At 55.2% G+C, this 57,671-nt stretch carries 53 protein-coding genes and 1 tRNA gene (2 of these 54 cut by a window edge); 21 read left to right on the plus strand and 33 right to left on the minus strand.

What is annotated here, in order from left to right; all coding sequences use genetic code 11:
• The 6 genes from CMQ96_RS06130 to radC all read right to left on the minus strand — a co-directional run.
• A protein-coding gene (locus CMQ96_RS06130) for a DNA-binding protein (protein ID WP_098066234.1) crosses the window boundary here: on the minus strand, nt 1-247 show its beginning. The gene continues 1,127 nt to the left of window position 1, outside the view; the window shows 247 of its 1,374 coding nt (coding positions 1-247); the start codon lies at nt 245-247; its stop codon lies off the left edge, out of view.
• On the minus strand, nt 237-962 hold the full coding sequence (locus CMQ96_RS06135) for a PP2C family serine/threonine-protein phosphatase (protein ID WP_098066237.1): 726 nt from the start codon (nt 960-962) through the stop codon (nt 237-239). Before CMQ96_RS06135 ends, CMQ96_RS06130 begins: the two co-directional genes overlap by 11 nt.
• A gap of 4 nt (nt 963-966) precedes the next feature.
• Nucleotides 967-1,644 (minus strand): VWA domain-containing protein, encoded by a 678-nt coding sequence (locus CMQ96_RS06140; protein WP_004137713.1) that lies wholly within the window; start codon nt 1,642-1,644, stop codon nt 967-969.
• A gap of 198 nt (nt 1,645-1,842) precedes the next feature.
• Nucleotides 1,843-2,010, minus strand: a complete 168-nt coding sequence (gene rpmG, locus CMQ96_RS06145; RefSeq protein ID WP_003024094.1) for a 50S ribosomal protein L33 — start codon at nt 2,008-2,010, stop codon at nt 1,843-1,845.
• A 20-nt stretch (nt 2,011-2,030) separates the two neighbouring features.
• The gene (gene rpmB / locus CMQ96_RS06150; RefSeq protein WP_002436699.1) at nt 2,031-2,267 is read right to left on the minus strand and encodes a 50S ribosomal protein L28; all 237 of its coding nucleotides are present in this window, start codon (nt 2,265-2,267) and stop codon (nt 2,031-2,033) included.
• A 216-nt stretch (nt 2,268-2,483) separates the two neighbouring features.
• The gene (radC, locus tag CMQ96_RS06155) at nt 2,484-3,149 is read right to left on the minus strand and encodes a DNA repair protein RadC (RefSeq protein WP_004126657.1); all 666 of its coding nucleotides are present in this window, start codon (nt 3,147-3,149) and stop codon (nt 2,484-2,486) included.
• A 175-nt stretch (nt 3,150-3,324) separates the two neighbouring features.
• On the opposite strand from radC, the gene coaBC reads away from it, so the two are divergent.
• The 3 genes from coaBC (at nt 3,325) to slmA (ending at nt 5,743) form a co-directional block, all read left to right on the plus strand.
• Nucleotides 3,325-4,536 (plus strand): bifunctional phosphopantothenoylcysteine decarboxylase/phosphopantothenate--cysteine ligase CoaBC, encoded by a 1,212-nt coding sequence (coaBC, locus tag CMQ96_RS06160; RefSeq protein WP_024359710.1) that lies wholly within the window; start codon nt 3,325-3,327, stop codon nt 4,534-4,536.
• Complete coding sequence (dut, locus tag CMQ96_RS06165; protein WP_004126662.1) at nt 4,514-4,972, plus strand: dUTP diphosphatase; 459 nt, start codon at nt 4,514-4,516, stop codon at nt 4,970-4,972. Before coaBC ends, dut begins: the two co-directional genes overlap by 23 nt.
• A 174-nt stretch (nt 4,973-5,146) precedes the next feature.
• Complete coding sequence (gene slmA / locus CMQ96_RS06170; protein ID WP_004137709.1) at nt 5,147-5,743, plus strand: nucleoid occlusion factor SlmA; 597 nt, start codon at nt 5,147-5,149, stop codon at nt 5,741-5,743.
• Between the two features lie 124 nt (nt 5,744-5,867).
• Here slmA and pyrE read toward each other — a convergent pair whose 3' ends face one another.
• Together pyrE and rph are read right to left on the minus strand one after the other, a co-directional pair.
• A complete protein-coding gene (pyrE, locus tag CMQ96_RS06175) occupies nt 5,868-6,509 on the minus strand; it encodes an orotate phosphoribosyltransferase (protein ID WP_004126666.1) in 642 nt (213 codons plus the stop codon).
• Nucleotides 6,510-6,574: 65 nt separating this feature from the next.
• The gene (gene rph, locus CMQ96_RS06180) at nt 6,575-7,291 is read right to left on the minus strand and encodes a ribonuclease PH (RefSeq protein WP_004106921.1); all 717 of its coding nucleotides are present in this window, start codon (nt 7,289-7,291) and stop codon (nt 6,575-6,577) included.
• A 123-nt stretch (nt 7,292-7,414) separates the two neighbouring features.
• On the opposite strand from rph, the gene CMQ96_RS06185 reads away from it, so the two are divergent.
• Nucleotides 7,415-8,278 carry a YicC/YloC family endoribonuclease gene (locus CMQ96_RS06185; RefSeq protein WP_004137708.1) on the plus strand — a complete coding sequence of 288 codons (864 nt, stop codon included), beginning with the start codon at nt 7,415-7,417 and terminating at the stop codon, nt 8,276-8,278.
• A gap of 73 nt (nt 8,279-8,351) precedes the next feature.
• Here CMQ96_RS06185 and CMQ96_RS06190 read toward each other — a convergent pair whose 3' ends face one another.
• On the minus strand, nt 8,352-9,611 hold the full coding sequence (locus CMQ96_RS06190) for a chloride channel protein (RefSeq protein WP_098066240.1): 1,260 nt from the start codon (nt 9,609-9,611) through the stop codon (nt 8,352-8,354).
• Between the two features lie 275 nt (nt 9,612-9,886).
• On the opposite strand from CMQ96_RS06190, the gene CMQ96_RS06195 reads away from it, so the two are divergent.
• A complete protein-coding gene (locus tag CMQ96_RS06195; RefSeq protein WP_004126674.1) occupies nt 9,887-10,504 on the plus strand; it encodes a trimeric intracellular cation channel family protein in 618 nt (205 codons plus the stop codon).
• A 5-nt stretch (nt 10,505-10,509) separates the two neighbouring features.
• On the opposite strand, the gene ligB is transcribed toward CMQ96_RS06195, so the two are convergent.
• A complete protein-coding gene (gene ligB, locus CMQ96_RS06200) occupies nt 10,510-12,186 on the minus strand; it encodes an NAD-dependent DNA ligase LigB (protein WP_049086958.1) in 1,677 nt (558 codons plus the stop codon).
• A gap of 257 nt (nt 12,187-12,443) precedes the next feature.
• Here ligB and gmk point away from each other — a divergent pair, with 257 nt between their 5' ends.
• The 7 genes from gmk (at nt 12,444) to fpr (ending at nt 20,220) form a co-directional block, all read left to right on the plus strand.
• A complete protein-coding gene (gene gmk, locus CMQ96_RS06210; RefSeq protein WP_004137706.1) occupies nt 12,444-13,067 on the plus strand; it encodes a guanylate kinase in 624 nt (207 codons plus the stop codon).
• A gap of 54 nt (nt 13,068-13,121) precedes the next feature.
• Nucleotides 13,122-13,397, plus strand: a complete 276-nt coding sequence (gene rpoZ, locus CMQ96_RS06215) for a DNA-directed RNA polymerase subunit omega (RefSeq protein WP_004106927.1) — start codon at nt 13,122-13,124, stop codon at nt 13,395-13,397.
• 18 nt (nt 13,398-13,415) lie between these two features.
• Nucleotides 13,416-15,536 carry a bifunctional GTP diphosphokinase/guanosine-3',5'-bis pyrophosphate 3'-pyrophosphohydrolase gene (gene spoT / locus CMQ96_RS06220; RefSeq protein ID WP_024359707.1) on the plus strand — a complete coding sequence of 707 codons (2,121 nt, stop codon included), beginning with the start codon at nt 13,416-13,418 and terminating at the stop codon, nt 15,534-15,536.
• A 4-nt stretch (nt 15,537-15,540) separates the two neighbouring features.
• The gene (trmH, locus tag CMQ96_RS06225) at nt 15,541-16,230 is read left to right on the plus strand and encodes a tRNA (guanosine(18)-2'-O)-methyltransferase TrmH (RefSeq protein WP_024359706.1); all 690 of its coding nucleotides are present in this window, start codon (nt 15,541-15,543) and stop codon (nt 16,228-16,230) included.
• Nucleotides 16,231-16,232: 2 nt separating this feature from the next.
• The gene (recG, locus tag CMQ96_RS06230; protein ID WP_024359705.1) at nt 16,233-18,314 is read left to right on the plus strand and encodes an ATP-dependent DNA helicase RecG; all 2,082 of its coding nucleotides are present in this window, start codon (nt 16,233-16,235) and stop codon (nt 18,312-18,314) included.
• A gap of 53 nt (nt 18,315-18,367) precedes the next feature.
• Nucleotides 18,368-19,378 carry a class II fructose-bisphosphatase gene (gene glpX / locus CMQ96_RS06235; protein WP_098066245.1) on the plus strand — a complete coding sequence of 337 codons (1,011 nt, stop codon included), beginning with the start codon at nt 18,368-18,370 and terminating at the stop codon, nt 19,376-19,378.
• 95 nt (nt 19,379-19,473) lie between these two features.
• Complete coding sequence (gene fpr, locus CMQ96_RS06240; protein ID WP_004137698.1) at nt 19,474-20,220, plus strand: ferredoxin--NADP(+) reductase; 747 nt, start codon at nt 19,474-19,476, stop codon at nt 20,218-20,220.
• On the opposite strand, the gene CMQ96_RS06245 is transcribed toward fpr, so the two are convergent.
• A complete protein-coding gene (locus tag CMQ96_RS06245) occupies nt 20,221-20,649 on the minus strand; it encodes a DUF805 domain-containing protein (protein WP_004855519.1) in 429 nt (142 codons plus the stop codon).
• 112 nt (nt 20,650-20,761) lie between these two features.
• Here CMQ96_RS06245 and CMQ96_RS06250 point away from each other — a divergent pair, with 112 nt between their 5' ends.
• Complete coding sequence (locus CMQ96_RS06250) at nt 20,762-21,361, plus strand: DUF1454 family protein (RefSeq protein WP_004137694.1); 600 nt, start codon at nt 20,762-20,764, stop codon at nt 21,359-21,361.
• A gap of 108 nt (nt 21,362-21,469) precedes the next feature.
• A complete protein-coding gene (tpiA, locus tag CMQ96_RS06255; RefSeq protein ID WP_004126701.1) occupies nt 21,470-22,237 on the plus strand; it encodes a triose-phosphate isomerase in 768 nt (255 codons plus the stop codon).
• A 109-nt stretch (nt 22,238-22,346) separates the two neighbouring features.
• Here the strand turns inward: tpiA and CMQ96_RS06260 are convergent, their stop codons facing one another.
• The 8 genes from CMQ96_RS06260 to zapB form a co-directional block, all read right to left on the minus strand.
• Complete coding sequence (locus CMQ96_RS06260) at nt 22,347-23,651, minus strand: SLC13 family permease (RefSeq protein ID WP_098066248.1); 1,305 nt, start codon at nt 23,649-23,651, stop codon at nt 22,347-22,349.
• A gap of 98 nt (nt 23,652-23,749) precedes the next feature.
• The gene (locus tag CMQ96_RS06265; protein WP_004137691.1) at nt 23,750-24,472 is read right to left on the minus strand and encodes a GntR family transcriptional regulator; all 723 of its coding nucleotides are present in this window, start codon (nt 24,470-24,472) and stop codon (nt 23,750-23,752) included.
• A gap of 62 nt (nt 24,473-24,534) precedes the next feature.
• Nucleotides 24,535-25,575, minus strand: coding sequence for an ADP-ribosylglycohydrolase family protein (locus tag CMQ96_RS06270; RefSeq protein ID WP_024359703.1), 1,041 nt, complete (start codon nt 25,573-25,575; stop codon nt 24,535-24,537).
• Between the two features lie 9 nt (nt 25,576-25,584).
• A complete protein-coding gene (locus CMQ96_RS06275; protein ID WP_049086948.1) occupies nt 25,585-26,544 on the minus strand; it encodes an aminoimidazole riboside kinase in 960 nt (319 codons plus the stop codon).
• Nucleotides 26,545-26,554: 10 nt separating this feature from the next.
• Nucleotides 26,555-27,889, minus strand: coding sequence for an MFS transporter (locus CMQ96_RS06280; RefSeq protein WP_049086947.1), 1,335 nt, complete (start codon nt 27,887-27,889; stop codon nt 26,555-26,557).
• Nucleotides 27,890-28,155: 266 nt separating this feature from the next.
• Nucleotides 28,156-28,917, minus strand: a complete 762-nt coding sequence (locus CMQ96_RS06285; RefSeq protein ID WP_049086946.1) for a CDP-diacylglycerol diphosphatase — start codon at nt 28,915-28,917, stop codon at nt 28,156-28,158.
• 165 nt (nt 28,918-29,082) lie between these two features.
• Nucleotides 29,083-30,072, minus strand: coding sequence for a sulfate ABC transporter substrate-binding protein (locus tag CMQ96_RS06290; protein ID WP_004137680.1), 990 nt, complete (start codon nt 30,070-30,072; stop codon nt 29,083-29,085).
• Between the two features lie 150 nt (nt 30,073-30,222).
• Entirely contained in the window at nt 30,223-30,468 is a 246-nt protein-coding gene (zapB, locus tag CMQ96_RS06295) for a septal ring assembly protein ZapB (protein ID WP_009652751.1), read from the minus strand.
• A 442-nt stretch (nt 30,469-30,910) separates the two neighbouring features.
• On the opposite strand from zapB, the gene CMQ96_RS06300 reads away from it, so the two are divergent.
• The gene (locus CMQ96_RS06300; protein ID WP_004106970.1) at nt 30,911-31,762 is read left to right on the plus strand and encodes an MIP/aquaporin family protein; all 852 of its coding nucleotides are present in this window, start codon (nt 30,911-30,913) and stop codon (nt 31,760-31,762) included.
• Between the two features lie 21 nt (nt 31,763-31,783).
• Complete coding sequence (glpK, locus tag CMQ96_RS06305) at nt 31,784-33,295, plus strand: glycerol kinase GlpK (RefSeq protein WP_004126722.1); 1,512 nt, start codon at nt 31,784-31,786, stop codon at nt 33,293-33,295.
• A 99-nt stretch (nt 33,296-33,394) separates the two neighbouring features.
• Here the strand turns inward: glpK and gltS are convergent, their stop codons facing one another.
• On the minus strand, nt 33,395-34,597 hold the full coding sequence (gltS, locus tag CMQ96_RS06310) for a sodium/glutamate symporter (protein ID WP_024359700.1): 1,203 nt from the start codon (nt 34,595-34,597) through the stop codon (nt 33,395-33,397).
• A 287-nt stretch (nt 34,598-34,884) separates the two neighbouring features.
• Between gltS and CMQ96_RS06315 the strand changes: the two genes are divergently transcribed.
• From CMQ96_RS06315 to CMQ96_RS06330, 4 genes are all read left to right on the plus strand, one after another.
• Entirely contained in the window at nt 34,885-36,276 is a 1,392-nt protein-coding gene (locus tag CMQ96_RS06315) for an NCS2 family protein (protein ID WP_004137676.1), read from the plus strand.
• 145 nt (nt 36,277-36,421) lie between these two features.
• Nucleotides 36,422-38,137, plus strand: a complete 1,716-nt coding sequence (locus CMQ96_RS06320) for an AsmA family protein (RefSeq protein WP_098066251.1) — start codon at nt 36,422-36,424, stop codon at nt 38,135-38,137.
• Nucleotides 38,138-38,331: 194 nt separating this feature from the next.
• A complete protein-coding gene (locus CMQ96_RS06325; protein WP_004137673.1) occupies nt 38,332-39,891 on the plus strand; it encodes a PTS transporter subunit EIIC in 1,560 nt (519 codons plus the stop codon).
• A 13-nt stretch (nt 39,892-39,904) separates the two neighbouring features.
• Nucleotides 39,905-41,284, plus strand: a complete 1,380-nt coding sequence (locus CMQ96_RS06330) for a glycoside hydrolase (protein WP_098066254.1) — start codon at nt 39,905-39,907, stop codon at nt 41,282-41,284.
• A gap of 589 nt (nt 41,285-41,873) precedes the next feature.
• On the opposite strand, the gene CMQ96_RS06335 is transcribed toward CMQ96_RS06330, so the two are convergent.
• The 11 genes from CMQ96_RS06335 to CMQ96_RS06385 all read right to left on the minus strand — a co-directional run bounded on the left by CMQ96_RS06335 (nt 41,874) and on the right by CMQ96_RS06385 (nt 53,915).
• The gene (locus CMQ96_RS06335) at nt 41,874-42,605 is read right to left on the minus strand and encodes a MurR/RpiR family transcriptional regulator (protein WP_004126732.1); all 732 of its coding nucleotides are present in this window, start codon (nt 42,603-42,605) and stop codon (nt 41,874-41,876) included.
• 160 nt (nt 42,606-42,765) lie between these two features.
• Entirely contained in the window at nt 42,766-43,440 is a 675-nt protein-coding gene (locus CMQ96_RS06340; RefSeq protein ID WP_004137669.1) for a D-lyxose/D-mannose family sugar isomerase, read from the minus strand.
• Nucleotides 43,421-44,353 carry an ROK family protein gene (locus CMQ96_RS06345; protein ID WP_024359695.1) on the minus strand — a complete coding sequence of 311 codons (933 nt, stop codon included), beginning with the start codon at nt 44,351-44,353 and terminating at the stop codon, nt 43,421-43,423. The genes CMQ96_RS06340 and CMQ96_RS06345 overlap by 20 nt, the downstream gene beginning before the upstream one ends.
• Before the next feature lie 50 nt (nt 44,354-44,403).
• Complete coding sequence (locus tag CMQ96_RS06350; protein ID WP_064371537.1) at nt 44,404-45,264, minus strand: ketose-bisphosphate aldolase; 861 nt, start codon at nt 45,262-45,264, stop codon at nt 44,404-44,406.
• An 80-nt stretch (nt 45,265-45,344) separates the two neighbouring features.
• The gene (locus tag CMQ96_RS06355; protein WP_098066257.1) at nt 45,345-46,196 is read right to left on the minus strand and encodes a class II fructose-bisphosphate aldolase; all 852 of its coding nucleotides are present in this window, start codon (nt 46,194-46,196) and stop codon (nt 45,345-45,347) included.
• A gap of 11 nt (nt 46,197-46,207) precedes the next feature.
• Nucleotides 46,208-47,299: a PTS fructose transporter subunit IIC gene (locus tag CMQ96_RS06360; RefSeq protein WP_004137659.1), complete on the minus strand. Its 1,092-nt coding sequence runs from the start codon at nt 47,297-47,299 to the stop codon at nt 46,208-46,210.
• A 23-nt stretch (nt 47,300-47,322) separates the two neighbouring features.
• Nucleotides 47,323-47,637, minus strand: a complete 315-nt coding sequence (locus tag CMQ96_RS06365; RefSeq protein ID WP_004126741.1) for a PTS fructose transporter subunit IIB — start codon at nt 47,635-47,637, stop codon at nt 47,323-47,325.
• Between the two features lie 21 nt (nt 47,638-47,658).
• A complete protein-coding gene (locus tag CMQ96_RS06370) occupies nt 47,659-48,129 on the minus strand; it encodes a PTS sugar transporter subunit IIA (RefSeq protein ID WP_004126743.1) in 471 nt (156 codons plus the stop codon).
• A 10-nt stretch (nt 48,130-48,139) separates the two neighbouring features.
• Nucleotides 48,140-49,711, minus strand: a complete 1,572-nt coding sequence (locus tag CMQ96_RS06375; protein WP_082237936.1) for a transcription antiterminator — start codon at nt 49,709-49,711, stop codon at nt 48,140-48,142.
• A 477-nt stretch (nt 49,712-50,188) separates the two neighbouring features.
• Entirely contained in the window at nt 50,189-52,507 is a 2,319-nt protein-coding gene (yicI, locus tag CMQ96_RS06380; RefSeq protein ID WP_064343345.1) for an alpha-xylosidase, read from the minus strand.
• Between the two features lie 13 nt (nt 52,508-52,520).
• The gene (locus tag CMQ96_RS06385) at nt 52,521-53,915 is read right to left on the minus strand and encodes a glycoside-pentoside-hexuronide family transporter (protein ID WP_098066260.1); all 1,395 of its coding nucleotides are present in this window, start codon (nt 53,913-53,915) and stop codon (nt 52,521-52,523) included.
• Between the two features lie 291 nt (nt 53,916-54,206).
• Here CMQ96_RS06385 and CMQ96_RS06390 point away from each other — a divergent pair.
• A tRNA-Sec gene (locus CMQ96_RS06390) sits at nt 54,207-54,301 on the plus strand.
• A gap of 5 nt (nt 54,302-54,306) precedes the next feature.
• On the opposite strand, the gene CMQ96_RS28295 is transcribed toward CMQ96_RS06390, so the two are convergent.
• Together CMQ96_RS28295 and CMQ96_RS06395 are read right to left on the minus strand one after the other, a co-directional pair.
• Nucleotides 54,307-54,786 carry a hypothetical protein gene (locus tag CMQ96_RS28295; protein WP_128696591.1) on the minus strand — a complete coding sequence of 160 codons (480 nt, stop codon included), beginning with the start codon at nt 54,784-54,786 and terminating at the stop codon, nt 54,307-54,309.
• Nucleotides 54,779-57,671, minus strand: partial view of an RNA-directed DNA polymerase gene (locus CMQ96_RS06395; protein ID WP_098066263.1) — the 3' portion only. 110 nt of this gene lie beyond the right edge of the window; only the last 2,893 of its 3,003 coding nucleotides appear in the window; its start codon lies beyond the right edge, outside the window; its stop codon occupies nt 54,779-54,781. Before CMQ96_RS06395 ends, CMQ96_RS28295 begins: the two co-directional genes overlap by 8 nt.

Consider the following 57,671-nt stretch of genomic DNA (forward strand, 5'->3'; position numbering starts at 1 on the left):
GCCACGCCAGTTGGACGATCGCTTCACCGTCAGCAGGCGCGGGGATTTCCGGGCGCTGCGCAAGCATGGCGCTAAGCTTGCGCTGGTAATAGCCGGTATCGATATTGGGATGATAGATTTTCGCGACGCGGGAAGGGTCATCCGCCAGAAAATAGACGCTGCCAGCGCCGCCGCTCTTAATCAGTTTTCCCAGGCGTACCGCGCGACGTTGCTCGTTATAACACCCAGGGGCTTTTTTATGCTTCATTACGCAGAGCTACCAGAAGCGTCTTATCATCGCCGGTTATCGCCCAGGTGCGCGGGTCGTCAAGCGTGGCGCGTATCGCCTCACTCCCTTCAACCTCAGAGACCTGCGGCAAATAACGCAAAACAGGGTCCATAAAGGGGGAGAATAGCGCATCGCCGCGCTGGTTTAGCGCAAACGGCTGCACGCCGTCGGACATCATCACCAGTTGCGTGGCTCTGCCAGCAAACTGACGGATGCGTAAATGTTCGCGCCAGTCGTGGCTGGTGAGAAACCAGGTCTGGTTGGCGTATTCACCGTTTTCAGGTAACGAGAAGTGCTGCTCAGCGTCGATGCTCAACTCCGCGACGCCATCACCGATATGCAGCACCACTGAGGCGGTTTCCCCGAGCCATGCGGCCACAACGGTACAGGCAAAATCGCCTGCGGAAAGCCCTCGCTCCTGCGCCGCCAGCAGAACGACCTCACGCACGCTCGCTATCAGCGTCGCCAGCTGCTGTTCATCAGGCGCGGCGGTGAATTTCGCCAGCCGTTCGGCCAGCTCTCGGGCGACTAAAACCGCACCCTGTTCGCTATAAGCGGCTGAGCCTGCGCCGTCGCATACGGCGGCGACCAGACGATCGCCCAAATTGCGGTAGCAAAAGGCATCCTGACAAGCAAGGTTATTTTGTCGGTGGCTGCTGCCAATGGCCGACGAAGCGTAAACGCGCCAGTTCATCGCGTCAGACCGAAATTTCTGACCAGCTATCCGTCGGCGGCAGCTGTGCTTTACCGCCAGGGGTAGACTGCGAAACTACCTGCATGCTGGCGCTCAGCCAGAGGAACAGCTCGCGGAACTGCAAACCTTTTAGCTGCTTCACGCCGTTTATACCGCTACGACTGAAGTGACCCATCGATTCGGAAGCCTCGCTACCCACGCTTATCGGGAATACGGCAACCTTATTCGCCGCCTGCGCCTCGCGGCACTCCTGGGCCGCCGTCTGCCAGTTATCCGTTGGCGCGCCGTCCGACATCAAAAACAGCCATGGCCGGGTATAGGGTACGCCAGCTGCTTTCAGGCGCTGCTTTTCAGCTTCAATTTCACTTAACGCCATGCTGACGGCCTGCCCGGTAGGCGTTAAGCCGTTGGCTTCAAGAACAGGTGCGGTGAAATCCATCGCATCGCACCAGTCGCCGTACAGCTGACACTCGTCGTAACCGCCATATTTAATCACCAGCAGGCGAACGCGTTTGGCGGCTATCACATCATGCTTGAGTTCTTCTTCCAGCAGCTTGAGCCCCTGATTTAGCTGGGCGATTGGCTGGCCGTCCATGCTGCCTGAGCAGTCAAGGACTAAAATCAAAGGCGTACGCTGTTCACTATTATCGATAAATGAAACATCCGGAATTAAAGACGTCATAACAATCCCTGTCGGTGGTTTTCTGTACCGGCAGGATAAACACCCCATGCTGGTAAGACAAGAAAAACCAATTCATTCATATAGTTAATGATTATCAATAAAAAAGAAGAGCGGGATATATTTCGGAGGCAGGATGAGTGTAAAGCGAAAACAAAAAACCCCGCCGGGGCGGGGTTTTTCTGTACAAGGAGTCTAAAATTATTTGATTTTAGCTTCTTTGTATAAAACGTGCTGACGGACAACTGGATCGAACTTTTTCAGTTCCAGTTTTTCCGGCTTAGTACGCTTGTTCTTCGTGGTGGTATAGAAGTGACCAGTACCAGCAGAAGAAACCAGCTTGATTTTCTCACGAATACCTTTAGCCATGATTTATTTCCTCTAAGTACTTAGTACTTTTCGCCACGGGCACGCAGTTCGGACAGAACTGTATCGATGCCTTTCTTATCAATAACACGCATACCTTTAGCAGATACGCGCAGGGTGACAAAACGCTTCTCGCTCTCAACCCAGAAACGGTGAGAGTGCAGGTTCGGCAGGAAACGGCGTTTAGTCGCGTTCAGTGCGTGGGAACGGTTGTTACCGGTCACCGGACGCTTGCCAGTAACTTGGCAGACTCGGGACATGTCTATTCTCCAAAAATCAAATTAGCTCGAGCTTCGTATGGGGTATTGGCGCCTCGTCAGGCTTTACAGCCCGGTCATCGCAGTTCTAAGCGAACTCTCGATTGCCAGGCCCAAATGCCAAACCCGAGATTCTCAAAGGTGGCGTAGTATACGCTGACTCGGCGATGTGCTCAAGTCCCGAACAGACAAAGATCCCGATGGATCGCGCGATCGGGGCTAAATCCAGCCGCGTTCAGCGAAAGATACGTACGCTCCGCGGCCAATAACAAGGTGATCCAGCACACGTATATCCATGAATCGACAACATTTTATCACTCTTTCGGTAATCAACCTGTCGGCCTTGCTCGGCTCAGGACTACCGGATGGATGATTATGTGCCAGGATCACCGCTGCGGCGTTCACTTTGATGGCTTCGCGTACGATTTCTCGCGGATGCACCTCAACGTGGCTAAGAGTACCAGAAAAAAGTCGGCTATGTTTCAATACCCGATTCTGATTGTCTAAAAAGATCACCATGAAGATCTCGCGCTCTTCGTCGGCCAGCTGGCTTTGCAGAAATTCTCGCGTCATCGATGGGGTAACCAGCGAGGGTTCTTCGGTCATTCGCAGACTAAAATAGCGTCGCGCCAGTTCAGCGATCCCTTTTAGCTGCGCATATTTCGCCAGGCCAATGCCTTCCACCTCGGCAAACTGCGACTCCTCCGCCGATAACAGGCCGTACAGCGAGCCAAAACGCTGCAGCAACTCGCGCGAAAACGTCATCACATCCTGCGTGCGGGTACCGGTACGTAAAAATAGCGCCAACAGTTCAATATCCGACAAAACTTCGATACCGTAGCGCTGCATCTTTTCCCTCGGCATCAGGGATTCTTGTATTTCCATCGCGGCCTCTCCTTCCTACTCCGCGCTATCCTGGCACAGCCTTTTTGCGCCGCCGATACGCAAGTTTTATCCCTGCGTGGCGCCTCGCAAAGTGAATCTCTACCAGGCACACGATGCCGTGAGGATTGTGATAAGATGCGCGAATTCTGGTGTACCGCAACAGGAAAAAATCATGATGAGTCTGGCTGGTAAAAAGATCGTTCTTGGCGTGAGCGGCGGCATTGCCGCCTATAAAACGCCGGAACTGGTGCGCCGCCTGCGTGACCGCGGCGCGGATGTCCGCGTCGCCATGACGGAAGCCGCAAAAGCCTTCATTACGCCGTTAAGCTTACAGGCGGTGTCCGGTTATCCGGTATCCGACAGCCTGCTCGACCCGGCCGCCGAAGCGGCGATGGGCCATATTGAGCTGGGGAAATGGGCTGATCTGGTCATTCTTGCCCCCGCCACCGCCGACTTAATCGCCCGCATCGCGGCAGGCATGGCCAACGATCTCGTCTCGACGATCTGTCTCGCTACGCCGTCACCGGTCGCCGTCGTGCCCGCCATGAACCAGCAGATGTATCGCGCCGCCGCCACCCAGCATAATCTTGGCGTCATCGCCGCCCGCGGCCTGCTGGTATGGGGCCCGGACAGCGGCAGCCAGGCCTGCGGCGATATTGGCCCAGGGCGGATGCTCGACCCGCTGACCATTGTGGATATGGCCGCGCAGCATTTCTCTCCTGTCAAAGATTTGCAACATCTGAACATCATGATTACCGCGGGCCCCACCCGCGAGCCGCTGGATCCGGTGCGTTATATCACCAACCACAGTTCTGGTAAGATGGGCTTCGCGATTGCCGCCGCCGCCGCGCGTCGCGGTGCGAACGTTACGCTGGTGAGCGGCCCGGTTTCGCTGCCTACGCCGCCGTTTGTACACAGAATTGATGTCACCACAGCGCTGGAAATGGAAGCCGCGGTGCAAAATAGCGCGTCTCAACAGCAGATTTTTATTGGCTGTGCGGCAGTCGCCGACTACCGTGCGGTCGCCATCGCCGAAGAAAAAATTAAAAAACAAGGTGATGAATTAACCCTGAAAATGGTTAAAAATCCGGATATCGTCGCAGGGGTCGCTGCGCTTAAGGCCAACCGCCCTTACGTCGTTGGGTTTGCCGCCGAAACAAATAATGTGGAAGAATACGCACGGCAAAAGCGAGCCCGCAAAAATCTTGATCTGATTTGCGCCAATGATGTTTCACAGCCAAATCAAGGATTTAACAGCGACAGCAATGCATTACACCTTTTCTGGCAGGAGGGAGATAAGCGCTTACCACTTGAGCGCAAGGAACTCCTGGGCCAATTATTACTCGACGAGATCGTTACCCGTTATGATGAAAAAAATCGACGTTAAGATTCTGGACCCGCGCGTTGGTCAGCAATTTCCGCTGCCGACCTATGCCACCTCCGGCTCCGCCGGACTTGACCTGCGAGCCTGTCTCGATGACGCCGTAGAGCTGGCTCCCGGCGCAACCACTCTCGTGCCGACCGGCCTGGCGATTCATATTGCCGATCCTTCTCTGGCCGCGGTCATTCTCCCGCGCTCCGGGCTGGGCCATAAGCACGGTGTCGTACTGGGTAATCTGGTCGGTTTGATTGATTCTGACTATCAGGGCCAGTTGATGGTTTCCGTCTGGAACCGCAGCCAGCAGAGCTTCATCATCGAACCCGGCGAGCGTATCGCGCAAATGGTGTTTGTGCCTGTTGTGCAGGCGGAATTTAACCTGGTGGAAGATTTTGACGCCACCGATCGCGGCGAAGGCGGCTTCGGTCACTCAGGGCGTCAATAAGCCCGGCGATAGAAAAAATCTTTCGGGGCGTCGCCGACAAAAGGGCAGCCTGAAGGATGAAGTGGAACCAGCATCGCAAAGCGCACTAATGCAATAACATCACCGCAGGCCACAGCTTGCGGTCGCTTTGTGGGTGCCTGCCTGACAAGTGCTTTTTCAGGGGTATTTTAAAACATGGCAGAAAAACAAACTGCGAAAAGGAATCGTCGCGAAGAAATACTTCAATCTCTGGCGCTAATGCTTGAATCCAGCGATGGGAGTCAGCGCATTACCACAGCGAAACTGGCGGCGTCCGTTGGCGTATCCGAAGCGGCTCTGTATCGGCATTTCCCGAGCAAGACCCGCATGTTTGATAGCCTGATTGAATTTATTGAAGACAGCCTGATTACGCGCATCAATTTGATTTTAAAAGATGAAAAAGACACCTCAGCGCGCCTGCGGCTGATTGTTCTGTTGATTCTTGGGTTTGGCGAGCGTAATCCTGGGCTGACACGAATTCTGACCGGCCATGCGCTGATGTTTGAACAGGACCGGCTTCAGGGCCGTATCAATCAGCTGTTCGAGCGTATTGAAGTTCAGCTGCGTCAGGTGATGCGGGAAAAGAAAATGCGCGAAGGCGAAGGCTTTACCGTCGATGAGGCCCTGCTGGCCAGCCAGCTATTGGCCTTCTGCGAAGGGATGCTGTCGCGCTTTGTGCGCAGCGAGTTTAAATATCGCCCGACGGACGATTTTGACGCCCGCTGGCCGCTGGTCGCCGCCCAGCTGAAGTAATTATCGCCTGTCTCTATGCAGCCAGAAAGGCTGCATCTCTTCCCACAGGAACTTTATCCGCGTTGATATCCTGCAGCTCTTAGCGTAGCGGCTTAAATCAGCCCGGCGCCTGCCGGGCCGCGGTTTATACGCCGTACGCTTCGCGATAGGCGCGAACTGACGCCAGGTGTTCAGCCATTTCCGGCTTCTCTTCCAGATAGCTAATCAGGTCTTTCAGCGTCACGATGGAAATCACTTTACAGCCGTAGTCGCGCTCAACTTCCTGAATCGCGGAGATTTCGCCGCGCCCGCGCTCCTGACGGTCAAGAGAAATCAGCACGCCGGCCAGCTCCGCGCCGTTGGCCTGGATAATTTCCATCGATTCCCGAATCGCGGTGCCTGCGGTGATAACATCATCCACCAGCATCACGCGGCCCTGCAGAGCGCTTCCCACCAGATTTCCGCCCTCGCCGTGGGTTTTCGCCTCTTTACGGTTAAAGCAGTAAGGCAGATCGCGGTCATGGTGTTCCGCCAGCGCGACCGCCGTGGTCGTGGCAATCGGAATACCTTTGTAGGCCGGGCCGAACAGCAGGTCAAAATCAATCCCGGAATCCACCAGCGCTTCGGCGTAAAAACGGCCTAACAGAGCCAGATCGCGCCCGGTATTAAACAGGCCGGCGTTGAAGAAATAGGGGCTCTTGCGCCCGGATTTCAGCGTAAACTCGCCAAACTTAAGTACCTGCTTGTTAAGCGCAAACTCAATAAACTGGCGCTGATACGGTTTCATGGATTCGCTCCTCATCTTACTTTTCTACGGACAAAAAAAAGGCGACTTCTCAGTCGCCTTAAAAACTAGTTTTGCAACGCCGCTTTCTGCGTCGTGACAATGGATTCGATACCCCCCCGGGCCAGTGCCAGCAGGGTGAGGAGTTCTTCATGAGTGAACGGCTCGCCTTCCGCCGTTCCCTGCACCTCGATGATGCGACCATCTTCGGTCATCACCACGTTCATATCGGTTTCCGCCGCGGAATCCTCAACGTATTCCAGATCGCAAATCGCTTCGCCATTCACGATGCCTACGGAGACCGCCGCCACCATCCCTTTCATCGGGTTGGTTTTCAGCTTACCGGCCGCAACCAGCTTATTGAGCGCATCGGCCAGCGCCACGCAGGCTCCGGTGATCGATGCGGTGCGAGTGCCGCCGTCGGCCTGCAGTACGTCGCAGTCCAGCGTGATAGTGAATTCACCCAGCGCTTTCAGGTCAACTGCAGCGCGCAGCGCGCGCGCGATCAGGCGCTGGATTTCCATGGTGCGCCCGCCCTGCTTACCTTTTGCGGCTTCACGCGCGTTGCGAGTGTGGGTAGAACGCGGCAGCATGCCGTATTCCGCGGTGATCCACCCCTGGCCCTGGCCTTTCAGAAAGCGCGGCACGCCTTCATCAATAGAAGCGGTGCACAATACTTTCGTGTCACCAAATTCGACCAGCACGGAGCCTTCTGCGTGTTTTGTGTAGTTACGGGTCAGGGTTACTGGGCGCACTTGATTAGCGCTACGGCCTGCTGGACGCATGGTGTTCTCCGGCTTGAAACGAATGTGGCTGCGCATTATACGGATAATGCGCGCTTATTCCTATCCTGATAAGGCCTCGAAAGCTATAATCCACCCCACTCTCCTTTAAAAACAGGAACGTCTATGATCCGCAGTATGACCGCCTACGCCCGGCGTGAAATCAAGGGTGAATGGGGTAGCGCCGCGTGGGAACTGCGCTCGGTAAACCAACGATATCTGGAAACCTACTTCCGCCTGCCGGAGCAGTTCCGTAGCCTGGAGCCCGTGGTGCGTGAACGTATTCGTTCCCGTCTGACCCGCGGTAAAGTCGAATGTACCCTGCGTTTTGAGCAAGACCCGAGCGCGCAGGGCGAGCTGATCCTCAACGAAAAACTGGCAAAGCAGCTGGTTAACGCCGCCAACTGGGTCAAAATGCAGAGCGACGAAGGCGAAATCAATCCGGTCGATATTCTGCGCTGGCCTGGCGTAATGTCGGCTCATGAGCAGGATCTGGACGCTATTACCGCCGAAATCCTGGGCGCGTTGAACGGCGCGCTGGATGACTTTATCGTCGCCCGCGAAACCGAAGGCCAGGCGCTGAAAGCGCTGATCGAACAGCGTCTCGACGGCGTGACGGCCGAAGTGGCTAAAGTGCGCGCCCATATGCCGGAAATTTTACAGTGGCAGCGCGAGCGTCTGGTTGCCAAGCTGGAAGATGCGGAAGTGCAGTTGGAAAACAACCGCCTCGAGCAGGAGCTGGTGCTGATGGCGCAGCGTATAGACGTCGCCGAAGAACTGGATCGTCTGGAAGCGCACGTGAAAGAGACGTGGAATATCCTGAAGAAGAAAGAAGCGGTCGGTCGCCGCCTCGACTTTATGATGCAGGAGTTCAACCGCGAGTCGAACACCCTGGCGTCTAAATCTATCAATGCTGAAGTGACGAACTCCGCCATTGAGCTGAAAGTGCTTATCGAACAAATGCGCGAGCAGATCCAGAACATCGAGTAACGGTTTCCCGCCCGCCACATCACGTTCGGACAAAAGGCCATGGTAAATCATGGCCTTTTATTTTCGCTGCGTTTCAGAAGAAATAGTTTTTATCCAGTATCCGGCAGGTTAAAAACGCCCCTGCGGCGCACAGCAGCGTGGGAGCCAGATAGCTGTGATCCATGTGGGTGAACTCCATCACCAGCGCTACCGCCGTTAGCGGCATTTGCATGGATGCAGCGAGGAACGCCGCCGCGCCGACGAGAGCAAAACTGGCGCAATCTCCCCCGGGAAGCAGCTGTTGCCAAAGCATGCACAGCAGCAGGCTGGTCATGCCGCCGACCGCCAACCCAGGCGTCAGCAGGCCGCCTTCCGCGCCGCCGCGCAGCACCGCCAGAATCACCACCATTTTTAGCGCCAGCAGCATCGCCGCCCCGGGGAAACCCAGTTCATCGTTGAGAGCCAGCTGCATAGGCCCTTTACCGTTTCCCGGAAGCTCAGGGAAATAGAGGCTGAGGACGGCGAGCAGGGAAAACGCCAGCAGACAGAAAACCGGCATCTGCCAGTTACTTCGCACGTGCGAACGCGCCGTGCTGGTCGCTTTGCGAAAGAGCCAGGCCCCGGCGCCAAGAATGGGGCCGGCGATAACCGCCCACCAGACAAATGAATGCGGCAGGATGTCGGAAGCAAAATGGTATTGCGATTCATCGCCTAACCCGAGCGTTGCCGTCCACGCGGCAATCGCCGAGGTGATAATCGCCGCCAGCGTTTTTTTCCAGCTAAACGACAGCAGCATGACCTCAAGGCTGAATAACGCACCGGCCAGCGGGACGTTATACACCGCCGCCAGGCCCGCACCGGCGCCGCAGGCAACCAACGTTCGGGTTTCATCCGCCGTCAGCCCCAGCTTACGCGCCACCATCCCCGCCCCCAGCGCGCCCATTTCCCGGGGAGCCACTTCGCGACCAAGCGGAGAGCCCAGCGCCACGGTGACGATCTGCAACAGAGCATGAATCGTTGTGGTACCCGCAGGCATTGGCACGGAAGGGTTAGCCACCGCCGCCGCAATTGAAACCCGCTTCTGCCCATAGCGTCCAAGCAGCCACCAGCCGAACCCGGCGATGGCTCCCCCCGCCACAATGGCCGAGATGCGACGAGGCCAGGAGGAATCCGTGACGCCCTGTAGAAACGACTCCGCGCTCACGATCTGCCCAGGGCTGTAGCCAAAAGCCAGGTGCTGAATCGCGTGTAAAATCAGCGCCAGAACCATACCTGACAGACCGGCCAGTATACCCGTCAGCACAACGGCAATCAGGCGGGTGAAAGAGTTTTTATTGCCAGCGGCTGCAGTCATTTTCTCAGGCCCTGAAGGAGGAAAATAAAAGGATAAAGGTCGGGAATTAAACATTAGGTATTCATTACGTATTCGCTAGAGATGTACGCCAGCGCCTTCATCATTATTTTTTCTAATCTATATTAAATAACAAAATGACATATTAACGTTTAAAAACAGGATACATAGGCAATACAAACATTACATAAATCTGGTTAAAGACATTCACTTTAGAAAAACTCAATCGTGATCCTGAGCACAAATCGTTAACCTTCCGCCATCACCGTGGGGGATTTATGCTGCTTCATATTCTTTATCTGATTGGGATTACGGCGGAAGCCATGACCGGCGCGCTGGCTGCCGGGCGCCGCCGTATGGATACGTTTGGCGTCATTATCATCGCTACCGCGACGGCCCTCGGAGGCGGTTCGGTGCGCGATATTCTGCTTGGCCACTATCCGCTTGGCTGGGTACAACACCCCGAGTACGTCATTATTGTTGCCGTGGCCGCGGTCCTGACCACGATTGCCGCCCCGGTGATGCCGCATCTGCGACGCTTGTTCCTGGTGCTTGATGCGCTCGGCCTGATCGTGTTCTCTATCATTGGCGCCCAGATCGCGCTGGATATGGGCCAGGGCCCGGTCATCGCCTCCATTGCCGCTGTGATCACCGGCGTTTTTGGCGGCGTGCTGCGCGATATGTTCTGCAAGCGCATCCCGCTGGTGTTCCAGAAAGAGCTGTACGCCGGGGTATCATTCGCCGCCGCGGTGCTTTATATCGCGCTCCAGCATTACGTCAGCAATCACGATGTGGTGGTTATCTCCACCCTGCTGTTCGGCTTTACCGCCCGCATGCTGGCGCTGCGCTGGAAGCTGGGCCTGCCGGTATTTAATTACAACCATAGCGCACATTAGTGCTTTCAGAATCCCGGAACGCGTTGCCCGCTCAGCCACTTCGCTAGCGCGGCAACATCCGGATGATGTAAGAACGTCACCAGCTGCCGCGCTCGTTCTGCTCCGATACCCGGCAGGCGTCGCCACTGCTCTTCGTTGCGATCCTGCATCCGTCGCCAGTCATCCTCCTTCAGCCCGGCAAATGCCATCTTCGGTATGGGCACGCCGATTGCTTGTATCCAGCGCAGGAAAGGCCGTTCGCGCGCAAGGTTAAACTGATGCCACAGCCGCTGCCCGCGCTGCGCAGAGATGCCCGGGATGGATTGCAGCCGCTCCGGCGTAAACGCCAGCCATGAAAAGAGATGCTCCATGCTGCGGGCATCGTGCAGAGTTCGCCATAGCGCTTCCCCCGCGCCGTCAATATCGAGAACCGATCGGGATGAGAGCCAGACCAGCCGCGAGAGAAACTGCTCCGCGCACTCGGGGGTGGCGAAGTAGCAGGTTAAGGCATTGAAACGCGCCGCCGGTGGCTGGGGTTTATTACGCTGAGCCGTGCGCCAGACGACCGAATCGATGCGCGGTATCCCCTGCCCGGCAAGGCTGATTTGCAGCTGATCGCCAACACCGATGTCCAGATTGTACCAGCGGGATACCGAGCCGACGTTCACCCGCTGCACGCGCTTATCGTCCAGCAGCTGCGGCTCCAGGAGCGCCACCACGGCTATTTTACCGCTGCGCCCGACGCTAAAGCTGATACCGCGAACCTCCATAACCCGCGAGGCAGGCGGGTATTTCCAGGCGATAACCCAATCGCCCTGACCCGGCGCCCAGTAACGCCCGGCGGACTCTTTTGCCCGCCGCACCACAACGCCATCGGTGGCAAAAGGCAGCGGTGAAGTCAACCAACGCTGGCGCCATCGTTCAACCTGCTGCGCATCCGCGACCGGATGCGAAAAAAGCGTGCTGTAAAGAAAGCCGCCCTGCCGCAGCAGCGCCAGCCGCTGTTCCATATCCTCTGGACCATCGGGCCACGCCCAGATAAAGATGCCCAGCCTATCAAGTTCCGCTTGCGCCTCCTGGCGCATCATCATGCCGGCTACTTTTGACCGCGCGTTCATGCCGCCCATTCGCTTTTGTACATGCCCCTCGCGGAGCAGGAACAGCTCACCCTGCAGCACGCTATTCGCCAGTACGCCGTCAGAGGTTTTAGGAATTGAGGGGATCTGCAAGACCCTGGCCGTCCAGTCTTCCCCGGTCAGGCCGTTACCCCGGCTTATGGCCTGCGTCAAACGCCCCTGCCGATACACCAGCGTGATCGCGACGCCATCGACTTTCGGCTGTACCCACAGGCCGGACTGGCCACGCATCCAGCGCGCCACGTCGGCTTGATTCGCCAGTTTACGCACGCCGGTGTGCGCCACCGGATGTCTGGTATCCCCCCTTAGCGGCGGAAGCGCAGAGTGAGCGGGAGTCTCGCCGGTGAAGCAGCGCTGCCAGTATGCCAGCCGCGCCGCAAGCTGGTCATAGACTTCATCGCTTACCGTACTGCTCCCCTGCTGCCAGTAGGCGTTATTCCATTCCGTTATCCGCTGACCGAGACGTTCCATTTCCTGTTCAGCCTTGGCCTGCGGCCACGCGGGGCAGGCTGCCTGCCCGTATCCCACCAGCATCCACAGCACCAGCGCCCAGACTCCTTTTTGCATCGCGATGCCCTCCTGTTTTCTCACCCGGGATTGTGCCGCAGGCTTATTTTCATCGGCGAGAGGGGATTTTTAACGCTGCGAGCAGGCTTCCGGCTTTTCTGTGTTGTTTCTGCAACGCCCGGAGAAATCAGGGAAACGGCAAGCAAAATGAAAGAAAGAACGCAAAAAGTGTGACAGGGACTGCGTCACGCTGCGCCGCCGTGTATAATAGGCTCGTATGTAAGCTCTATTTCGACCACCACATACAAAAGACACTCATGGCTCAAGGCACGCTTTATATTGTTTCCGCCCCTAGCGGCGCGGGTAAATCCAGCCTGATTCAGGCTTTATTAAAAACCCAACCGTTGTACGACTCTCAGGTTTCTGTTTCGCATACCACACGCGCTCCGCGCCCGGGTGAAGTGCACGGTGAACACTATTTCTTTGTGAATCACGACGAATTCAGGACGATGATTGGCAGAGACGCTTTTCTTGAACATGCAGAAGTCTTTGGCAACTATTACGGCACCTCGCGCGAAACTATCGAGCAGGTACTGGCGACCGGCGTCGATGTCTTCCTCGATATTGACTGGCAGGGCGCGCAGCAAATCCGCAACAGAATGCCCGGCGCGCGCAGCATTTTTATTCTGCCGCCGTCAAAAGATGAGCTTGATCGTCGCCTGCGCGGCCGCGGTCAGGACAGCGAAGAGGTTATCGCGAAACGTATGGCGCAGGCAGTTGCAGAAATGAGCCATTACGCGGAATATGATTACCTGATTGTGAATGATGATTTTGATACCGCGCTGAGCGATCTGAAAATTATTATTCGCGCCGAACGTCTGCGCATGAGCCGCCAAAAGCAGCGACATGGCGCTTTAATCACCAAACTGTTGGCAGACTGAACCCACATTCAGTATTATGCCCAGTCATTTCTTCACCTGTGGAGCATTTTAAGTATGGCACGCGTAACTGTTCAGGACGCTGTAGAGAAAATTGGTAACCGTTTTGACCTGGTACTGGTCGCCGCGCGTCGCGCTCGTCAGATGCAGGTAGGCGGAAAGGATCCGCTGGTACCGGAAGAAAACGATAAAACTACCGTTATCGCACTGCGCGAAATCGAAGAAGGTCTGATCAACAACAAGATCCTCGACGTTCGTGAGCGCCAGGAACAGCAAGAGCAGGAAGCCGCTGAATTACAAGCCGTTACCGCTATTGCTGAAGGTCGTCGTTAATCACACTGCGGGTCGCCCTTGTATCTGTTTGAAAGCCTGAATCAGCTGATTCAAAATTACCTGCCCGAAGAGCAAATTAAACGTCTTCGGCAGGCTTATCTCGTTGCACGTGACGCTCACGAGGGCCAGACACGTTCAAGCGGTGAACCCTATATCACGCACCCGGTAGCGGTAGCCTGTATCCTGGCCGAGATGAAACTCGACCACGAAACGCTGATGGCCGCTCTGCTGCACGACGTGATAGAAGATACCCCCGCCACCTACCAGGACATGGAGCAGCTTTTTGGTAAAAGCGTTGCTGAACTGGTAGAGGGGGTGTCAAAACTTGATAAGCTTAAGTTTCGCGACAAGAAAGAGGCCCAGGCCGAAAACTTTCGCAAAATGATTATGGCGATGGTGCAGGATATCCGCGTCATCCTTATCAAGCTTGCTGACCGCACCCACAACATGCGCACGCTGGGCTCATTGCGCCCGGATAAGCGCCGCCGCATTGCCCGCGAAACGCTGGAAATCTACAGCCCTCTGGCGCACCGTTTAGGTATTCATCACATCAAAACCGAGCTCGAAGAGCTGGGCTTTGAGGCGCTGTATCCTAACCGCTACCGCGTTATTAAAGAGGTAGTTAAAGCGGCACGCGGCAACCGTAAAGAGATGATTCAAAAAATCCTCTCCGAAATCGAAGGGCGCCTGCAGGAAGCGGGAATTCCCTGTCGAGTAAGCGGTCGTGAAAAGCATTTGTACTCCATCTACTGCAAGATGGTGCTCAAAGAGCAGCGCTTTCACTCGATTATGGATATCTACGCCTTCCGCGTCATCGTCCATGATTCCGACACCTGCTACCGCGTGCTTGGCCAGATGCATAGCCTTTACAAGCCGCGTCCGGGTCGCGTCAAAGACTACATTGCCATTCCAAAGGCGAACGGCTATCAATCTTTGCACACCTCGATGATCGGCCCGCACGGCGTCCCGGTTGAGGTACAAATTCGTACCGAAGACATGGACCAGATGGCGGAAATGGGGGTGGCGGCGCACTGGGCTTATAAAGAGCACGGCGGCGAGAGCAGCACCACCGCGCAAATCCGCGCCCAGCGCTGGATGCAGAGCCTGCTGGAGCTTCAGCAGAGCGCCGGTAGTTCATTTGAATTTATTGAGAGCGTGAAATCCGATCTGTTCCCGGATGAGATTTACGTTTTCACCCCGGAAGGGCGCATTGTCGAACTGCCCGCTGGCGCGACGCCGGTGGATTTCGCCTACGCGGTGCATACCGATATCGGCCATGCCTGCGTCGGCGCGCGCGTCGACCGCCAGCCGTATCCGCTGTCGCAGTCGCTCTCCAGCGGCCAGACGGTGGAAATCATCACCGCGCCGGGCGCACGTCCGAACGCCGCGTGGCTGAACTTTGTCGTCAGCTCGAAAGCGCGCGCCAAAATTCGCCAGCTGCTGAAAAACCTCAAGCGCGACGATTCCGTTAGCCTCGGACGCCGCCTGCTCAACCACGCCCTCGGCGGTAGCCGTAAGCTGGCGGAGATTCCGCCAGAGAATATTCAGCGTGAACTTGAGCGCATGAAGCTGACAACCCTTGACGATCTGCTGGCCGAAATCGGCCTCGGCAACGCCATGAGCGTCGTGGTGGCAAAAAACCTGCAGCAGGGTGAAACGACCGCCGTGCCTGTACAGCCGGCGCCTATCGGCCATAACCATCTGCCGATTAAAGGCGCAGATGGCGTGCTGATCACCTTTGCCAAATGCTGCCGTCCGATCCCCGGCGACCCGATTATTGCGCACGTCAGTCCTGGCAAAGGCCTGGTCATCCACCATGAGTCCTGTCGTAACATTCGCGGCTATCAGAAAGAGCCGGAGAAATTTATGGCGGTCGAGTGGGACAAAGAGACGGCGCAGGAATTTATCACCGAAATCAAGGTGGACATGTTCAACCATCAGGGTGCCCTGGCGAATCTGACCGCCGCGATCAACACCGCCTCTTCCAATATCCAAAGCCTGAATACGGAAGAGAAAGATGGCCGCGTTTATAGCGCCTTTATTCGCCTCACCGCGCGCGATCGCGTACATCTGGCGAATATTATGCGCAAAATTCGCGTCATGCCGGATGTGATAAAAGTCACCCGTAACCGAAACTAGTATTATGAATTCACAGCGTTATGCGCGTATCTGCGAGATGCTCGCCAGGCGTCAGCCTGACCTGACGGTCTGCATGGAGCAGGTCCACAAACCTCATAACGTCTCTGCGGTCATTCGTACGGCCGACGCCGTTGGCGTGCATGAAGTGCACGCTATCTGGCCGGGTAGCCGTATGCGTACCATGGCCTCTGCGGCGGCCGGCAGCAATAGCTGGGTGCAGGTTAAAACCCACCGTACTATTGGCGAGGCCGTCACGCATTTAAAAGGCCAGGGCATGCAGATCCTGGCGACCCACCTCTCTGATAAAGCCGTTGATTTCCGTGAAATCGACTATACCCGCCCTACCTGTATCCTGATGGGGCAGGAGAAAACCGGCATTACGCAGGAAGCGTTAGACCTGGCGGACCAGGACATCATCATTCCGATGACTGGCATGGTGCAGTCGCTGAACGTTTCCGTCGCCTCGGCGCTTATCCTCTACGAAGCCCAGCGCCAGCGGCAGAACGCCGGCATGTACCAGCGCGAAAACAGCATGCTGCCGGAAGAAGACCAACAGCGTCTGCTGTTTGAAGGCGGCTATCCGGTGCTGGCGAGGGTCGCAAAACGCAAAGGTCTTCCCTACCCCCACGTCAACGAGCAGGGCGAAGTCGAAGCCGATGCCGCGTGGTGGGCCACCATGCAGGCGGCGAAGTAATCATGCAGGGCCGTCTGCTGGATGCGGTGCCGCTCAACACCCTGACGGGCGTTGGCGCGGCCCAGAGCAGTAAACTGGCGAAAATCGGCCTGCACACAGTGCAGGATCTGCTTCTGCACCTGCCGCTACGCTACGAAGACCGCACCCATCTGTATCAAATCGGCGAACTGCTGCCCGGCGTTTACGCCACCGTTGAAGGCGAAGTTCTCAACTGCAATATCACTTTCGGCGGCCGCCGGATGATGACCTGCCAGATAAGCGACGGCTCCGGCATCCTCACCATGCGCTTTTTTAACTTCAGCGCGGCGATGAAAAACAGTCTGGCAACCGGGCGCCGCGTGCTGGCCTACGGCGAAGCGAAGCGCGGTAAGCACGGAGCGGAGATGATCCACCCGGAATATCGGGTTCAGGGCGATATGAGTACGCCTGATTTACAGGAAACGCTGACCCCGGTTTATCCCACCACCGAAGGCATCAAGCAGGCTACGCTGCGCAAGCTCACCGACCAGGCGCTGGAGCTGCTTGAAACCTGCGCGATCGCCGAGCTGCTGCCGCCGGAGCTGGCCCAGGGGATGATGAGCCTGCCGGACGCCTTACGCACCCTGCATCGCCCGCCGCCCACGCTACAGCTTAGCGAGCTGGAAAGCGGTAAACATCCGGCCCAGCGGCGCTTAATTCTGGAAGAGCTGCTGGCGCATAACCTCAGCATGCTGGCGCTGCGGGCAGGCGCCCAGCGCTATCACGCCCTCGCGCTTAGCGCTAACGACACGTTAAAAGACAAGCTGCTGGCCTCCCTCCCCTTTACGCCGACCGGCGCGCAGGCGCGCGTCACGGCTGAAATCGAGCGCGATATGGCGCTGGACGTGCCGATGATGCGTCTGGTGCAGGGGGACGTGGGCTCCGGTAAAACCCTGGTTGCCGCGCTGGCCGCCCTGCGCGCCATCGCCCACGGCAAACAGGTGGCGCTGATGGCACCGACCGAGCTGCTGGCTGAACAGCACGCCAATAACTTCCGCAGCTGGTTCGAACCGCTGGGCGTTGAGGTGGGCTGGCTGGCGGGCAAACAAAAAGGCAAAGCGCGCCTGGCGCAGCAGCAGGCTATCGCCAGCGGACAGGTGCAGATGATTGTCGGGACCCACGCCATCTTTCAGGAGCAGGTCCAGTTTAACGGCCTCGCGTTGGTAATTATCGATGAACAGCACCGTTTTGGCGTCCATCAGCGGCTGGCGCTGTGGGAAAAAGGCCAACAGCAGGGTTTTCATCCGCACCAGCTGATTATGACCGCCACACCGATTCCGCGTACCCTGGCGATGACCGCTTATGCCGACCTCGACACCTCGGTCATCGATGAACTGCCGCCGGGCCGTACGCCGGTCACCACGGTGGCCATTCCGGATACCCGACGCAGCGATATTATCGACCGCGTGCGTAACGCCTGCACCCACGAAGGTCGTCAGGCCTACTGGGTCTGTACGCTGATTGAAGAGTCGGATCTGCTGGAAGCCCAGGCGGCGGAAGCCACCTGGGAAGAGCTGAAGCTCGCGCTGCCGGAGCTGAATATCGGCCTGGTGCACGGGCGCATGAAGTCCGCCGAGAAGCAGGCGGTGATGAGCGCGTTCAAGCAGGGCGAACTGCATCTACTGGTCGCCACCACGGTAATTGAAGTCGGCGTGGATGTGCCCAACTCCAGTCTGATGATCATCGAAAACCCGGAGCGTCTGGGCCTGGCGCAGCTGCACCAGCTCAGAGGCCGCGTCGGGCGCGGCGCGGTAGCCTCCCACTGCGTGCTGCTCTATAAATCGCCGCTGTCAAAAACCGCCCAGAAGCGCCTGCAGGTTCTGCGCGACAGCAACGACGGTTTCGTCATCGCTCAGAAAGACCTGGAAATTCGCGGTCCCGGCGAGCTGCTCGGCACCCGCCAGACCGGCAACGCTGAATTTAAAGTCGCGGACTTACTGCGCGATCAGGCCATGATCCCGGAAGTTCAGCGCATCGCCCGCCATATTCACGAACGCTATCCCCAGCAGGCCCAGGCGCTGATTGAGCGCTGGATGCCGGAAACCGAACGCTATTCCAACGCGTAGCGCGAACGTCATCTCGCCACGCTGCGCATAATTTTTATTCAGATGAGTGGATTATGAAACGAGAACTGGCCATCGAATTTTCGCGCGTCACCGAAGCCGCCGCGCTGGCAGGCTACAAGTGGTTAGGCCGTGGTGATAAAAACACCGCCGACGGCGCCGCCGTCAACGCCATGCGCATTATGCTCAACCTGATCAACATCGACGGCACCATTGTGATTGGCGAAGGCGAAATCGACGAAGCGCCGATGCTGTACATCGGCGAGCACGTCGGTACCGGCCACGGTGATGCGGTAGATATCGCCGTCGATCCCATCGAAGGCACCCGCATGACGGCGATGGGCCAGGCCAACGCGCTGGCGGTCATGGCGGTAGGCGATAAGGGCTGCTTCCTGAACGCGCCGGATATGTACATGGAAAAGCTGATTGTCGGCCCGGGGGCGAAAGGTACCATCGATATGAACCTGCCGCTGGCGGAGAACCTGCATAACATCGCCCGCGCGCTGAATAAGCCGCTGAGCGAATTAACGGTCACCATCTTAGCCAAGCCGCGCCATGACGACGTCATTGTTGAGCTGCAAAAGCTGGGCGTGCGCGTGTTCGCCATCCCCGACGGCGACGTTGCCGCCTCTATTCTGACCTGCATGCCGGACAGCGAAGTTGACGTTATGTACGGTATCGGCGGCGCGCCGGAAGGCGTCGTTTCCGCAGCGGTGATCCGCGCGCTGGACGGCGATATGAACGGCCGTCTGCTGGCGCGTCACCACGTGAAGGGCGACAGCGAAGAGAACCGCCGCATCGGCGAAAACGAGCTGGAACGCTGCAAAGCAATGGGCATTGAAGCCGGCAAAGTGCTGCGCCTGGACGATATGGCGCGCAGCGACAACGTCGTTTTCTCGGCGACCGGCATCACCAAAGGCGATCTGCTGGACGGTATCACCCGTAAAGGCAATATGGCCACCACCGAAACCCTGCTGATCCGCGGCAAATCCCGCACAATTCGCCGTATTCAGTCGATTCATTATCTCGATCGCAAAGATCCGGATATCCAGCTGCACATCCTGTAAAACATTTGATCAATAGAGCTTTCCAGCCTTTTCGGGCTGGAAATCTGCTCTCGTCGCGGTGAAGATACGCTAACAGGATTGAGAGGAGAGACGCTATGGCAAACTGGGTTACAGGCAAAGTCGTAAAAGTTCAAAACTGGACGGATGCGCTGTTTAGCCTCACCGTTCACGCACCGGTTGCGCCGTTTACCGCAGGTCAGTTTGCCAAGCTGGGCCTGGACATTGACGGTGAACGCGTGCAGCGCGCGTATTCCTACGTCAACGCCCCCGGCAATCCCGATCTTGAGTTCTACCTGGTGACGGTTCCGGAGGGCAAGCTCAGCCCACGGCTGGCGGCACTGAAGCCGGGCGACGAAGTGCAGATTGTCAGCGAAGCCGCCGGTTTCTTCGTCCTGGAAGAGGTACCGGATTGCGACACGCTATGGATGCTCGCTACCGGCACGGCGATTGGCCCGTACCTGTCGATTCTCGAAGAAGGGAAAGACCTGGATCGTTTTGAAAACCTGGTACTGGTGCACGCCGCGCGCTATGCCGCCGATCTCAGCTATCTGCCGCAGATGCAGGCGCTGGAAGCGCGCTATGCGGGCAAGCTGCGCATCCAGTCGGTCGTGAGCCGGGAAACCGCGCCGGGCATGCTCACGGGGCGCATCCCGTTCCTGATTGAAACCGGCGCGCTGGAAGAGGCCGTCGGCCTGCCGATGAACGCCGAGAGCAGCCACGTTATGCTGTGCGGTAACCCGCAGATGGTGCGCGACACTCAGCAGTTGCTGAAAGAGACCCGGCAGATGAGCAAGCACCTGCGTCGCCGACCGGGTCATATGACCGCCGAACACTACTGGTAATCAGGATTCCGCTTTCCAGCGCACGTCCAGCGTCTCTTTACCAAACTTATTCGCGCCCTGGGTGCCGACAAACGCGCCCAGGTCGATCAGCATCATGACGATAATCAGCGTCGGTATAAACCGCCCGACGCCCCACTGCCAGACCCCAGGCAGCATTGACCAGTTGCCCGCCAGCAGCATCCACGCCAGAATCATCAGCAGCGCCCAAAGCCCGGATTTACCCCGATCGTGCAGGCGTTTAATAGTCACCGCCGCCGTCGGCCACAGCAGGCACACCAGAATAAAAGCCGCCGTCTGTAGATTAAGAAGATTACTGCCGGCCAGCGTGAACAACGCGCTCATGGTCACTATCCAGATAGCGATCCAGATCCAGAAGTCGCGACGTCCAATCCGCCCTTTAATTGAGAATAGCCACTGCTGTAGGGTCATGTTTTATTCCTTATCATCATCACCGACGTAGTTTACCCTGAAGGCGTGACTTTTTGACAAGCGTGACGGTTCTCGTTTTAATCGTCAGCAGATAAAAAAAGGGAAGATGGGCATGAAGAAGTGGGCAACCTTATGTTTGATTGGGCTGGCGGCGTTATCCGTTGGCCAAAAGGCGTTGTCCGCCGAGTCAGACGCCAGCGCTACGGCACCCTATCTTCTCTCCGGCGCGCCGGTCTTTGATATTTCCATCAGCGAGTTTCGGGAAAAATTCAATCGCGATAACCCGAAGCTAACGCTCAATGAATTTCGCGCCGTCGCCGCCAGCAAAGACCAGGCGAACCTGACCCGCGCCGCCACCAAGATCAATGAGAACCTCTACGCGTCGACCGCGCTTGAACGTGGAACCCTCAAAATTAAATCGATGCAAATAACCTGGCTACCGATTCAGGGGCCGCAGCAGAAAGCGGCGAAAGCCAGGGCCCTGGAGTATATGAGCGCCGTGATGCGCGCTTTTGTGCCCACGCTAAGTCAGACGCAAAGCCAGCAAAAATTGCAAAAACTGCTGACCGCCGGAAAAGGCAAACGTTACTTCAGCGAAACCGAAGGCGCGGTGCGCTATGTGGTGGCGGACAACGGCGAAAAGGGGCTGACCTTCGCTGTTGAACCGATTAAGCTGGCGCTATCTGAAACGCTGGAAAACAACAATAAATGACAAAAAGCAAAGCCTTTCCAGTGATGAATCTCTATACTGTTTCACAGACCATGCTGCCCTCGGGGGCGGCTATATTCCTTAATTCGCTTTGAAGCGTGGAGAATAAAAATGCGACATCCTTTAGTGATGGGTAACTGGAAACTGAACGGCAGCCGCCACATGGTAAACGAACTGGTCGCGAACCTGCGTACCGAACTGGCTGGCGTGACCGGCTGTGCAGTTGCAATTGCTCCGCCTGAAATGTACATCGACCTGGCGAAACAAGCCGCTGCCGGCAGCCACATTCACCTGGGCGCGCAGAACGTTGACCTGAACCTGTCCGGCGCATTCACTGGCGAAACAAGCGCTGAAATGCTGAAAGACATCGGCGCTCAGTACATCATCATCGGCCACTCCGAGCGTCGTACCTACCACAAAGAGTCCGACGAGCTGATCGCTAAAAAATTCGCGGTACTGAAAGAGCAGGGTCTGATTCCGGTTCTGTGCATCGGTGAAACCGAAGCGGAAAACGAAGCGGGCAAAACCGAAGAAGTGTGCGCCCGTCAAATCGACGCCGTTCTGAAAACTCAGGGCGCGGCGGCCTTCGAAGGCGTGGTTATCGCTTACGAACCCGTATGGGCGATCGGTACCGGCAAATCCGCTACCCCGGCTCAGGCCCAGGCGGTGCACAAATTCATTCGCGATCACATCGCGAAAGCCGATGCGAAAGTGGCTGAACAAGTGATCATCCAGTACGGCGGTTCCGTTAACGCGGGCAACGCAGCGGAGCTGTTCACCCAGCCGGACATCGACGGCGCACTGGTTGGCGGCGCATCCCTGAAAGCTGACGCTTTCGCGGTGATCGTTAAAGCAGCAGAAGCCGCGAAAAAAGCGTAATTCGCTTTAAAGGCTACCCCCGGTCGCGCTTCGCAACCGGGCTACTGACCAGAAATCTGCAATATTTGTAGCCCGGCTCAGCACAGCGCAAGCCGGGTTTTTTACCCCGCTATAGTTTCCCCAACGCCTGATACCACAGATAGTCCAGCGGCAGCAGAATCAAATAGCTCACCGCCGCCAGCGCGACACACAGCAGCATTCCCGCCCTTGCAGGCACTTTCCCCAGCCCCATCGCCACCACAATCGGTGACGCTTGATACGGCAGCAGCGGCGTGGAGTACCCCAGCACCTGAATCATAATCACGCTCAGCAGCGGGAAGCCGGTCGCATCGGAGAAGCTCTGCGCGAAGGTGGTATACAGCGCCGGTACGCCGTTGGCGGTCATGATAAAGTTCAGCGCGCTGGTAATGCCGGTCAACGCGAGAAAGCTGGTAAACGGACTCTCTTTATCCAGCGGCATAATCTGCAGCAGCGCATTGCCCACCACGCCGCCGATACCGGTTTGGGTCACGGTGATAGCCAGCCCGAGAATGCCGGCAACGTAAATACAGGTGCGGATATTCACGCCGCTGGAAAACTCCTCGCCGCTGATAAAGCCGACCCGCGGCAGCAGCGTTACCACCGCCGCCGCCAGCCCCGTCCAGGCCGGCCCCACGCCGTGCCAGCTTTCGGTCACCCAGAGCGTCAGCACCACCGCCAGCAGCCACGCCAGGCGCTTCTCATCGCGGCTCATCGGCGGCAGCGGCGTCATGTCGCGCGGCGGGTGCGGTTTTCCGGGAAACAGCCAGCATATTAATGCAATCAGCACAGCGCCTTTGAGCCAGCCGAGCACCGGCGTATGCAGCAGTAAATAGGGCAGGTAATTCAGGTGAATACCATATGATCCCTCCGCCGCGCCGCTCATCACCAGATTCGGGACGTTGGCGGGCAGGATGGTGGCAGACAGCTGGAAGGTACCGAACCCCACCGCCAGCGCCAGGCCAAACCACGGGCGCGTCCCCTCTTCAATACCGGCACGCCTGGCCATTGCCGCCACAATCGGCATCAGCAGCGCGATACGTCCCATATTGGACGGCATCACAAACGCCAAGGCATAGCTGAGCAGCACCACGCTGGCGACCATCAGCGGCCAGGAGTCGGTCAGCCGCGACGAAAGCGACCGCGCCGCCCTGTCCGCAAGTCCGGTTTTGCGGATAGCGATCCCCAGCACAAAGCCGCTGAACACCAGCCAGAACGCCGATGAGGCAAAGCCGCCGAAAATCACCTCCGGCGGCGCGATTTTGGCGATCATCGCCGCGGCAAAAAACAGCAGCGCGGTCATAAACTCCGGTAGTAAAGAGGTCGCCCAGAGGAGAATAGTGATGCCGACGATGATAGAGGGAAGGAACAGAGGGTGGGAAAACCAGAGCGACATACCTGTCTCCTGTCGTTTTTTTCAGCAAGAATACGACGGACAACAGGACAGGTAAACGCCAGATATAGTGGGGTTATGACAACACCGGTGCGGGCAGATTAGTGATAATGAATTTCGCCAAAGTATTCCGACAGCACGTAATAACGGCAATATTCAAAAGGGCTGTTATGCCCGGCCTGAAACGTCTGTCTGGCGACGGATAATAGTGGTTTATTCGCCGCGATCTGCAGTTTTTCGCACAGGTCGGGGGAAGGTAAGATCGCCTCAACCTTTTCAATCGCCGAGTCACTGGTGACGTTTAATAGCGAATAAAGCGACGTATGTTCCAGCGCCTCTGGCGTGAGCTGCAGATCGGGAAAGAAGCTAAGATCGAGATAGATCTTTTCATGGTTAAACGGACGATTATTCAGGCAACGAATACGCGAGATATAGAGATAATGATGATGGGCGGGCAGGCTCAAACCATCTGCCTGAGCGTCACGCGCGCGACGCGGCGCAATCTCAAGAATACGGTTCTCAATCTCGACGCTGGCATCCTGAAGATCGCTGGTAATGCCGCGAAACGTGTGGCCGTAGCTCACTCCCTCCGGCACTGAGCACACTACCGATCCGCTTCCGCGCTGGGACGAAATAATGCCCGCATTGATTAATTCGCTCCAGGCCTGTTTAACCACGATGAGCGAGACGTTATAGGCTCTGGCAACCTCTTTTTGCGTCGGCAGCTGGCTGCCTAACGGCAAGGACCCATTCTGAATCTGCTGACAGATGATAAAAAATAGTTGCTTATAAAGCGGAGTAAAGCTCGTTTTATCAACCTGCAAACTGCGCACCTCACGTCTTCGCCAGCAGGGGACGTTTTACCGTCCCCGGCAGGGTGAATTCGCTACCCTGCGATTTGCCTGGCCAGTTGTGCCAAATCGAAATGATTCATACGATCCACGGTCGTTAAATAATCGGCGGGAAAAGCCTCCACGCCATGGAATGCGCCGGAAATCGCTCCAACCATGGTAGCGACAGTATCAGTATCATTGCCGATATTAACGCCGGAGATAATAGCATCTACGGCAGAATTCGGACAACACGCGAACAGGCCAAAGGCCGCCGGTACGGCTTCACTGACGTGCAGCCCGGAACCAATAATATCGGCAAGTTCCACCACCGCCGTTTCCCAATGACGATGGCGTTGACCGATAGCCACGGCCAGCTCGATGCGTCGGGCAACGGATGGGCCTGCCACCATCATCGCTCCTTGCTCCTGCGCCAGCAGATAGCCTCTTTGCGCGCCATAAATACCGGCGGCAATAATGGTGTCCGCATTGGTCTGCGATCTTAATGCTTCGCTGGTTGCCGCCGCCATCGCCGCTGCGCCGGACATCGCCAGCACGTTATTATGCGTAAAGCGGCAAATCTGCAGCGCGCAGTGAATCGCCGCGTCAATATCCCCCGGATGCAGCACCGCCGCCGGCCAAATCTTCATGGCGGCGCCGTTGGTGGCTTCCGCGTTTCCCTTATTAATAATCTGTACCGACTGCTTTTCGCCTTCAAGATCGCCCTGCAAGGAGGCACGATTGTCATTGAATATCGCTTTCATTGCCGCACGCGTCGTCGGGCCGGTAAAGTTGGCGTAGTAAGGGTAATCCAGCCACTGCTGGAAGGCCTCGCGCATCGCCTCATCGCTGACCTGGCGCTGATGACGCAGCAGCGCGTCCATAATGTATTTCGCCTGAATAAAATCATCCGTGCACATACCCGCTTCGTTGCAGCGGCCAAACGTATCCGCTGGCGGTTTTTGAAAGGTCGTTACCCAGCCGCCGAAATAGTCCTTAATTTGCTGCTGGGTCCGTACTTCCGTCGCCGCGCCCATCGCGTCCGCTGCAGCGGCGCCTACCAGGCATCCCAGTATTTTGTTTTGATCAACGTGCATGATGACTCCTTATTTCACGGTCATGGCTTGTGCCAGCGAACGGCTGGACAGAAAAGTATTGAGCTGGTCGGGATACGGCAGAGCGGTCATTGCCCCTTTTGCCGTCACCGCCATTGCGCCGCAGGCGTTGGCATTGCTGATGGCCTCCGCCAGCAAGGCATGATTCCAGTAGTTTTCGCGGGAAAGCGTGAACAGCAGGCCGCCGACAAAGGCATCGCCAGCTCCGGTGGTATCGACGACCTCCACGCGCGGGGCGGGAAAAAGGAACTCTCCCTCGGCGGTGATGAGCAACGCCCCTTCGGCCCCCAACGAAATGATGGTGGTATCACAGCCCAGATCGCGCATGTAATACCGCGCATCCAGCCAGTGGCTGGCGCCGCTCAGCTGACACAGCTCATCGGCCGAGACTTTGCAGATAGACGCCAGCGCAGCGGAGCGGGCGATCAGGTCAGGGATCTCAGCGGTATTGCGCCACATCTTGCTGCGCAAGTTGACATCAAACAGAACGTAGCCGCCGGCCTCCCGCATTCTTCGCGCGCCCTCAAGACATGCCTCGCGAGCGGGACTGTCGGTGAGACCAATGGAGCTAAAGTAAAACCATTCGTATTTTCTGAACGTCGGCAGATCCTGAGGTGAAACGTAGGTATCAGCCCCCGGATGCACCAGATAGGTAAAGCTGCGCTCGCCGTCAGCCGTCAGATTGACGATCAGTACCGCACTGGTCAGGCTCGCATCCAGCCGCAGCGAAGAGACATCGACGCCGTTATCCTGAAAAACCTGGCGCAGGAAACGCCCGGCGTCATCGTCGCCAAGGCAGCCGATAAAACCGCACGTTCCGCCCAGCCTGGCAACGCAGACCCCCACGTTCGCCGAAGCGCCTCCGGGACATTTCAGGTAGCTGTTCTGTTTTTCCGGTACCAGGTCTACGGAGGCGTCTCCGATCGCCCAAACCTTATTCATGGCATTCATTTACGCCTCCTTATGCCTGTTTTTGCGCAAGGGCGAGCTGAATATCACGATAATATTCGTTATTAATCAGATACTTTTTCATAAGCAGCCCAACCGCAAGATGGAACAGTGCCGGAATGAGCGTCATCATCAGCGCAATACCGGTGAGCGAACGCGCGCTCTGTTCAACGTCGGCCTGATAGCCAAAGTGGCTCAGCAGAAATCCCAGTACGCCCCCCGCGATCCCCATACCAAACTTCTGGAAGAAGAGAATGCCGCCAAACGCGAGGCCGGATACCCGCAGCCCGGTTTTCTTTTCGCCATAATCCACCGCTTCGGCGATAGAGGACCAGAACACCGGCATTTGCATATCGCAGAAGAAATTAATAAGAAAATAGAACGTAAATGCCAGGATAAGATTTTCACGCCCGACGAAGAAATACATCATCGCGCTTAGTACAAAGGTAATAATCTGGGTGTAGCGGAACATCTTAATTTTATCCCAGAACTTGGTTATCCAGGTGGTGGCGATCATCGCCAGAATAGAGGCGACAACGCCGGTAGTCAGAAAAGGTGAAATCAGGCTATCGCCGCCATTAAGATAATACTTGGCATAATAGGCCGCGACGGAACCGCGAATAACGTAACCGCACATCAGCAATAAAATAACAACCCCAAGAATAATCCACTGATCGTTACGTAACAGATACTTAAACTGCTTCCCTACCGATAGCGAAGTAATTTCCGGCTCGCTACGTTCACGGGTGGTGAGAAAACAGAAGATAAACAGCAGGGCCCCCATCGCGCCCATTAGCCCCATAGAAAACTGGTAACCCAGCGCCTTGTTGCCCTGCCCCAGCCAGACGGCAAGCATCGGGACGACAATAGTGACCAGGAAAGCGGCAATTTTGGTCATCACAAAGCGATAGCCGTTTGCGCTTAGCCGTTCCACGGGATCGCTGGTAATCACGCCAATCATCGAGATATAGGGAATAGTGATAGCGGTATAGACCAGGGTCATCAGAATATAGGTGCCATAGGCCCACGCCAGCTTGGCCATATAAACCATATCAGGCGTGATAAACATTAAATAAACGGCGAAGCCAAAAGGGATGGCAAACCACAGCAGCCACGGGCGATAGCGTCCCCAGCGCGTATTCAGCTTATCGGTAAGGACGCCCATGGCCGGATCGATAATGGCATCGATCATCCGCACAACCACGAAAAGTACGCCGACATCAGCGGCGCTCAGGCCGTAGATATCGGTATAAAAATAGGCGAGAAGCAGCTGCATGGCGATGATCACAACGTTTATCGCCATATCTCCTGCGCCGAAGCCGATTTTTTCCACGATAGAAAGTTTCATGTTGATATTCCTTTACGCTTAGCCGCGCAAATAGAGGGAACAATTAATGATGTCACTACATGAAATAAAAACGTTTTTATAAATAAGCCACCAGTCAGACATGCAATGGAGGCTATGAAGAGAGTGTAACGATCCTCAAAAAGATATAAAGGTATACCTTTATATCTTTTGATCGGTTTCACATATTTTTATACACCCGATCCTACCCCGACGTTAAACCGGGATAAGAATCAAGGAGATAATGAATGGCGGGAACGTAAAGGAAATTAACGGGATGCCAGAATGGCGCAGCTATGGTCCTGAATCTCTTCCGCCGATGCGCGATTCAGCGTCAGCAGGTTACGCTCGGTCGCCAGCAGCACCAGCGAGCCGTCGCTCTGCTTCGCCATCGCCAGCGCGAAACGCCCCATATGTTCGCGCGCTTCCGGCACCTCTTCAGCCAGCATCAGGAACGGGCTGCGCTGCGCCAGCTCCGTTTCGGTGACCCGGCGCGCCAGATATTCGTGGCCCAGTAGTCCACCGGGCAGCGGCAACCAGCGACTGCTGATAGCGGGCGCTTCCTTGTCCAGCTGAGTACGGACATCGGGACGCAGGCAGGAGATATGGATATGGAAATGATTTTGCGTGCGTCCGCTGCGCGAGTTGATCGTCAACGAGACCGCGTCATCCGATACGGCGGAACCACGATGCTGGCTCATGATTTCACGCCCCTGCCAGGCCTGCCAGAAGAAGTTCGGCGTCAGGGGATTGAGCAGCAGCGGGCTTTCGGTGCCGTTAATGCGGTAAGTGGGCATCAGCAGATACTGCAGCGGGCCATTGCGGTCTTTAAACAGGACATAGCCGCCCTTCAGGTTCACTTCCACGCAGGGCGCGGGATCCTGGCGCTGCTGTTGATTGGGGACGCACTGTTGCAGAACAATTTTGCGCAACGCATCAGGGTTGCCGGAATGGAGCCAGTAGTAGCCGCCGGCTATCGCCGCCACAACCGCCACCAGCAGCGCTAATAAAAGGTATCGTACTCTTCGCATTCTATTTTCCTGTCTCAGCCAGAAACGGAAGAGTAACGCAGTTTGATGACTAAATGAAAACAGGAAGAGGTTCGGTGTGTTTTCCCGGAGGCGGCGCTATGCGCCTGTCCGGGCTACCCCCTATTCCCGACAAACTCACCGCTGCCGGGAATAAGAAGAGGCTATTTAACGCTGATTGATCTGGTCGAAGGTGCCGCCGTTGGAGAAGTGCTCTTTCTGCGCTTTCGTCCAGCCGCCAAACACGTCATCAATGGTGAACAGCTTCAGTTTCGGGAACTCATCGGCGTATTTTTTCGCTATTTCAGGGTCACGCGGGCGATAGAAGTTCTTCGCCGCAATCTCCTGGCCTTCCGGCGAATAGAGGTACTTCAGATACGCTTCCGCCACCTGGCGAGTGCCCTTCTTGTCGACCACTTTATCCACCACGGAAACCGTCGGCTCGGCGAGAATCGATTCGCTCGGCGTCACGATCTCAAATTTATCTTTACCCAGCTCATTGGTCGCCAGCAGGGCTTCGTTTTCCCAGGCGATCAGCACATCGCCTATCCCGCGCTCTACGAAGGTGTTCGTCGCGCCCCGGGCGCCGGAATCCAGCACTTCGACGTTCTTAAACAGCGCTTTTACGAACTCCTGCGCCTTCGCCTGGTCGCCATTGTTCTGGTGCAGGGCGTAGCCCCAGGCCGCCAGATAGTTCCAGCGCGCGCCGCCGGAGCTTTTCGGGTTCGGGGTAATCACCGACACGCCTGGTTTAATCAGGTCGTTCCAGTCGTGAATCTGCTTCGGGTTGCCTTTACGTACGAGGAACACGATGGTGGAGGTATACGGCGCGGAGTTATCCGGCAGACGTTTCAGCCAGTTTTTGTCGATTCGGCCGCGTTCGGCAATTGCATCGACGTCATAGGCCAGCGCAAGGGTCACCACGTCGGCTTCAATACCGTTGATCACCGAGGTCGCCTGTTTGCCGGAGCCGCCGTGGGATTGACGAATTACCACGTTGTCGCCGGTTTCTTGCTTCCAGTGGGCGCTAAAAGCTTTGTTGTACTGTTCGTACAGCTCGCGCGTCGGATCGTAAGAAACGTTTAATAGTTGAATGTCTTTTGCCAGAACGCTGGCGGATGCCAGCAACAGAGTTAACCCCACGCCCCACTTATTCATCGCACCGCTCTCTTTATGTAGTGTTGTGATGGATTAAGCGTGCCAGAAAGCGGACTGATGATTAAAGAATAAAAAAAGATTGGCTATAACTTGCGAGTATATAGAACGGGGAAGTGTTGCCCCCTCCCGAACGGGAGAGGGCGGGAAGCGTTAGACTTCTTCCATACGGCCCAGCAGCGCCTGCAGACGATCCTGCCAGCCCTGCTGCTGTTCTTTCAGCTGACCGTTTTCACGCTCAAGCTCTTCACGGCTGTGCTGTGCGCTCTGTACTTCCTGCGCCAGCGTGTTGTTCTTCTCTTTCAGCTCTTCGATTTCCATCTGTAACAGAGTGATGGTATCAATCGCCTGCTGAACTTTAGATTCTAATTTCTCAAACACTTCTAATGACATCGTCATACCTCTCCTGAACTTGCAAGGCGTTGATAGAAACCGTCCGTTTCGTATACGCGTTGACGCCTTAACGAAAATTAGCGCACTACAGTGGTGATGTAGTCGATTGTATGAAGCCCCGTCGCCCCTGTCCAGCGACAACCCGCGTAGATTGCGGTTTGCGACACTTTTCAGCCTTTACCTGGTCCGTTCGCCGCTTTTACCCGGCAGTTTTTCGTAATTGTTAATCAAGGCGTAAAAAAATGCGCGGTGAAACGCTCCCGCAAACGACCGAACACGCGTTTATGGCGCGAAAACGCTCATTTTCTTGACGTGGTACACACATTTGAATTTCGATATTTCTCGTTTTTGTTCGTTAACGATAAATTAACACTATGCCTACATGGCAGCGTGGTCGCCTGCGACCTTCACACATACAATAATCATCACTACGCTTCAGGATTCGATTATGAGCCAAACATCAACACTAAAAGGCCAGTGCATCGCAGAGTTCCTCGGTACCGGGTTGTTGATCTTTTTCGGCGTTGGGTGCGTCGCTGCGCTTAAGGTCGCGGGAGCCAGCTTCGGTCAATGGGAAATCAGCATCATCTGGGGTCTGGGCGTCGCCATGGCGATTTACCTGACCGCAGGGGTTTCCGGTGCGCACCTTAACCCGGCGGTCACCATCGCGCTGTGGCTGTTCGCCTGTTTTGACGGTCGTAAAGTTGTTCCTTTTATCATTGCGCAATTCGCTGGCGCCTTTTGCGCTGCGGCTTTAGTTTACGGGCTTTATTACAATCTTTTCTTCGATTTCGAACATACCCACAATATGGTGCGCGGTAGCGTCGAAAGTCTCGAGCTGGCAGGCATTTTTTCTACTTACCCGAACCCGCATATCAATTTTGTGCAGGCCTTCGCGGTAGAAATGGTGATTACCGCTATCCTGATGGGCGTCATTCTGGCGCTGACCGACGATGGCAACGGCGTGCCGCGTGGCCCGCTGGCGCCGCTGCTGATTGGTCTGCTGATCGCCGTTATCGGCGCATCCATGGGCCCGCTGACCGGCTTCGCCATGAACCCGGCGCGTGATATCGGACCGAAAGCCTTCGCCTGGCTGGCAGGCTGGGGCAATGTCGCTTTCACCGGCGGCAAAGATATTCCTTATTTCCTGGTGCCGCTGTGCGCGCCAATCGTCGGTGCTGCGCTGGGCGCATTTTGCTACCGCAAGCTGATTGGCCGCCACCTGCCTTGCGACACCTGCGTCGTCGAAGAGAAAGAAGCCGCATCCCCCTCTACGACGCAACACAAAGCTTCGCTGTAATCTGACTACGGGACTCATACTATGACCGACAAAAAATATATCGTAGCGCTCGACCAGGGCACCACCAGCTCCCGCGCCGTGGTAATGGATCACGATGCCAATATCGTCAGCGTCTCTCAGCGAGAATTCGAACAAATTTATCCGCGCCCAGGCTGGGTTGAACACGACCCGATGGAGATCTGGGCATCGCAAAGCTCTACGCTGGTCGAAGTGCTGGCAAAAGCCGATATTAGCTCCGATGAAATCGCGGCTATCGGTATCACCAACCAGCGTGAAACAGCCATCGTGTGGGAGCGTGAAACCGGCAAGCCGATTTATAACGCTATCGTCTGGCAGTGCCGCCGTACCGCCGAAATCTGCGAGCAGCTCAAGCGCGACGGCATGGAAGAGTACATCCGCAAGGCCACCGGCCTGGTGGTTGACCCCTACTTCTCCGGCACCAAAGTGAAGTGGATCCTTGACCACGTCGAAGGCGCGCGCGAGCGCGCTAAACGCGGCGAGCTGCTGTTCGGCACCGTAGATACCTGGCTTATCTGGAAAATGACCCAGGGACGCGTTCACGTGACCGACTACACCAACGCCTCGCGTACCATGCTGTTCAATATCCACGAGCTGGACTGGGACGACAAAATGCTCGACGCGCTGGATATCCCGCGCGCCATGCTGCCGGAAGTGCGCAAATCTTCCGAAGTGTACGGCCAGACCAATATCGGCGGTAAGGGCGGGACGCGTATTCCGATCGCCGGTATCGCCGGCGACCAGCAGGCGGCGCTGTTCGGCCAGCTGTGCGTTAAAGAAGGGATGGCGAAAAACACCTACGGTACCGGCTGCTTTATGCTGATGAATACCGGCGAGAAAGCGGTGACGTCAACGCACGGCCTGCTGACCACCATCGCCTGCGGTCCGCGCGGTGAGGTGAACTATGCGCTGGAAGGCGCGGTGTTTATGGCGGGCGCCTCCATTCAGTGGCTGCGCGATGAGATGAAGCTAATTAGCGACGCGTTCGATTCCGAATATTTCGCCACCAAAGTGAAGGATACCAACGGCGTGTACGTCGTTCCGGCCTTTACCGGCCTCGGCGCGCCGTACTGGGACCCGTACGCCCGCGGCGCGATCTTCGGCCTGACCCGCGGCGTAAACTCCAACCACATTATTCGCGCCACGCTGGAGTCGATTGCCTATCAGACCCGCGACGTGCTGGAAGCGATGCAGGCTGACTCGGGGATCCGACTGCACGCCTTGCGCGTTGATGGCGGAGCGGTCGCCAACAACTTCCTGATGCAGTTCCAGTCCGATATTCTCGGCACCCGCGTGGAGCGCCCGGAAGTCCGTGAAGTCACCGCGCTGGGCGCAGCCTATCTGGCCGGTCTGGCGGTCGGTTTCTGGCAGAATCTGGATGAGCTGCAGGAGAAAGCCGTTATCGAGCGCGAGTTCCGTCCGGGAATTGAAACCACCGAGCGTAACTATCGCTACAGCGGCTGGAAGAAAGCGGTAAAACGCGCGCTGGCGTGGGAAGAGCACGACGAAGCGTAAGTTTGTTGAGGTATTCCCGGCTTGCGGCGTAAACGCCTTAGCCGGGCTACCAAAACCAAAAACCGCGCTGGCCTGTAGCGCAGCGTCTCCGGGTTTTTATCAGCCGAATACCGGCAGCAGCAGATAGAGCTTAATCACCAGCGCGTTAACGATATCGATAAAGAACGCGCCCACCATCGGCACCACCAGAAACGCCATGTGCGACGGACCGAAACGGTCGGTTATCGCCTGCATGTTGGCAATCGCCGTCGGCGTCGCGCCGAGGCCGAAACCACAGTGGCCGGCGGCCAGCACCGCGGCATCGTAGTTTTTACCCATCATCCGGTAGGTCACAAACACCGCATACAGCGCCATCGCTACCGTCTGCACCGCCAGAATGGCAATCATCGGCAGCGCCAACGACGCCAGCTCCCACAGCTTCAGGCTCATCAGCGCCATCGCCAGGAACAGCGACAGACTGACGTTACCCAGCACCGACACCGCGCGATCGAACACGCGATACAGCCCCAGCGCCGACAGGCTGTTGCTCAGGATCACGCCGATAAACAATACGCAAACGAAAGTGGGCAGTTCAAATACGGTTCCCGCCAGCAGTTGCGCAACGATCTTCCCTACCGTTAAGCAGATGGCGATCAGCGCAATGCTCTCAATCAGCACCAGCGAGGTGATCATGCGCCCCATATCCGGCTTTTCAAACGCGGTCGGCGCGAGCTGATCGTCCGGTGTGCCGTCAGGGGAAGAAGAGTGCTTAACCAGATAGCGCGCCACCGGCCCGCCGATCAGGCCGCCAAGGACGAGGCCGAAGGTTGCGCAAGCCATCGCCACTTCGGTGGCGTTGGCGAAACCATAGCGCTCAACAAACAACTTACTCCACGCCGCGCCAGTACCGTGGCCGCCGGAAAGGGTAATCGAACCGGCCAGCAGCCCCATCAACGGGTCGAGGCCCAGCAGCTTCGCCATGCCGATACCGAGGGCGTTTTGCAGCAGCAGCAGCCCCACCACCACAATCAGGAATGTCCCCACGACTTTACCGCCAGCCCGCAGGCTGGCGAGGTTGGCGTTGAGGCCGATAGTGGCGAAGAACGCCAGCATTAGCGGATCTTTCAGGCTCATATCGAAATCAATTTCGATATCCATGCTTTTCTTTAATACCAGCAGCGCCAGCGCGACCAGCAGGCCGCCCGCGACGGGCTCAGGAATGGTGTATTTCTTGAGGAAAGGAACGGTTTGAACGAGTTTTCTACCCAGTAGCAACACTAAAGTTGCGGCAACGAGCGTCGATAAGGTATCGAGATGAAACATAAAAAAGAGCTCCTTATAGGCGCATGATCCATTCACACGCGACGATATTCCCGGTGTCGATTGCTTCTCATCATGAGTAATCGGGAAGGGATTTTAAGCAGAAGTGTGGAAAAAAGGACAGGAAAAGATATTTTGTAGGGATATTGATGCGATCAAGCATACAAAATGTTAATAAATGTTTGTTGCCTATTCCTTGTATAAATATTTATCGCTAACGAGTGGCAAACGTTTGCTTTTAGTCTACAGTCCGATAAAATCCCCGCTTTGCCACCTTTGGGATTGTTGTGATGTCCGTTAACACCGCAGAGTCAGAAAATGCGCAACCGGTTGCGCACAAGCAAACCAGCGAATTAATCTACCGCCTCGAAGACCGCCCGCCGCTACCGCAAACCCTGTTCGCCGCGTTCCAGCACCTGCTGGCGATGTTTGTCGCGGTCATCACTCCGGCGCTGTTAATTTGCCAGGCCCTGGGCCTTCCGGCTCAGGATACGCAACACATCATCAGCATGTCCCTTTTCGCCTCCGGCGTGGCATCCATCATTCAAATCAAAGCCTGGGGCCCGGTCGGCTCCGGTCTACTTTCGATTCAGGGCACCAGCTTTAACTTCGTCGCGCCGCTGATCATGGGCGGCACCGCGCTGAAAACCGGCGGCGCCGATGTTCCGACCATGATGGCCGCGCTGTTCGGCACCCTGATGCTGGCCAGCTGTACGGAGATGGTTCTCTCCCGCGTCCTGCATCTCGCCCGCCGCATTATTACCCCGCTGGTCTCCGGCGTGGTGGTGATGATTATCGGCCTGTCGCTGATTCAGGTTGGCCTGACCTCCATCGGCGGCGGCTACGCGGCTATGGCCGATCACACCTTCGGCGCGCCGAAAAATCTGCTGCTGGCGGGCATCGTGCTGGCGCTGATCATTATCCTTAACCGCCAGCGCAACCCATATCTGCGCATCGCTTCGCTGGTTATCGCGATGGCGGCCGGCTACCTGGCGGCATGGTTGCTCGATATGCTGCCGGCCAATACCGCGCCGACGGAAAGCAGCCTGATTATGGTGCCTACGCCGCTGTACTACGGGCTGGGCATCGACTGGAACCTGCTGCTGCCGCTGATGCTGGTGTTTATGATTACCTCGCTGGAAACCATCGGCGATATTACCGCCACCTCTGACGTCTCCGAGCAGCCGGTTTCCGGCCCGCTCTATATGAAGCGTCTGAAGGGCGGCGTGCTGGCTAACGGCCTGAACTCCTTCGTCTCGGCGGTATTCAATACCTTCCCGAACTCCTGCTTTGGCCAGAACAACGGCGTGATACAGCTGACCGGCGTCGCCAGCCGCTATGTCGGTTTCGTGGTCGCGCTGATGCTGATCGTGCTCGGGCTGTTCCCGGCGGTGAGCGGTTTTGTACAGCATATTCCTGAGCCGGTGCTCGGCGGCGCGACGCTGGTCATGTTCGGCACCATTGCCGCCTCCGGCGTGCGTATCGTCTCCCGCGAGCCGCTGAACCGCCGGGCGATCCTGATTATCGCCCTGTCGCTGGCCGTCGGCCTTGGCGTCTCCCAGCAGCCGCTGATCCTGCAGTTCGCCCCTGACTGGCTGAAGAACCTGCTCTCCTCGGGTATCGCTGCTGGCGGTATCACGGCGATTGTGCTGAATCTGATTTTCCCGCCAGAGAAAAACTGATCCTCTCTGACGCTCCGGCCGCGCGATGCTGGCCGGGGCGTCTGCATCATCAATCTCACATCATCTCATTACACAATTCCTGTCTTGAGGATTGCGCATAATTCGGGCATAACAGCCTTATGTGCCTCGCTCAGGATCGAAGATCATGAAATTTCTCAGAAAGCTGATTCTCTGGCTGCTGATTGCCCTGCTGGTGGTGATTATTGCCGCTTACTTCCTGCTGCAAACCCAGTGGGGTGGGCGCCAGGCCAGCGCCTGGCTAAGCGACGGCACCGGCTGGAAGGTTTCTTTCAACAAGATGAACCATAATTTCTCCTCGCCGATGCACCTGCAGCTGCAAAACGTCACCCTCGGCCGCGACGGCAAACCCGCCACGCTGGTGGCGCAAACGGTGGATATTGGTTTTAGCAGCCGCCAGTTTAGCGACCCGCTGCATGCCGACGAAATCGTCCTCAGCGACGGCACGCTAAACTTTTCCCCTTCCTCTGCGGCGCTGCCGTTCGCCGCCGACCGTCTGCAGCTGCGCAATATGGCGTTCAACAGCCCGGAGAGCGACTGGGATCTGAGCGCGCAGCGCGTCACCGGCGGCGTCAGCCCGTGGGCGCCGGAAGCGGGCAACGTGCTCGGCAAGAAAACGCAGATTCAGATCAGCGCCGGTTCGATGACGCTCAACGGTATTGAAGCCAGCAACGTGCTGATTCAGGGGAATATTGATAACGGCGAAGTGTCCCTCTCGACCATTGGAGCGGACGTCGCCCGCGGTACGCTCACCGGCACGGCGAAACGCAGCGCCGACGGCGGCTGGCAGGTCGATAATTTGCGCCTCAGCGAAATCCGCCTGCAAAGCGATAAATCCCTCGCCGACTTTTTCGCGCCGCTGACTACCCTGCCCTCGCTACAGATTGGCCGCCTTGATGTCACCGACGCTAGCCTGCAGGGGCCTGACTGGGCGATCGCCGGTCTCGACCTTAATCTGCGCAACCTCACCCTGAGCCGCGGCGACTGGCAAAGCCAGGAGGGTACGCTGTCGATGAACGCCAACGAGTTTATTTACGGCTCGTTGCACTTCCTCGACCCGATCCTTAACGCCGGGTTCTCACCGCAGGGCATCGCGCTGCGCCAGTTCACCTCACGCTGGGAGGGCGGCATGGTACGCACATCCGGCAACTGGCTGCGCGCCGGCCGCGCCCTGGTGCTGGATGACGCGGCGTTCGCCGGGCTGGAATACACCCTGCCGGACAACTGGAAGCAGCTGTGGATGGCGCCGCTGCCCGACTGGCTGCAAAGCCTGACGCTGAGAAAGTTCAGCGCCAGCCGCAACCTGATTATCGATATTGAACCGGCGTTCCCGTGGCAAATCACCGCGCTTGACGGCTACGGCGGCGAGCTGCAGCTGGTGAAAAACCGCAGCTGGGGCGTGTGGAGCGGTAGCGCGACGCTGAACGCCGCCGCCGCGACGTTTAACCGGATTGACGTCCGCCGCCCGTCGCTGAAGCTGAGCGCCAACGCCTCAACGGTGAACGTTAACGAGCTCAGCGCCTTTACCGAGCGTGGGATCCTGCAAGCCACCGCGGCGGTGTCGCAGCTCCCGCAGCGCCAGGTCAACCTGAGCCTCAACGGTCGCGGCGTGCCGCTGAATATTTTGCAGGCGTGGGGCTGGCCCGCGCTGCCGGTTTCCGGCGACGGGAACCTTCAGCTGACGGCGACCGGCAGCGTGCAGGCGGATGCGCCGCTGAAGCCGACCGTCAACGGGCAGCTTAGCGCGATAAATATGGAGAAACAGCAGGTGGCGCAGGTGATGCGCAACGGGGAGGTCTCCAGCCCCCAGCCCCCTTCAGCACCGGCGACAACGACTCCCTGACTTTCCCTCTCCCTCCCCCCTCTCCCCACGGGAGAGGGGCCTGTTCCGTTCGCGAAACCTGTTGCCATTAAGCGGCTGTTTGTACCTATTTCCCGCAACCTGTTCCTTTCAAATAACGGACTTGCTATAACAAAAATACTGGAAGTTAAAAAAATAATTAAAGTCCCTGAACCTACAAAAATAAAGGAACAACCATGTCCGTAATACGTCAGCGTATTCTGGAGAATATGCAAAAATTCTCCAGAGCAATGATCGGCGCAGTATTGTTCTTGCCGGTCATTGGCTTAATTTTGGCACTCAGTTCAGTCTTAACTAACCCAACATTAATTTCGGAGACCAGTTTTTTACACCAGCTCGGACAGCTCCTCGGCGATACCTTCTGGCCTTTATTCGGCAATCTGGGATTACTCTTTTGCGTCGGCATTAGCTATGGTCTGGCAAAAGATAAAAAAACCGAAGTCGCGCTGGTTTCGGTAATGTGTTTTATCATGTTTCTTGGCGCTAACCACTCGTGGCTGGAGCATACCCACGGCCTTGCGGAAAAAATTAACGGCGAATATTACGGTACCGGGCAGACTCAGCTGCTGGGCTTTGTGGTGGTCGATATGGGGGTTTTCCTCGGGATTATTCTCGGCTGCACCATCGCCTGGGTGCATAACAAAGTCTCGACGATTGAACTACCCGGCGCGCTCTCCATGTACGGCGGAGCCAAGCTGACGCTGGTGGCGATGACGCCGGTCGTCATTTTCTACGCCATCGCCTTTACCTGGTTCTGGCCGTTTATGACCCACGGCATCGCGGCGCTGACCGGTTTTATGAAAAACGCCGGCGTAGCGGGAGTCTTCGTTTACGGCTTCTTTGAAAAATTCCTCATCCCCACCGGCCTGCACCACTTCGTCTGGTCGCCGTTCCAGCTCACGCAAATCGGCGGCACGCTGAGCGTCGACGGCCAGGTCGTCTCCGGTACCCAGGCGATTTTCCTCGCCTATATGCGCCACCCGGATTTAACCCCGGTGATGAACGAGGCGCTGCGTTTCTCGCAGCAGGGGATGACCACCATCTTCGGCCTGGCCGGCGCCTCGTTGGCGTTTTACCACACGGCGAAACCGGAGAAAAAAATGATGGCCAAAGCGATTCTGCTACCGGCCATTATCACCTCCATGCTCACCGGCATCACCGAGCCGATTGAGTTTACCTTCCTGTTCGTTTCGCCGCTGCTGTGGGTGATCCACGCCACCTTAACCGCGGCCTCGCAGGCGATTTGCGACATCTTTACCGTGCGTCCCTGGGGCGCTTCCGGGCTGATTGAGTTCCTGATTTACAACCTGCCGCTGCCGGTATCCCTGACGCGCTGGCCCGGCTACGTGCTTATCGGGATCGGTCAGTTCGCCGTCTACTACGTTATCTTCCGCACCCTGGTCGTTAAGTTGAATCTCAAAACGCCGGGTCGTGAAGACGATGAAAACGTGAAGTTATATAGCAAGGCGGATTATCGTAAAAAAATGGGCGAACCGCAGTCGGTGACTAACGAAATTATCAATGGCTTGGGTGGTAAAGAGAACATTATTTCCGTCGACAACTGTTTCACCCGCCTGCGCGTCGCTATTCATAATATGGATCTGGTTGACGATACGATATTAAAAAGCACCGGCGCAAATGGCGTAGTACGAAATCGAAATGAAGTTCAGGTTATTTACGGCGTCAAAGTGGGACAGGTTCGTTCCCGGGTTGATAGCTGGCTAGCAGAAAATTAATTGGGAGTGATTTATGAAATTAACCGTATTAGGCGGGGGCGGCGTTCGCTCTGCGTTTCTGGCAAAATCTCTGGCATATAATGCGCACCGCATTGGGTTAACGGAAGTGGTATTTCTCGACAGCTCCGCGGAGAACCTGGCGATATTCGGCGAGATTGCCCGCTATGTGTTTAATGCTATTCGCCCGGATATTCACTTCAGCGTGACCAGCGACCCGGTGCCGGCGCTGAAAAATAGCCACTATGTGATCACCACCCTGCGGGTCGGCGGCGATGAGAGCCGGATCCGCGACGAGCGTATCGCCCTGGAGCACAATACGCTGGGTCAGGAGACCACCGGGGCGGGCGGATTCGCCATGGCGATGCGCTCCATTCCGGCGATTCTCAACTACTGCCGCCTGATTGAAGAACATGCCGCCGAAGACGCCATTCTGTTTAACTTCACCAACCCGTCGGGCCTGGTCACCGAGGCGATTATCAAATCCGGCTTTAAGCGTCGGGTGTACGGCATCTGCGACGCGCCGTCGGAGCTGATTCGCGAGCTGCCGGCAATCCTCGGCTGCGACGAGCGCGATCTCGGCGTCGAGTGCTACGGGCTGAACCACTTCTCCTGGTTTACCCACTTCACCGTGCGCGGCGAGGATGTCACCGAGCGCCTGATCGCCAGCCCGGACCTGTATCGCAAGACGGCAATGCAGTACTTTTCACCGGAGCTGGTTCAGCTGTGCGATAAGCAGCTGCTGAATGAATATCTTTATTACTACTACTATCGCGAAGTGGCTTTAAAAGCGATTCAGAACGCGCCGGAAACCCGCGGCGAGCAGATTGCCCTCATCAATCACGATATGCGCGAAGAGCTGCGGACCGTGGATGTGAAAGCCAACCCGGAAGCGGCGTTTACCCTCTGGATGAAGCACTATCTGCGCCGGGAAAATAGCTATATGCAGAACGAGTCGCAGCAGGAAAAATTCCATACCCGCGAGCCGTTGACCTTAAAGCAGTTTATCGAGGAGCCGGATACCGGCGGCTACGCGGGCGTGGCGCTGGATATTCTGGAGGCGGTCAACAGCACCGCCACCAAGCGTATCGTGGTGTCGATGTCGAACAACGGCACGCTGGACTTCCTGCGCCCGGATGATGTGATTGAGATCAGCTGCGACCTGAGTAAAGACGGCCTGAAGCCAGTGACACCGAAGCATGTGCCGACGGCGCAGAAAAATATGATCGCCAGCGTGAAAGAGTATGAGCGGCTGGCGGTGGCGGCGATTCTGCAGCGCGATAAATCGCTGGCGGTACGGGCGCTAATGGCGCATCCGCTGGTCGGCTCGTATTCGCTGGCGAAAACGTTGGTTGAAGCCTATCTCGACGATAAGCAGTTCGCCGACTGGCAATAAACGTCCGGTAAAATCCCCCGGATGGCGGCTAACGCCTTATCCGGGCTACGGGTTCGCCGCCGACTGCGGGCCGGGTAGCCCGGACAGGCGCGTCAGGCGCCGCCTCCGGGAAATGTGCCAGACCTGATAAATCAACGCTGTTTCCTCCCGGTGGCGCTGCGCTGACCGGGCTACGAGTTCACCACCGACTGCGGGTCGGGTAGCCAGGACAGCGCTTCAGGCGCCGCCTCCGGGAAAGGTGCCAGACCTGATAAATCAACGCTGTTTCCTCCCGGTGGCGCTGCGCTGACCGGGCTACGGGTTCACCGCCGACTGCGGGCCGGTAGCCCGGACAGGCGCTTCAGGCGCCGCCTCCGGGAAAGGTGCCAGACCTGATAAATCAACGCTGTTTCCTCCCGGTGGCGCTGCGCTGACCGGGCTACGGGTTCACCGCCGACTGCGGGCCGGTAGCCCGGACAGGCGCTTCAGGCGCCGCCTCCGGGAAAGGTGCCAGACCTGATAAATCAACGCTGTTTCCTCCCGGTGGCGCTGCGCTGACCGGGCTACGGGTTCTCCACCGACTGCGGGCCGGGTAGCCAGGACAGGCGCTTCAGGCGCCGCCTCCGGGAAGGCCCGCCTGCATAAACCACATCTTCAGCAGCCGCTCAAAGCCGAGTATGCAGTAGCCGAAAAACGGATTGCTCCAGTAAATATCGTCATCAAACTTTTGCGGGTCATGAATGATAAACGCCGTATCCGCCGCCTGCGCCAGCGGGCTTTGATAATCGCCGGTAAAGCAGACCAGGTTAATCTCCTTGCCTTCCAGCGCTTTCACCCAGTTCAGCGCCGAACTGCTGCGTCCGGATTTGGAAATAATCCAGATCGAATCAAATTTGGCGGCGTTCTTCTGCTCGAGAATTTCGTAATCCGGCCACAGCGCCAGGCTGGCATTCACCCCGGTCACCAAAAATTTATTGTAGATATACTGGGCGATCAGCTGCGAAAAGCCGCTGCCGTGAATCAAAATGCGGTGATGTTGCAGGCTTTCCAGCAGCGGAGCTATCCGCTCCGCCGGCTGAATGCTCATATAATCGATGTCGTTGGTCACATCGAGTTTGGGCATGGTGATATTGAATTTAATAAAATAGACCAGCTCCAGCCAGCCGCTGAATTTCAGCTTCTTCGCCAGGCGCACCAGCGAAGAGGGATTGCTATAACAGTGCTCCGCCACGGCGCGGATCCCCTCGCGAACGCATTGCTCAGGATCGTTCTGAATAAAACGCAGCACGGTCATTTCCGTTTTGCTTAGCTTCACGTCACGAAAGATGTTTTCTAAATCCATACCGGGCTCCTCTCAGCGCTAAACTACGCTATCACCCGGCGGCGCTGGCGTCTGTGGTATCAATCACCAGAATGAAATGAACGTTACTTTTTTAGACAAAATGGAATAAAAAAAACCCTCCGCTAAAGAGGGTGGTGGATTCGGCAACGTCTATCTCTTTTCAGCGCCCATACTCACTGCACAATAACCATTTTTTTGGTTCATCTTCCTGAATCATCGGGAAGCGGCCGCTCTCTTCCAGAAAACGGTTATCGCGCTTATCATCGTTCACCATCGAAATTTCCCAGCCCATCACCAGCGCGTTTTCAGCCCAAAAACGGTGGTACAGCGTGGGCGGCAAGCAAACACCCTGTCCGGGGTTAAGAACCAGGGTTTCTGCCGGTTTCAGCGTGCGCTGGCGGCCATCAACCGCGACGCTCACGCTGCGCTGCATATCCAGCCGTTCATCTTCTGTTGCCCATGCCAGCTGCAGACAGAGCCGGCCACCGCCGCGGTTCAGAATGTCTTCCATTTTGTGATAATGAAAATGCCAGGGGGTTTGCTGATCCTGCTGAATCTGCAACATCTTCTCGGCGTAGGGTTTGGGATAGCGCGAATCGCCCGGCGCGCCATTGCGCAGGGTCAACAGCGTCAGTCCGGTTTCCTGAAAACGGCCGCTGCCAAAATCGGTAATATCCCAGCCAAGCTGTAGATCCCGAACTTCTCGCCACTCTTCAGTCCGCTTTTTCGCCCAGATATCGGCGGTAAAGCTGGCAAACTCGGGTAAGCAAATGCGAAAGGACTCGGCGATAGCGTGCGCTTTATCAATCGCGTAGTTAATCTGTGAACGTTTCATTTTCGACTCCGCTTCGGACGGCTAGCCAGGCTGCGCCGCGCATGCCGCTACTGTCGCCATGTCGGGCAGGCACGATGGGGGTAATGAAATGGTCGGTAAACACCAGCGGGGCGACATCCGCCTCCAGGTCGTTCACCAGCAGCGCCACGTTAGACAGACCGCCGCCGAGAACAATCACGCCGGGATCGATAAGATTCACCACCGTCGCCAGCGTCCGCGCCAGCTGCTGGCGAAAGCGCAGCACCTGCTCGCAGGCGGCATGCTCGCCCTCCAGCGCCCGGGCGATAATAGCCTGACTGCTGAGCGCCTCTTGGGTCAGCAGACGATAGCGCGCGCTCAGCCCGGTGCCGGAAATAAAGGACTCGACGCAGTTATATTTTCCGCAATAGCAGCGCGCGGGCGGCCCATCGTTGACCTCCTGATATCCCGGCAGCGTGATATGCCCGCACTCCGCCGCAATCCCTGACGCGCCGGGGAAAATCTGGCGATTAAGCGCAATACCGCCCCCGCATCCGGTCCCCAGCGTCATGCCAAATACCAGTGAATAATCGGCGCCTGCGCCATCGCAGGCCTCTGATAAAGCGAAACAGTTGCCATCGTTCGCCAGCACAACCGGCTGGCCCAGGCGCTGCTCAAGCTCATCCTGTAAGCGGCAGCCGTTGATGACCTGAATATTGGCATTGCGGATCTTGCCGCTCTGCGGGGAGATACTCCCCGGCAGGGCGATACCGATAGCCAAAGGCTGAGCCAGCTCATCACCAATCGCGGTGATTAACTCCACCAGCGTTGCAATAAACTGCTGCCGGGTCTGTTTTCGCGTTTCAACGCGAAAACGCCTCCATTCATGGCCCTGTTCATCCATCACTACGGCAGCGATTTTGCTCCCGCCGATATCCAGCCCCAAATACTTCATACCGGCCTCCTTATTCATAGCGAGGCAGGTTTCCCCGCCCCGCCGGGGGATTAGTACAGGCTGGCCTTGCCGGTTGAGCCAAACAGCTTCATTTTGTGGCGAATCACCTCGCGCGCGGCGTTAATCGGCTCCGGGTAAATCACATTCGGATCCCACCAGGTCTCTTTTGCCAGAATTTCGCGCGCTTTCTGGAAATAGGCATACTTCATATCGCTGGAAATATTGATTTTGCCGACGCCAAGCGTAACGGATTCCGCAATTTCCGCATCCGGATTAGCCGAGCCGCCGTGCAGCACCAGCGGAATCGACAGACGTCCGGCGATATCGCGCAGAATGTGCATCTGCAGCTTCGGCTGCATCCCCTTCGGATAGATACCGTGCGCGGTGCCAATCGCCACCGCCAGCGTATCCACGCCGGTGCGGGCGACGAAATCTTCCGCCTGCGCCGGGTCGGTATAGGTCACTTCTGACACGCCGCCTTCCACGGAAGTCCCGGTCTGACCGATGGTCCCCAGTTCACCTTCCACCGACACGCCTACCGCGTGCGCCAGCCGCACCACCTCGCGGGTCAGGGCCACGTTTTCTTCATAGGGCAGCAACGAGCCATCGATCATCACCGAGGTGAAGCCGCACTGGATAGCACGTAAAACATGTTCCACCGATGCGCCATGATCCAGATGCAGGGTGAAAGGCACGCGGCTGCGCTGGGTGATATCCCGCACGTAGCTAAAAAACGCGTCGCCAACAAAATCGTGCTCGCTAGGGTGAATGGAAATAATCGCCGGCGTATTTGTCGCTTCCGCCTCTTCCACCACGGCGCGGATAAAACAGCTATCCGCCACGTTAAATGCGCCGATAGCAAAACCGTGTTCACGGGTGGGTTTAAGTAATTCGTGCATTGAAACTAACATCGTTATTCTCCAGTTTCAGGGTGTAGTAAGCCTTGCCAGGGCATACGGGCGCCGGCATGGAAGGCATTACTGAAAGTTAATCAGGCTTTGTTGATAGAGCCGGATGCGCGTAAATAGGGGACGATGGCGTCAGCGCTGGCCTGCTCCATCACCGATAGCGCATCGGCCAGCTCAATGCTGCTGTCGTGGCACAGGGTGTGCAGCAGCGCCGCTTTCCCCGCTTCAAATACCGCCGCCCCAACGTTGATTTTTGCGACCCCGAATTCCGGGCAACGTTGCAGCTGCTCGAACGGCGTACCGCTCCCGCCGTGCAGCGCCAGCGGCACGGATGACGCGCGCTGTATCTGCGCCAGGCGGTCGAAATCGAGCATCGGTGTTACGCCGGGGGCGTACATACCGTGGGCGGTTCCCACGGAGACCGCCAGCAGGTCAATCCCGGTCTGTTCGATAAAGGGAGAGACGTCCTGCGGCTGGGTCATTAAATCGGCATTGCTGGCCTGGTCGTAGCGCGGCGCATCCGCCAGGTGCCCCAGTTCGCCCTCCACGCACAGCCCAACGCTGGCGGCCAGTTCAGCGACCGCTCGGGTCTGGCGGATGTTCTCCGCCAGCGCGAACGCCGAAGCATCGATCATTAACCCACTAAATCCGGCGCGGAAAGCCTGACGTATTTTTATCGGGTCTTTGCCGTGATCGAGACTTAACGTCACGGGTACGCTCGCTTCTTCCGCCAGTACCCTGACTACCGCCGCCGCCGTCGTCGCCGGAAAGTGCGACAGGTGACCCTGATACAGGTTGAGAATAATCGGCGCGCGATGTTTTTCCGCCACGCGCACCGCCGCGCGTGCGCTTTCCAGGTTCATGCAGTTAATCGCCAGCAGGGCATACCGTTCACGCCAGGCTTTGATCACCATACTTTTCATATCGGCAAACATAGGGCCTCCGTTTATTCGAGGGTAAAGGTGATTTCGTCGTCTTTGACCTTTTGGTCGTTCAGCTCATCAAACTCTTCATCGCGCTCGGTTACCGGCTTTTTCCACAGCGAGAGCATCACGCCGCAAATCACGGTGCCAATCGCCAGAGAGAGGCAGAACAGCAGGGGATGCGTAAAGAGCGGCACCACGAACATCCCACCGTGCGGCACCGGACTCTCGACGCCCCAGGTCATGATCAGGCCACCGGCCACCGCTGACGCCACCACGCAGGATCCCACGACGCGCAGCAGATCCCGGGCGGCGATGGGGATCACCCCTTCGGTGATCATGCAGATCCCCATCGGGAACGCGGCCTTCAGGGCTTCGCGTTCGGCACGGGTATATTTATGGCGGGTCAGCAGGAACGAGAGGGTGATACCGAACGGCGGGATTATCGAACCCACAAACTTCACCGCTTCCGGGCCGTAAACGCCGCTGACCAGCAGACCATCGGCAAACAGCGACATGGTTTTATTCACCGGACCGCCGAAGTCGAAGGTCGCCATGGCGCCAAGGATGGCGCCCAGCAGGAAACGCGAGCCGCCCTGCATCGACTCCAGCAGGTGGATCAGCGCGTCCTGCAGCCAGGCAATGGGCTTGCCGATCAGAGTCATCATCAGCAAACCGCTAATAATGGTGCTTAATACCGGCAGCACCATAATCGGCATCAGCCCCTGCATCGACTTCGGCAGCCGAATATAGTGCTTCAGCGCCAGTACCGTGTAGCCCACGAGGAAGCCGCCCAGCATGCCGCCAATAAAACCGGTATGAATTTGCCCGCAGACAAAACCCACGATCAAACCCGGAGCAAATCCAGGACGATCGGCAATGGAGTAAGCGATAGCGGCGCAGATCAAGGGTACAATCAGCCCCATTCCCCAGCCGCCGATTTGGTTTAACATCCACGGAATGGTGCCGGTTTTCTCGCCGACGTTCGTCCCGCCAAGGACTTGTCCCAGCGCGATACAGATCCCGGCGGCGACGATCAGCGGTATCATCCATGAAATACCGGTTAATAAATGCTTCTTAATTTCCTGTGAGACGGGAGTTTTATTCTCACTCATGGTAGATCCCTCCAGATTAAGGATCAGGCATTCGCTAAGGATTTTTCGACCTTTTCGATAAACTGAATCGGCGACTTAATCACGACTTCCGTTTTTACTCTGACAATCCGTTTATTTTTAAAACGCTCTTCGCCTTTGATTTTCACATCAATGGCAAGAATAACGACATCCGCAGCGTCAATATCTTCCGCCGCCAGTTCATTTTCAGTACCAATGGTTCCCTGGGTTTCGACTTTGACATTGTGGCCCAGCGCTTTCGCGCCTTTAATCAGTTTCTCACGTGCAATATAAGTATGAGCAATACCTGCGGTACAGGCAGCAACACAGACAATATTCATCTCGGACTCCGCTAGTTATTGTTAGTAAATATCCGACTCGGCATATTGGTTAAACAGATCAATAATCCTCTGCGGACTGGTTTCTTTGAGCAGTTGTTCAATAATGTCATCATCCGCCAGCGCGCCAGCGACCTGAGACAATAAGCGAATATGGGTGGTATTTTGATCTTCCAGACGAACGGCAAATAAAATAATGCAGCGTACCTGGCTGCCGTCCAGCGTTTCCCAAGCGATATCCTGCCGGGTGCGGCCAATGGCAAGGGTGGTATTAACAACGGCGGACGACTTTCCATGCGGGATCGCAATATGATTTTCAAACCCCGTTGAGCCTTCCGACTCACGCTGCCAGACATCCTGAATAAAGGTTTCGCGACAGCTTATCGCCCCGTCTTTTTGTAATAAGTCGGTTAACTCCTCGATGGCTTCCGCTTTATTCGTAGCGTGCATATCTAACAAAACGCGTTTGGTGTTTAAAATCCTGGTTATGTCCATATTCTTTACCTCATGGATATAAAACTTCATTATCTACAGCAGATATTGCCGCGCGATGTAATTTGTCGGTAATGATTTTCTCCGTAACCCGTCGGATATCGGCATCATTAAAAAATGCGCTAACATAGACTACCGGCAAAGCTATTTCCGGCAGATTAATCGTCGAAATAACCAGTTCAATCTGGTCCTGCGGTTGAAGGGTATGCAGGCTGCTTGCCGAAACTACGCCGACGATGGTCCAGTCAGGAAACGCTCTCAACACTCTACTTTTCAACAGATGAGATGTGCCGATTCCCGTAGAACAAACCAGTAGAACGCGCTTGCTGGCGACCTGCCTTTCCATCGCCGCCTGGAAATGAACGGTGAGATAGCCAACCTCGTCGTCGGAAACCGCGCACTCGCCCCAGCCGCTGAAAACCTGATTGACGGCCCGCTGGGTGAGCGGCCATACGTCCGTCAGCTCACCCTTGATATCCTCAAGCAGAGGGTTACGAATATAAATCCGAAAATTAAGGCGGTTAATGAGCGGCTTTATATGAATGAGCAGACCATCGTATAACGCGCGATCGGCGGTTAAATCGATATCAATCATGGTAGAAAAGACGCTAATCAGGCGACCCGTGATTTGTCTGGCCTCATCGCTTGAGTGCATATAGCGCGCCATGCTGACGTCATCACGCTCTTCCACCATAACGCCGGATGAGATGATGTACTGATAAATAAACCAGACTTCATCTTCCGGCAGCGAATGGTCAATCCGCAGTTCAATTTTACGCAGCATATTCTGGGCAACGCTAAATATCGTCTCATCAAAAATCTGCTGCCCCTGTTCACGCCGCGGTAAGGCGTTTCCACGGGTAATGCGATACATCATAATCAGGATATGGGTGAAGATATTCACATAATACGGTTCGCCTAATGACCAGCACAGCTTACGCTCCATTTCCTGTAATAATGACTGTACAAATATAACGTCATCTTCACCAAAATAATGCACCAGCGCTTTATAGCTTCCTGAGTCCAGCCGGGAATGAATAATACAGCCGGGCTCATTATGATTAATTACCCCATTAATTAACGACGCCATCGCCTGGCGGACGCTGTTTTCACTGCCTTCGATATGCGTCCCGCTCTGGCTGCGGATCAGCGTTAAGCCGAGCGGCGTAATCCATGATTCAATAATTTTCAGGTCATTAACGATAGAAGCGCTACTGATAAAATAACGCTCAGAGAGCTTATTAATTGATGTCTCCCGCGGCGTCTCACTTAACAGCTGCGAAGCAATTTTCACACGCCGGGAGTTATTCATCATGACATCGCTGTCCTCCCCCTCGTTACCGAGTAATTGGTCTAATTGCAGCAGGTCGGTGACATTATCAGCGATCAGCATCACGCCGGCACCTGAGCGTTTGTCGATCGTCATTTTCCACTCAGATAACCACTGTTCTAAAAAGCGTAAATCACGCTGAACCGTTTTTTCTGACACATTTAAATATTCGGCAATTTTCATCAGCGTAACGTATTCTCTGCGGGGCAGGAGAAATTTCAATAATCTGTTCTGTCGTGAGGTAATCATTTGCATTATTTACCCTTTTTGCATACCAGATTAATGGCTGGAGACATCGCGATACCACGCGAGCGCTACATAAATCATTGAGGATAAATATAAGTAGCTGAGGCGTAAACAACAATACTAAATTTTGTCCAGACATCCGGACAGAAATAAAACGAAGAGAGGGATTAAGGCATAATTATAATTCAGATCACATTTCAGGAAGAAATATACGTGATAGCGATCTCAATTCACCATATGAATATACCCGGGAATGGTAAACCGCCTTTAGCCGGATAGCATTCCCGGAGGCGGCGCTTGACGCGCCTTGTCCGGGCTACTGGCCCGCAGACGATGGGAAGCCTGTAGCCCGGCTGAGCGTAGCGCGAGCCGGGGAAAAGCGGAGGCTGCATTGCGCGTTGTTTCCCCGGAGGCGGCGCTTGACGCGCCTTGTCCGGGCTACGGGTCCGCAGATGGCTGTGAACCCGTGCTTCAGGAAGCAAAAACTTACAGCGTAATCGTCAGCGCATTACCCTGCGCGGTCACCACCACGCCCAGCTCACTGCCTGCCTGAGCGCCGCCCTGCACGCCCGCTACCTGCTGGATATTGCGCAGGCATAGCGTCCAGCCGCTGGCCTTGCCTTCGCCGCTGACGGTGATGGCGTTGCCCTGGCGTTTCGCCTTCAGCGTAAAGACCACCGACCCGTCCGCGGCCGGCACCTGGCAGACGGCTTCGCGACCATCGTCGAGGTTGAACAGCTGGAAGGCGGTACCTTCGTTCCACGCATAGTCCGGTTTCTGGTCGTTGTTGCCCAGCGCCAGCAGAGTGTTATCGCGCACGTACACCGGCAGGCTCAGCACGTCGTGATTCTGCTTATGCCAGCGGCTGCCCTGGGCTTCGTCGTTGCGCCACAGATGGGTCCAGCGGCCTTCCGGCAGCCAGAACTGCACATCGCCCGCTTCGCTAAACACCGGCGCCACCAGCACTGAATCCCCCAGCATGTACTGCCGATCCAGATAGTCGCAGGCCGGGTCGTGCGGGAACTCCAGCATCATCGAACGCAGCATCGGCGTACCGAACTCATTGGCCAGCGCCGCCTGACGGTACAGATAAGGCATCATGCGGCATTTCAGCTGCGTGAAGTGACGCACCACGTCGCAGGACTCGTCATCGTAAGCCCACGGCACGCGATAGGATTTGCTGCCGTGCAGACGGCTGTGGCTCGACAGCAGGCCGAAGGCGCACCAGCGCTTGTAAACGTGGGCGGGCGCGGTGTTTTCGAAGCCGCCGATATCGTGGCTCCAGAACCCAAAGCCGGACATGCCGATCGACAGGCCGCCGCGCAGGCTTTCCGCCATCGATTCATAGTTGGCGTAGCAGTCGCCGCCCCAGTGTACCGGGAACTGCTGCGCGCCCACCGAGGCGGAACGCGCGAACAGCACCGCTTCTTTCTCGCCGACGGTCTCTTTCAGCACGTTCCACACCAGCTCGTTATAGATGAAGGCGTAGTGGTTGTGCATTTTTTGCGGATCGGAACCATCAAACCACTGCACATCGGTCGGGATACGCTCGCCGAAGTCGGTCTTGAAGCAGTCAACGCCCATCGCCACCAGGCCTTTCAGCTTGTCGGCATACCACTGGCAGGCTTGCGGATTAGTGAAGTCATAAATCGCCAGGCCCGGCTGCCATTTATCCCACTGCCACAGCGAACCGTCCGGACGTTTCAGCAGATAGCCTTTCTCCTGCAGCTCTTTAAACACCGGCGAGCGCTGGCCAATATACGGGTTAATCCACACGCAGACCTTCAGCCCTTTCTCTTTCAGCCGTTTAATCATGCCTTCCGGGTCCGGGAAGGTCAGCGGATCCCACTCGAAATCGCACCACTGGAAGGCTTTCATCCAGAAGCAGTCGAAGTGGAACACGTGCAGCGGCAGATTACGCTCCGCCATACCGTCGATAAAGCGGTTAACCGTCGCTTCGTCGTAGTTGGTGGTAAACGAAGTGGTCAGCCACAGGCCGAAAGACCAGGCTGGCGGCAGCGCCGGACGCCCGGTAAACCGGGTATAGCGGTTCAGCACCTCTTTCGGGGTCGGGCCGTCGATCACGAAGTACTCCAGGTGCTCGCCTTCGACGCTGAACTGCACCTTAGAGACTTTCTCGGAGCCGATTTCGAAAGAAACGCGCTCAGGATGGTTAACCAGCACGCCGTAGCCGCGGTTAGTCAGATAGAACGGGATATTTTTGTACGACTGTTCGGTGCTGGTGCCGCCGTCTTCGTTCCAGGTGTCGACCGTCTGACCGTTGCGCACCAGCGCGGTAAAGCGCTCGCCGAGGCCGTAAACGGTGTCGCCGACGCCGAGATCCAGGCGCTCGAACATATAGTTGCGGTTGGTTTTCGTATCCTGCACGTAGCCGTCGTTTTTCAGCTGGCTACCGGTAATCCGCACGCCGTCGCGCAGGAAATCCAGCGACCAGAAGTCGCCTTTCGTGACGCGTGCGGTCAAATTGCCGCTCTTCAGCTCGGCAAATTCAGCGCCGTTGTGAATTTCCACCTTCACATCTTTTACAACGTTCAGCGGGTAATGCGGGCCGTTGTTCAGCGCGCCCTGGAAGTGCTCCATGCGTACGCCGATCACCCCTTCCTGCGGTGAGAAGAAGCGCACGGTAAATAGCGGAACGTCCAGTTGGGCGGCGCGTTCGCGAACTTCGCGCGACGCCACATAGACGACCATCTCGTTACCTTGTTGCTCAACCTCATAGACCTGCACGGGCTGGATCAGATTGAGCCCTGGTTGAATAAGCCAGTTTCCATCACTGATTTTCATGAATAGCTTCCTCTTAGTTTTGTAATTCTTTGCCGTTCGGCGCTGCAATGAATTCCTGCTCGTTGCGACGCGCCCCCTGAGCCAGCTCCGCCATCATTTTTTTCAGGAACGGGGTTTTCAGGGTGTAGTAGCGTTTAGCGATAACCGCGCTCAGCAGATAGCAGACCGCCGGAGCGAGGGTGAACAATGAGATGATGATGGTGATAGTGGCGCTGTTCTGGGTGTTGGCCGCGGCATCGTAACCGCCGCCCGCCAGCATCCAGCCAATCAGCGCGCCGCCCAGCGCAAGGCCCAGCTTGAGCACAAACAGGGTGCCCGCAAAGCTGATGCCGGTCAGGCGTTTACCGTTGCACCATTCGCCGTAGTCGACGGTGTCGGACATCATCACCCACTGAATCGGCGTCACCAGCTGGTGCAGCACGCCAATCACGAAGATAAAGGCGAACATGGTGATTTCGGCGTCCATCGGCACGAAGAACATCGCTACGCTCAGCACCGCCAGGATAGCGTTGGTCCACCAGAAAACGCTGACTTTGCATTTCCAGTCGGTGAGCGGCTTCGCCAGCGCCGAGCCAATCAGGTTGCCGACGCAGTAGGTGGTGAGAAAGGCGGTAAACAGGCCAGCGGATCCCATGATCCAGGAGGTGTAATACATCATCGCGCCGCCGCGAACGCACACCGCGAGGATGTTGAGGATGGTCAGCAGACCAACGACACGCCACTGATCGTTGCGCCAGATATCGCGCAGGTCTTCCCGCATCGAGGTAGAGCTCGGCGGCGCTTCGACGCGCTCTTTGGTGGTGAAGAAGCAAAACGCCAGCATCAGGAAAGCGATCACCGAGAGCACCGCGATGCCGCCCTGAAAGCCAAAGGCTTTGTCTTCGCCGCCGATAAAGTTCACCAGCGGCATCATCAGCACGGTGGAGAGCATGCCGCCCGCCGTCGCCAGCACAAAGCGCCAGGACTGCAGGGAGATGCGCTGCGTTGGGTTGTCGGTGATAACCCCGCCCAGCGCGCAGTACGGAATGTTAACGACGGTGTAGAGCAGGGTCAGCAGCGTGTAGGTGACCGCGGCGTAAATCAGCTTGCCGTTATGGCTCAGGTCCGGCGAACTGTAGGCCAGTACGCAGACGAGGCCGAACGGAATCGCGCCGAACAGGATCCACGGGCGGAATTTCCCCCAGCGGCTGCGGGTACGGTCGGCCAGCAGCCCCATGCAGGGGTCGTATATCGCATCCAGCGCGCGGGCCAGCAGGAACATGGTGCCGACATAGCCGGCAGGAATACCAAAGATATCGGTATAGAAAAACATCATATACAACATGACGTTATCAAAAATGATGTGGCTCGCGGCATCGCCCATGCCGTAGCCAATCTTCTCTTTGACGGACAAAATATGATCTTTCATCGCACACTCTTCTCTCAGCGCTACCGCGGGTTGGTACCGGTTACATGCTTTGTAAACCATCCGCGCAGTAAGATGAATTGCGATATCTCATAATCAAATTACGTTTCTTGTTTTATGTGATCCCGGTAGCCTGAAAGAGTGTTTAAAAGTGTAAGCCACGGATTTTGCAAGGAATTGTTTAAGAAGGTTCTGTAAAGTCCAGTTTTAACAGTAAAAAAGTGCGTTTGGGTATGTGGTTAATGCAGGAAAGTAGCTATAATGCGCCCCGCCTCCATGTAGCAATCGAGGCGCGGAAGATCGTCATCTCCGGTGAGGTGGCTGGACTTCAAATCCAGTTGGGGCCGCCAGCGGTCCCGGGCAGGTTCAACTCCTGTGATCTTCCGCCAAAATTTTATTTAGTCACTTCTTCAATGATTTTACTTAACTCGACTGACCATTCTTTATCTTTTACTGTTCTCGATCTTCTTAAGATTTCTTTGTGAAGGTTCAGTTGGGATTTAATTGTATTAATCCACTGTAGATCGTTTTTTTGTGTATCTAATATTTGTTCAAAAGAAAAAAGCATAGAAGAAACGAACCACCTATATTGTCCATATTCCGTTGTTCTATCTTCCGGCTTACTCATTCCGTCTGAAAAAAGGGGGTTATTAATACAGAGAGATAGATATTGCTGATAGATTCCATAAGCTGTGTTTTTTCGACCTTCATCTCTCCCTGACTTTAATTGATGATATGCAACAAAAACAGCTATAACAGCAAAAATTGCAGCAATGCATGTTGCAGCATTGGATAAAATACCTAGCCATTTTATCCAAAGAGAAGCATCTAATAATAATGACCAACCCGTTTCAAAACAATGAATTTTACTCATTTCCATCCTCTGATTTATCAATTTTATTAGCAGATCTATAATGACTATATTTAAAACCTATTGGTAATGGCTTAAACTCAGCGTTCTGATCTGTCATATCTCCATATAGCTGATAACTTCTAAGAGGGAGATAATCTATTTCAGCAATAACATAATAATCATCAATACCACCTTTTAAGCGAACCAAATCTCTTTTATAGTTTTTTCTATAGGGGCTTCGAAGTCTACTATCTCCATAAAGCCTATTATTAACTTGCACGATGAACGCATGAATATCATGAGCAGCTCCCTCAACCAAATAGCCGAATGTATTGACATCTGAATTCCATTCCAAAACAAACAAAGTATCCACTTTGCCTTGAAAATAGACGCGACTCCTAGGATTGGTCAAATCACTACAGATTAAAACACCAAAGAAAAAATCTCCGTGCCTATATATTGACGGGTTAGCCCCCACGTTAGGAATATATAACTCTTTCGAAAACTCTCTTAGCCTCTTAGTTTCATCATATGATGGATTCAATTTGGGCTGTGTTAGCATTAGATTAATTGGGTAGCCCGGCCACCGAGTCGTTAACGATATTAGAGAATCATTTCTATATCTTTTATCTCCATTTTTCCTGTAGTATTCCAACCCTGCCAAAAAAGAAATCCCTTGTAGGGCAAGTTTATTAGCAATATCAATTGCCCACTTTCGTGGAATTGAGCACTCAGGAAAAATTATATAATCTATTGTCTCCTTTGATTTCAGGACTCTATTAATTAGTGAGTTTAATTTCTCATAGCGTTTAAGGCCTCTATCTGGGGTTCCCTGTAATACCATGTTGTATGTCTCAGAGCTTGTCTCAAAACTTGTAAGCGCAACATTAATTCTTTTTTTACTATAGTATGGAATCGTATATATATTATCCTCCTCTTTTGAATTGAAAAACTTATGATGTTTAGTTATCTTGGCACCGCGTAAAGCCATAATACTGTCTTTAAAGAAATAAAAATCCTGTAAAATATTCGGATAAATTAAAACCATTTCTTGAATGCTTAACGGTCTTGTTGAAAATGCTACCGCTGGCCAATATGGTTTTTTTAGGTTAACTCGTTTTCTAAACGCTTCTATACTTGGTAAACGAAGTAATATATTAATTTTTTTCGAGTCTGGCTCCGGAATGCACTCGGCATCATATTTTTGTTCATAATACCAATAGTCCTTATATGGTCTAAAGCCCAAATCAGAAACCAACATTTTTTTGCTTAGTTTTTTGCAGTTAAAACTAATTTGAGTATTACAGCACGCCCCGAAACGTTGAAGCTCTAAAATAACAGAATCCAACTCTACCCAGCCATCAAAATATTTTACTGTAGATGCTTTCATAGCGGTTTCTACTAATAAATCAGTGAAATATCTTAAACATAGTTCCTGCTGTGTTTTCGTACTCAGCTTAGTCGTTTCCCTAATAATAGACATGGTATTACTGAGGCCCTTAATGAATTTTTGAGCCTCATTAAAATCATGATTAGCTATCATAATTAAAAAAATTTTCGAATAATAGTTTGAATATTCAAAAAAACCCTTCGGGGTTAACAAGTATCTTCCAGAAAGTTCATAAAATTCTTTTCGTACATCAGTCCATTCATCTTTGTTGAGATTTTGTGAATATTTTTCTATATCTCTTATTAACAATGAAATACCTAAACGACGAATAGAAAGAGCATCAGCCTTACGTAGGGCATCCGCAACTAAAGAAGCGTCTGAAGATGCTAATAAAGTCTTTTCAGCCATTGCATTAGAATTTTGGGGGACTGATGGCAGCATTCTATACTCACTTGACTGCTCTCTGATTTGGCTAGATATTTTATTGATTAGGTCAATTCCATATTGAGATGATAAACTAAATATCCTTTGCTTATCGGCCTTAAACTCAAGATCACTATCTTCGGCATATTGAAACCTTATTTTTAGGTTTGGAGGTGAATCTTTTTTTCTTTCAATTCTTATACATTCTACTCGTTGGGATATATAATTAACAATTTCATTTCCATTTATAAGATCTTTAGGGGTTTCAAAAACAATAAATAGATCGTCAACATATCGACCATAATAAGTCGTTGCTATGCTTTCCGAAATCTGAATATCTAACTCATAAAGTAATATATTTGAAATAACTTTTGATGCAGTTAATCCCACAGGTAAACAACCTTCAGGCCTATTCTTCACGTCAGGAGTCTCTGCATACCATGCATCAAAAGATTCAATGAGCATTTTTGTAAATGTTTTCTCATTGATATCCAGAGTAACGTGTATTGATTTAAGAAAAGCTGGTCTTAAAATAAACTTTGCGCTTACTCTATGGTAGAAACGTGTTATATCCATCGTTACTGCTGTAACGTTTTTACCTTCAGATAACATTTCCTTCATAGTTTCCAGACCTTTATTCCTCCATTTTTTGTATGGACTAAAATATGGAACAAAAAGCCCTGTAGCATTAATATTCAAAGCACGATTACTCTTTTTATTTTGTCTACCATATCTTCTTAATCTATTTCCATATGAATACTCATCAATCAAATGTTCTTCAAATTTAGTTCCAACCTTAATTATCCATAGCGCTGAGACTATCTGATATGCCACGGTAGGATTGATTATCAGCCTATACTCTGGAGTTAATTTTTTATTTTTATTTTCCTTATACCTTTGTATCCAATCTATATTTGGATCAACTGAGCGATAATGAATAGAACTATTTTTAACCCACTCATCATCATTTATTTTTTTAGGAACATAGAGATGACCTCCAATAAACTCCGTATCTAAATACCATCGCTGATCAGCAGTAGTTAATAATTCATAGAGTGTTTTAATATTATTATGCAAATCCTCCTCAAACTTA

The organism is Klebsiella sp. MBT K-1 (genome assembly GCF_002556465.1).
GTDB lineage: Bacteria > Pseudomonadota > Gammaproteobacteria > Enterobacterales > Enterobacteriaceae > Klebsiella > Klebsiella grimontii.

Coding starts and splice junctions, on each gene's coding strand:
- coaBC (WP_024359710.1), top strand. CDS start 3,325: ATGAGTCTGGCTGGTAAAAAGATCGTTCTTGGCGTGAGCGGCGGCATT.
- zapB (WP_009652751.1), bottom strand. CDS start 30,468: ATGACGATGTCATTAGAAGTGTTTGAGAAATTAGAATCTAAAGTTCAG.
- CMQ96_RS06140 (WP_004137713.1), bottom strand. CDS start 1,644: ATGACGTCTTTAATTCCGGATGTTTCATTTATCGATAATAGTGAACAG.
- CMQ96_RS06280 (WP_049086947.1), bottom strand. CDS start 27,889: ATGAAACTTTCTATCGTGGAAAAAATCGGCTTCGGCGCAGGAGATATG.
- rpmB (WP_002436699.1), bottom strand. CDS start 2,267: ATGTCCCGAGTCTGCCAAGTTACTGGCAAGCGTCCGGTGACCGGTAAC.
- CMQ96_RS06250 (WP_004137694.1), top strand. CDS start 20,762: ATGAAGAAGTGGGCAACCTTATGTTTGATTGGGCTGGCGGCGTTATCC.
- CMQ96_RS06270 (WP_024359703.1), bottom strand. CDS start 25,575: ATGCACGTTGATCAAAACAAAATACTGGGATGCCTGGTAGGCGCCGCT.
- CMQ96_RS06340 (WP_004137669.1), bottom strand. CDS start 43,440: ATGAAACGTTCACAGATTAACTACGCGATTGATAAAGCGCACGCTATC.
- CMQ96_RS06285 (WP_049086946.1), bottom strand. CDS start 28,917: ATGCGAAGAGTACGATACCTTTTATTAGCGCTGCTGGTGGCGGTTGTG.
- recG (WP_024359705.1), top strand. CDS start 16,233: ATGCAGGGCCGTCTGCTGGATGCGGTGCCGCTCAACACCCTGACGGGC.
- CMQ96_RS06365 (WP_004126741.1), bottom strand. CDS start 47,637: ATGAATATTGTCTGTGTTGCTGCCTGTACCGCAGGTATTGCTCATACT.
- gmk (WP_004137706.1), top strand. CDS start 12,444: ATGGCTCAAGGCACGCTTTATATTGTTTCCGCCCCTAGCGGCGCGGGT.
- CMQ96_RS06290 (WP_004137680.1), bottom strand. CDS start 30,072: ATGAATAAGTGGGGCGTGGGGTTAACTCTGTTGCTGGCATCCGCCAGC.
- radC (WP_004126657.1), bottom strand. CDS start 3,149: ATGGAAATACAAGAATCCCTGATGCCGAGGGAAAAGATGCAGCGCTAC.
- CMQ96_RS06185 (WP_004137708.1), top strand. CDS start 7,415: ATGATCCGCAGTATGACCGCCTACGCCCGGCGTGAAATCAAGGGTGAA.
- tpiA (WP_004126701.1), top strand. CDS start 21,470: ATGCGACATCCTTTAGTGATGGGTAACTGGAAACTGAACGGCAGCCGC.
- dut (WP_004126662.1), top strand. CDS start 4,514: ATGATGAAAAAAATCGACGTTAAGATTCTGGACCCGCGCGTTGGTCAG.
- CMQ96_RS06345 (WP_024359695.1), bottom strand. CDS start 44,353: ATGAAGTATTTGGGGCTGGATATCGGCGGGAGCAAAATCGCTGCCGTA.
- slmA (WP_004137709.1), top strand. CDS start 5,147: ATGGCAGAAAAACAAACTGCGAAAAGGAATCGTCGCGAAGAAATACTT.
- ligB (WP_049086958.1), bottom strand. CDS start 12,186: ATGCAAAAAGGAGTCTGGGCGCTGGTGCTGTGGATGCTGGTGGGATAC.
- rph (WP_004106921.1), bottom strand. CDS start 7,291: ATGCGTCCAGCAGGCCGTAGCGCTAATCAAGTGCGCCCAGTAACCCTG.
- CMQ96_RS06190 (WP_098066240.1), bottom strand. CDS start 9,611: ATGACTGCAGCCGCTGGCAATAAAAACTCTTTCACCCGCCTGATTGCC.
- CMQ96_RS06245 (WP_004855519.1), bottom strand. CDS start 20,649: ATGACCCTACAGCAGTGGCTATTCTCAATTAAAGGGCGGATTGGACGT.
- CMQ96_RS06355 (WP_098066257.1), bottom strand. CDS start 46,196: ATGTTTGCCGATATGAAAAGTATGGTGATCAAAGCCTGGCGTGAACGG.
- CMQ96_RS06360 (WP_004137659.1), bottom strand. CDS start 47,299: ATGAGTGAGAATAAAACTCCCGTCTCACAGGAAATTAAGAAGCATTTA.
- gltS (WP_024359700.1), bottom strand. CDS start 34,597: ATGTTTCATCTCGATACCTTATCGACGCTCGTTGCCGCAACTTTAGTG.
- CMQ96_RS06315 (WP_004137676.1), top strand. CDS start 34,885: ATGTCCGTTAACACCGCAGAGTCAGAAAATGCGCAACCGGTTGCGCAC.
- CMQ96_RS06350 (WP_064371537.1), bottom strand. CDS start 45,264: ATGTTAGTTTCAATGCACGAATTACTTAAACCCACCCGTGAACACGGT.
- CMQ96_RS06335 (WP_004126732.1), bottom strand. CDS start 42,605: ATGGATTTAGAAAACATCTTTCGTGACGTGAAGCTAAGCAAAACGGAA.
- glpK (WP_004126722.1), top strand. CDS start 31,784: ATGACCGACAAAAAATATATCGTAGCGCTCGACCAGGGCACCACCAGC.
- CMQ96_RS06325 (WP_004137673.1), top strand. CDS start 38,332: ATGTCCGTAATACGTCAGCGTATTCTGGAGAATATGCAAAAATTCTCC.
- CMQ96_RS06275 (WP_049086948.1), bottom strand. CDS start 26,544: ATGAATGCCATGAATAAGGTTTGGGCGATCGGAGACGCCTCCGTAGAC.
- CMQ96_RS28295 (WP_128696591.1), bottom strand. CDS start 54,786: ATGAGTAAAATTCATTGTTTTGAAACGGGTTGGTCATTATTATTAGAT.
- rpoZ (WP_004106927.1), top strand. CDS start 13,122: ATGGCACGCGTAACTGTTCAGGACGCTGTAGAGAAAATTGGTAACCGT.
- CMQ96_RS06300 (WP_004106970.1), top strand. CDS start 30,911: ATGAGCCAAACATCAACACTAAAAGGCCAGTGCATCGCAGAGTTCCTC.
- trmH (WP_024359706.1), top strand. CDS start 15,541: ATGAATTCACAGCGTTATGCGCGTATCTGCGAGATGCTCGCCAGGCGT.
- CMQ96_RS06260 (WP_098066248.1), bottom strand. CDS start 23,651: ATGTCGCTCTGGTTTTCCCACCCTCTGTTCCTTCCCTCTATCATCGTC.
- fpr (WP_004137698.1), top strand. CDS start 19,474: ATGGCAAACTGGGTTACAGGCAAAGTCGTAAAAGTTCAAAACTGGACG.
- glpX (WP_098066245.1), top strand. CDS start 18,368: ATGAAACGAGAACTGGCCATCGAATTTTCGCGCGTCACCGAAGCCGCC.
- CMQ96_RS06375 (WP_082237936.1), bottom strand. CDS start 49,711: ATGCAAATGATTACCTCACGACAGAACAGATTATTGAAATTTCTCCTG.
- pyrE (WP_004126666.1), bottom strand. CDS start 6,509: ATGAAACCGTATCAGCGCCAGTTTATTGAGTTTGCGCTTAACAAGCAG.
- CMQ96_RS06330 (WP_098066254.1), top strand. CDS start 39,905: ATGAAATTAACCGTATTAGGCGGGGGCGGCGTTCGCTCTGCGTTTCTG.
- CMQ96_RS06135 (WP_098066237.1), bottom strand. CDS start 962: ATGAACTGGCGCGTTTACGCTTCGTCGGCCATTGGCAGCAGCCACCGA.
- CMQ96_RS06370 (WP_004126743.1), bottom strand. CDS start 48,129: ATGGACATAACCAGGATTTTAAACACCAAACGCGTTTTGTTAGATATG.
- CMQ96_RS06195 (WP_004126674.1), top strand. CDS start 9,887: ATGCTGCTTCATATTCTTTATCTGATTGGGATTACGGCGGAAGCCATG.
- CMQ96_RS06385 (WP_098066260.1), bottom strand. CDS start 53,915: ATGAAAGATCATATTTTGTCCGTCAAAGAGAAGATTGGCTACGGCATG.
- yicI (WP_064343345.1), bottom strand. CDS start 52,507: ATGAAAATCAGTGATGGAAACTGGCTTATTCAACCAGGGCTCAATCTG.
- rpmG (WP_003024094.1), bottom strand. CDS start 2,010: ATGGCTAAAGGTATTCGTGAGAAAATCAAGCTGGTTTCTTCTGCTGGT.
- CMQ96_RS06320 (WP_098066251.1), top strand. CDS start 36,422: ATGAAATTTCTCAGAAAGCTGATTCTCTGGCTGCTGATTGCCCTGCTG.